This is a genomic window from Laspinema palackyanum D2c, assembly GCF_025370875.1.
GTDB classification, from domain to species: Bacteria; Cyanobacteriota; Cyanobacteriia; order Cyanobacteriales; family Laspinemataceae; genus Laspinema; species Laspinema palackyanum.
The window spans coordinates 1-46009 of sequence record NZ_JAMXFD010000036.1; the positions used below are offsets into that span (position 1 = coordinate 1).

36 protein-coding genes and 1 riboswitch are annotated in these 46009 nt (G+C 47.6%); of the genes, 18 read left to right on the plus strand and 18 right to left on the minus strand.

Features of this window, described 5'->3' with window-relative positions; all coding sequences use genetic code 11:
- Positions 1 to 3 precede the first annotated feature (3 nt).
- Positions 4 to 1014 carry an AAA family ATPase gene (locus tag NG795_RS25690; protein WP_367291448.1) on the minus strand — a complete coding sequence of 337 codons (1011 nt, stop codon included), beginning with the start codon at positions 1012 to 1014 and terminating at the stop codon, positions 4 to 6.
- Between the two features lie 797 nt (positions 1015 to 1811).
- On the opposite strand from NG795_RS25690, the gene NG795_RS25695 reads away from it, so the two are divergent.
- The 4 genes from NG795_RS25695 to NG795_RS25710 all read left to right on the plus strand — a co-directional run bounded on the left by NG795_RS25695 (position 1812) and on the right by NG795_RS25710 (position 6299).
- On the plus strand, positions 1812 to 2741 hold the full coding sequence (locus tag NG795_RS25695; RefSeq protein ID WP_367291449.1) for a structural protein: 930 nt from the start codon (positions 1812 to 1814) through the stop codon (positions 2739 to 2741).
- 268 nt (positions 2742 to 3009) lie between these two features.
- Positions 3010 to 4032 (plus strand): pentapeptide repeat-containing protein, encoded by a 1023-nt coding sequence (locus tag NG795_RS25700; RefSeq protein WP_367291450.1) that lies wholly within the window; start codon positions 3010 to 3012, stop codon positions 4030 to 4032.
- A 1105-nt stretch (positions 4033 to 5137) separates the two neighbouring features.
- Positions 5138 to 5797: a DUF4157 domain-containing protein gene (locus tag NG795_RS25705; protein ID WP_367291451.1), complete on the plus strand. Its 660-nt coding sequence runs from the start codon at positions 5138 to 5140 to the stop codon at positions 5795 to 5797.
- Positions 5798 to 5966: 169 nt separating this feature from the next.
- Positions 5967 to 6299 (plus strand): hypothetical protein, encoded by a 333-nt coding sequence (locus NG795_RS25710; protein ID WP_367291452.1) that lies wholly within the window; start codon positions 5967 to 5969, stop codon positions 6297 to 6299.
- Positions 6300 to 6364: 65 nt separating this feature from the next.
- On the opposite strand, the gene NG795_RS25715 is transcribed toward NG795_RS25710, so the two are convergent.
- Entirely contained in the window at positions 6365 to 7768 is a 1404-nt protein-coding gene (locus NG795_RS25715) for a sensor histidine kinase (protein WP_367291453.1), read from the minus strand.
- A gap of 148 nt (positions 7769 to 7916) precedes the next feature.
- Between NG795_RS25715 and NG795_RS25720 the strand changes: the two genes are divergently transcribed.
- Entirely contained in the window at positions 7917 to 9326 is a 1410-nt protein-coding gene (locus NG795_RS25720; RefSeq protein ID WP_367291454.1) for an SBBP repeat-containing protein, read from the plus strand.
- A 247-nt stretch (positions 9327 to 9573) separates the two neighbouring features.
- On the opposite strand, the gene NG795_RS25725 is transcribed toward NG795_RS25720, so the two are convergent.
- From NG795_RS25725 to NG795_RS25735, 3 genes are all read right to left on the minus strand, one after another.
- Positions 9574 to 11745, minus strand: a complete 2172-nt coding sequence (locus NG795_RS25725; protein WP_367291455.1) for an amylo-alpha-1,6-glucosidase — start codon at positions 11743 to 11745, stop codon at positions 9574 to 9576.
- A gap of 171 nt (positions 11746 to 11916) precedes the next feature.
- Complete coding sequence (locus tag NG795_RS25730) at positions 11917 to 12684, minus strand: superoxide dismutase (RefSeq protein ID WP_367291456.1); 768 nt, start codon at positions 12682 to 12684, stop codon at positions 11917 to 11919.
- A gap of 34 nt (positions 12685 to 12718) precedes the next feature.
- Positions 12719 to 13972 (minus strand): PQQ-dependent sugar dehydrogenase, encoded by a 1254-nt coding sequence (locus NG795_RS25735; RefSeq protein WP_367291457.1) that lies wholly within the window; start codon positions 13970 to 13972, stop codon positions 12719 to 12721.
- A gap of 412 nt (positions 13973 to 14384) precedes the next feature.
- Between NG795_RS25735 and NG795_RS25740 the strand changes: the two genes are divergently transcribed.
- From NG795_RS25740 to rbsK, 4 genes are all read left to right on the plus strand, one after another.
- On the plus strand, positions 14385 to 17027 hold the full coding sequence (locus tag NG795_RS25740) for a two-partner secretion domain-containing protein (protein WP_367291458.1): 2643 nt from the start codon (positions 14385 to 14387) through the stop codon (positions 17025 to 17027).
- Positions 17028 to 17194: 167 nt separating this feature from the next.
- Entirely contained in the window at positions 17195 to 18976 is a 1782-nt protein-coding gene (locus NG795_RS25745; protein WP_367291459.1) for an SWIM zinc finger family protein, read from the plus strand.
- A 155-nt stretch (positions 18977 to 19131) separates the two neighbouring features.
- A complete protein-coding gene (locus NG795_RS25750) occupies positions 19132 to 19626 on the plus strand; it encodes a hypothetical protein (protein ID WP_367291460.1) in 495 nt (164 codons plus the stop codon).
- Positions 19627 to 19686: 60 nt separating this feature from the next.
- Entirely contained in the window at positions 19687 to 20613 is a 927-nt protein-coding gene (rbsK, locus tag NG795_RS25755; protein ID WP_367291461.1) for a ribokinase, read from the plus strand.
- On the opposite strand, the gene NG795_RS25760 is transcribed toward rbsK, so the two are convergent.
- Positions 20603 to 21298, minus strand: a complete 696-nt coding sequence (locus tag NG795_RS25760) for a ComF family protein (RefSeq protein ID WP_367291462.1) — start codon at positions 21296 to 21298, stop codon at positions 20603 to 20605. The two genes, rbsK and NG795_RS25760, sit on opposite strands and share 11 nt — an antisense overlap.
- A 138-nt stretch (positions 21299 to 21436) precedes the next feature.
- Here NG795_RS25760 and NG795_RS25765 point away from each other — a divergent pair, with 138 nt between their 5' ends.
- The gene (locus NG795_RS25765) at positions 21437 to 23908 is read left to right on the plus strand and encodes a putative PEP-binding protein (protein ID WP_367291463.1); all 2472 of its coding nucleotides are present in this window, start codon (positions 21437 to 21439) and stop codon (positions 23906 to 23908) included.
- Positions 23909 to 23911: 3 nt separating this feature from the next.
- On the opposite strand, the gene NG795_RS25770 is transcribed toward NG795_RS25765, so the two are convergent.
- Positions 23912 to 24793, minus strand: a complete 882-nt coding sequence (locus NG795_RS25770; protein WP_367291464.1) for a DUF1361 domain-containing protein — start codon at positions 24791 to 24793, stop codon at positions 23912 to 23914.
- A 599-nt stretch (positions 24794 to 25392) separates the two neighbouring features.
- Here NG795_RS25770 and NG795_RS25775 point away from each other — a divergent pair.
- Positions 25393 to 27015, plus strand: coding sequence for a hypothetical protein (locus tag NG795_RS25775; protein WP_367291465.1), 1623 nt, complete (start codon positions 25393 to 25395; stop codon positions 27013 to 27015).
- A 197-nt stretch (positions 27016 to 27212) separates the two neighbouring features.
- Here the strand turns inward: NG795_RS25775 and cobW are convergent, their stop codons facing one another.
- The 5 genes from cobW to NG795_RS25800 all read right to left on the minus strand — a co-directional run bounded on the left by cobW (position 27213) and on the right by NG795_RS25800 (position 33376).
- On the minus strand, positions 27213 to 28253 hold the full coding sequence (gene cobW, locus NG795_RS25780; RefSeq protein ID WP_367291466.1) for a cobalamin biosynthesis protein CobW: 1041 nt from the start codon (positions 28251 to 28253) through the stop codon (positions 27213 to 27215).
- A 646-nt stretch (positions 28254 to 28899) separates the two neighbouring features.
- A complete protein-coding gene (locus NG795_RS25785; RefSeq protein WP_367291467.1) occupies positions 28900 to 30366 on the minus strand; it encodes a hypothetical protein in 1467 nt (488 codons plus the stop codon).
- Between the two features lie 677 nt (positions 30367 to 31043).
- Entirely contained in the window at positions 31044 to 31652 is a 609-nt protein-coding gene (locus tag NG795_RS25790; RefSeq protein WP_367291468.1) for a HupE/UreJ family protein, read from the minus strand.
- Between the two features lie 429 nt (positions 31653 to 32081).
- Positions 32082 to 32257, minus strand: a riboswitch (cobalamin riboswitch).
- Positions 32258 to 32421: 164 nt separating this feature from the next.
- Positions 32422 to 33000, minus strand: coding sequence for a Crp/Fnr family transcriptional regulator (locus NG795_RS25795; protein ID WP_367291469.1), 579 nt, complete (start codon positions 32998 to 33000; stop codon positions 32422 to 32424).
- Positions 33001 to 33121: 121 nt separating this feature from the next.
- Complete coding sequence (locus NG795_RS25800) at positions 33122 to 33376, minus strand: DUF7219 family protein (RefSeq protein WP_367291470.1); 255 nt, start codon at positions 33374 to 33376, stop codon at positions 33122 to 33124.
- Between the two features lie 727 nt (positions 33377 to 34103).
- On the opposite strand from NG795_RS25800, the gene NG795_RS25805 reads away from it, so the two are divergent.
- Positions 34104 to 34460 carry a hypothetical protein gene (locus NG795_RS25805; protein WP_367291471.1) on the plus strand — a complete coding sequence of 119 codons (357 nt, stop codon included), beginning with the start codon at positions 34104 to 34106 and terminating at the stop codon, positions 34458 to 34460.
- Positions 34461 to 34611: 151 nt separating this feature from the next.
- On the opposite strand, the gene NG795_RS25810 is transcribed toward NG795_RS25805, so the two are convergent.
- Positions 34612 to 35610, minus strand: coding sequence for a metal ABC transporter solute-binding protein, Zn/Mn family (locus tag NG795_RS25810; RefSeq protein WP_367291472.1), 999 nt, complete (start codon positions 35608 to 35610; stop codon positions 34612 to 34614).
- A 77-nt stretch (positions 35611 to 35687) separates the two neighbouring features.
- On the opposite strand from NG795_RS25810, the gene NG795_RS25815 reads away from it, so the two are divergent.
- Both NG795_RS25815 and NG795_RS25820 read left to right on the plus strand, forming a co-directional pair.
- Positions 35688 to 36485, plus strand: a complete 798-nt coding sequence (locus NG795_RS25815) for a metal ABC transporter ATP-binding protein (protein ID WP_367291473.1) — start codon at positions 35688 to 35690, stop codon at positions 36483 to 36485.
- Positions 36486 to 36788: 303 nt separating this feature from the next.
- Positions 36789 to 37676, plus strand: a complete 888-nt coding sequence (locus tag NG795_RS25820) for a metal ABC transporter permease (protein ID WP_367291474.1) — start codon at positions 36789 to 36791, stop codon at positions 37674 to 37676.
- A gap of 22 nt (positions 37677 to 37698) precedes the next feature.
- Here the strand turns inward: NG795_RS25820 and NG795_RS25825 are convergent, their stop codons facing one another.
- On the minus strand, positions 37699 to 38286 hold the full coding sequence (locus NG795_RS25825; RefSeq protein WP_367291475.1) for a tetratricopeptide repeat protein: 588 nt from the start codon (positions 38284 to 38286) through the stop codon (positions 37699 to 37701).
- Positions 38287 to 38482: 196 nt separating this feature from the next.
- Here NG795_RS25825 and NG795_RS25830 point away from each other — a divergent pair, with 196 nt between their 5' ends.
- Positions 38483 to 38935 (plus strand): peroxiredoxin, encoded by a 453-nt coding sequence (locus NG795_RS25830; RefSeq protein ID WP_367291476.1) that lies wholly within the window; start codon positions 38483 to 38485, stop codon positions 38933 to 38935.
- A gap of 504 nt (positions 38936 to 39439) precedes the next feature.
- Positions 39440 to 40288: an SGNH/GDSL hydrolase family protein gene (locus tag NG795_RS25835; RefSeq protein WP_367291477.1), complete on the plus strand. Its 849-nt coding sequence runs from the start codon at positions 39440 to 39442 to the stop codon at positions 40286 to 40288.
- Positions 40289 to 40400: 112 nt separating this feature from the next.
- Here NG795_RS25835 and NG795_RS25840 read toward each other — a convergent pair whose 3' ends face one another.
- The 3 genes from NG795_RS25840 to NG795_RS25850 form a co-directional block, all read right to left on the minus strand.
- Positions 40401 to 41198, minus strand: a complete 798-nt coding sequence (locus NG795_RS25840) for a glucosamine-6-phosphate deaminase (RefSeq protein WP_367291478.1) — start codon at positions 41196 to 41198, stop codon at positions 40401 to 40403.
- Between the two features lie 43 nt (positions 41199 to 41241).
- Positions 41242 to 42426: a pyridoxal phosphate-dependent aminotransferase gene (locus NG795_RS25845; RefSeq protein WP_367291479.1), complete on the minus strand. Its 1185-nt coding sequence runs from the start codon at positions 42424 to 42426 to the stop codon at positions 41242 to 41244.
- Between the two features lie 65 nt (positions 42427 to 42491).
- Complete coding sequence (locus NG795_RS25850; protein ID WP_367291480.1) at positions 42492 to 43067, minus strand: manganese efflux pump MntP; 576 nt, start codon at positions 43065 to 43067, stop codon at positions 42492 to 42494.
- 340 nt (positions 43068 to 43407) lie between these two features.
- Here NG795_RS25850 and NG795_RS25855 point away from each other — a divergent pair, with 340 nt between their 5' ends.
- Both NG795_RS25855 and NG795_RS25860 read left to right on the plus strand, forming a co-directional pair.
- Positions 43408 to 44010 (plus strand): cytochrome b/b6 domain-containing protein, encoded by a 603-nt coding sequence (locus NG795_RS25855; RefSeq protein WP_367291481.1) that lies wholly within the window; start codon positions 43408 to 43410, stop codon positions 44008 to 44010.
- 146 nt (positions 44011 to 44156) lie between these two features.
- Positions 44157 to 44726 carry a DUF981 family protein gene (locus NG795_RS25860; protein WP_367291482.1) on the plus strand — a complete coding sequence of 190 codons (570 nt, stop codon included), beginning with the start codon at positions 44157 to 44159 and terminating at the stop codon, positions 44724 to 44726.
- Positions 44727 to 44785: 59 nt separating this feature from the next.
- Here the strand turns inward: NG795_RS25860 and NG795_RS25865 are convergent, their stop codons facing one another.
- Positions 44786 to 45703 (minus strand): DUF8832 domain-containing protein, encoded by a 918-nt coding sequence (locus tag NG795_RS25865; protein WP_367291483.1) that lies wholly within the window; start codon positions 45701 to 45703, stop codon positions 44786 to 44788.
- Positions 45704 to 46009: the final 306 nt, after the last annotated feature.

Here is a 46009-nt window from a genome sequence, read left to right on the forward strand (position 1 = left end):
GATTTAACCACTCAAGAACATTGAAGATTTTGGAAATTCATTAGATAAATTTATCACCACAAGTCCTAAAGAGCCATTTTCCACAGCATCATGGTCGAGAATAAAAATCACATATCCCAAGGGCACTAGAATTTCTTTGGCAACGGCTTGGGTCCAAGCGGTTTTGCCGGTTCCCGGTGCACCATGAACAAGGACGGCGAGTTGAGGTTGGGTAAAGATGGCCTCTTGGACGCGATCGCTAAAGCTTTGAATATCCGTAGGAAAGGTGCGAATGGGAAATTCGCTCTGAACTTGACCGACACGGCTTTGATAGCCACTGAGCATGACCGCTAAATTGTAGGTGGCTTTGTTAATGAGCGATCGCAAATCGTTGGCAATCAGCGTATATTGAAATTGATTGCGGCCTATATTTTGAATGCGCCCGAGGTGGTCGATTTGCAGCCAAATGTCCTGTTTTTTCCAATAGGCATAAACGGTCCCGATTGTTTCGATGCGCTCCCAAGTGGAAAACCGCTCGATGGGATAATAAAAATGCCGGTCTTGGTAATATTGGGTAATCAAATTGGGCCGGCCCAAGAGGTCGAGAACTTTAAAAATGGTAATCTCTTGGAGGCGTTTGAGGACGTAATCAATGGGAATGCTGTCCCGGCTAACCAATTGAACCACGGGGGTTTCTGCGGTGAGCATATCGGCGGTGTGATAATTGGGTCCAGCGGGTGCGGGAGTAATGTAATCCCAAAACTCGTTGAAATCTCCCCGGGTGTATTCGGAAAACACATTTAAAATATTGGCCCACCAAGTGAAGTTTTGACGACCTAATGCATCGGCAATATCACTACTCATATCTAAGGTTTTGTGGGCCAATTCCCAGGGGTCTTTAGCCGCGAGATGGAAAAAATAACCCCAATCAAAATCCCGGGATAAGGGTCGCCAACCCGCTCCCAGTAATCCCCGGTCTTGATTGGATTGGCGATCGCGAAGTTCGTTTCCGTTGTCAAAGTTGCCAAATGCCATAATTTAAGTGAGTTTTGATGGCCGAACTGAACTAAAAGTTTACACTGAGCCTTTAATGGGTTGGAAACCTTAGCCCTTTCTTGAAAATAAGAGGGAACGGTTAGTTTCTGTTGATGGAAATTATGCGGCTGCTACATGGGGGCAAAGTAATTATGGCAAAATTCCTGATATGAAGATGATGTTTTTCATAAAGTCCCTACGGATAGAATGTTAATAACAATGGGGGGCGATCGCCGAGTCAATGACCTAGGCGATTTCCCCGGGGTCTCCTCCTGGAAATGCTGATAGGTTCCATTGGTCCGAGTTCTCTAGTGGCAGCATGGCGATCGCATGGCTTTGGATGGGGTACTAATGTCCGGAGTAAACACTGTCGGCGTTGAGCTCTACCGGGAAGGCGATCGCCCCCCATTCAAATTTATGGCAATTTAAAAAGTTAGGCTTTTGATTCCAACATAATACAGATATGTTACACCCTTGTCAAGAGGGCAAGAAAATTTTGTGGGCGGGTGTCTATAGCCCGTCTCAATACAGGAGTGGGAGCATCTTGCTTCCTACGGCGCAAACGACAGCAAGATGCTCTAACGGATTAATTTTAGGGTTGGAATCATTTAGACCCTCTCTATCCAGGCTCTGAGGGCAAGAGGAGGGGTAGAGATCAGGTGTTGACCCGAAATCTCCCGGGAGAGGTTGCTCATACTTCTGTGGGCCCTTATTCTGAATCTCCCGTTTCTGAAGTAGGGTCGGCAGGCTATAGTAAAAGAAAGAAGCCACCCAGGATAAAATCGAGGGGTTCTATTATGCAATTAGCCGATTCAGATATTGATTTATTTTACCATCTATACTATTCTATCTTAATTTACGTTAATCAAAAATTTGGTCTTTTTGCAGGATTCGGTGGCTCGGAGGAAATGTCAGAACTGACGCCGCTACAGGTTAATGAACTCCGCCAGCAACTCTATACTCATCCCTACCTGTTTGATTTATTTGCAGAAGAGAATCCCCTAAAATTTACTCCAGATTTACTCACCATTGTTGCCAGTTGGAATAATTTTATTTCCGGAAGATTTTATATTTATAGTTATCAAAAAAAATATGCCGTGTTAATTGACGATCGCCCTCCGAGTAAAGCCTACGGGGTTTTAGCCTTGGATTGTCCCTTTCCGGAACTGGTCGGGAGCGTTTTGCCGGTGATGGTGGAAACGGTGCTCTTACCCTTTAAAAACAAAATTATCTATGATGGAACCTTACAAGCCTATCCCTTTTATTTAGGCTTGAGCATTAAAGGGAGTCTGAGTGAAACCTATCATCATGCGGTGGAAAAATTTGGAATTATCGCCTCTTTGACCGAATTTGAAGCAGGGGAACAATCACCAGAACCTCAGCCCGATGATGACCTGGGCCCCCTGAGCGATGGGGAACGGCTGAAAATTTATCTCCAGAGTGAAGACCATCGACAAAAATATGAATTACAGATTCAAGAATTAGTTGAAAAAACTGTAGAATTAAAAGTTATATATTACCAGGAAATGGGGCGGTTGTATGCCGAAATTTATCAGGATCGCTGGCGAGAAATTGGGATGAAAAAGGGATGGATTGCCCTGTTTGAAGAAATGCCGATCGCCAGCGGGGGAACCAAAGCCGAACTGGAGGGAATTTTAAAGAAAATTCTCCCGGCTGATCGCCGAAAATTCGTCTATATTTTTCGCCTCAAACCGGGCGATCGATAAAATTGCAGGGACTGAAACCAAATACGGTACTTGTAGTCTGTAACCACCAACACCCCAGGCAAGGTGCGGCGATACGGATGGAGCCTCTCCTGGGCTTCGGTTTAGAGGAAACAGACTTGAAACGAAACCACCGGATTGAGCCTAAAAGCCATTCCCCCCCCTCAGATAGACTAGGGACAGAGAGGGTGCTACAGGGTTGCACATCGATTAAAATCACCGTCTGGTGAACATTAAGATTTTCTACAGGACTCCAGGGGTGGCCCCACGAATGGCAAATCAACGAATCATCAAAAACAACAAATTGAGTTTACGAGCACAGCAGATTTACCGATGGATGGGATTTGGCATCGTGATGTTGGCTGCGGTTTGCCTAGCGCTTCCTGGGCGATCGCAAGATTCAGCCGGGGTGATGCGCTTGATGCAAACGAATCAGTGCCAAGCCTGTATTCTGACGGGGGCCAACCTGAGCAATACGGACCTCACGGGTGTGGATCTCAGTGGTTCTAACCTGACGAATGCCAATTTCCGAGGGTCCGATTTGAGAGGGGCCAATCTGACCGGGGCCAACCTCACTGGGGCGGACTTACAAAGTGTCAATCTTCGAGGGGCCAATCTGACCGGGGTCAACCTCACTGGGGCCAATTTATCTCGGAGTCAGCTCGTGGGTGCCATTTTATTTTTAATTAACCTCGCCAATGCAGATTTGACCGAAGCTAATTTAAGCGGGACGGATCTCAGCCGCATCTACATTGAGCAAGCGAACCTGAATGGTGCTCAACTCCAGGGGAGCAATCTCACGGGTGCGGAACTGTTTGGGGTGACCCTCAACAATGCCAACCTCAGTGGTGCGATTCTCAATAGTGCCAATCTCAGTGGTGCCAGTGCGCGGCAAGCGTTCCTGCAAGGCGCACAGATGCAAGGAGCCAGTCTCAGAAATACTAACCTGAGCACGAGTAACTTCCGAGGGGCCTTGTTAACCCAGGCGGACCTCTCCGGTGCGGATTTATTGGATGCCGATATGCAGGGGGTCATCCTCAATGAGGCGATTTTGATTAATACTCAGATGAGAAATGTCCAGCTTCAGGGAGCGAGTTTAGAGGGGACGATTCTCTCGGGTGCGGACCTAGAGGGGGCAATCCTCACCGGGGCCACCTTCCGGGATGTCGAACTCACCGGCACTAATCTACGAGGGGCGGATCTAACTCGGATTGAGATTGAGAATGTAGATTTTACTCAAGGGACAATTTGTGACGCTATTTTACCCGATGGGAGAACAGCAAAGTGCCGTTAACCGGAGATCTTGCACCCGAATCGTTTAAACTCCCGCTCTGGGGTAGGAATTTGCTCGGTTGACTGTTAAAATAATCGGCTATGAAGATTTTTGAGTTGAATTGAACGACTAAAACCAAGGGTCAGGGATGAGAGATGAGAGGTTAACTTTATGGGACTGAGCCTGGAGAAAAGGGGAATTTAAGCCTAAAGAGTCATGAGCCGGATTGTAGACCTGTCGCCAATCGGTATCAACTGGGTTGGATGAGGTCCTTTCCTGGTTCAAATGTTCAAATTCGGAGCCTTACCGGCAGATTAAGCCAGGTTTTCTAGTCTAGGTTCTGCGCTGAGGAAAGCACTGGAGGTAACTTATAAACCCGCAGGGATTCCGAGTACAAATTACCATTCACCGGGGATTGGCCCTGGCGATCGTTAGAATTCAGAGAATCTGGGGTAATCTAAATAGGGCCAATTTGCCTAGAACTACAGCAAAAAGAGGGGACAGTAGAAGCGATCGCCGGATTAAATTAACGGTCAATTGTAGCCCAAATCACTTTTTGGGAGCAGTGGGATGGGGTATCTCTACGGGGTAAATCTATAAACAATGTCAACCCCCGTAGGATGTTTTAACCGCCGAACCCAGAAGGCTCTTAAAGGCTAGAAAATAGAAACCCAGAGGCAGTTTATCTGGGGGTTGAGATTCAAACCCCCCCCTTTGAGGGATCCGCTCCCCCCCGGGGAATTGAATCGTCCAAAGCGAGTCAATTCTTGGGCAGTACCCGAGAAAATTTCCCGGAAACTGCATCGAACTAGAAAGTGGCAGGACTTGATCCTCGGCGAGATATTTGGAATTTCATTCCTCAAACCTTGGGGAAACCCGCTAAAAAATCTATCAATTTTCAGTTAAAAACCGGGTAAACTATTTCCAAGGGCGATCGCTCCCCAAGCCTCCTAGACGATTCACCCCTATTCAGGGAACTTTTACCCCGGCGATCACGGCTTAAATATCCAGGACCGGCGCTTTAAATCTGGCCAATTTTAGAGGGGGTTAACCTGGCTTTGAACCAGATTTCCGGGAGCGTCAAAGTCCGCCAAGAATAACCCTAGAGAAGTTCAGTATTGAGGTTATGCTCACCTCCCTTAAAGTCAACTTAATTGGTGCTTGTCTGGGATTCGTAACCGTGGGTTTCGGAGCCTTCAGTAATCCCGCGATTAATCCAGAAAGCCACACTTGCCCAAATGCCCAAACCATTGGAGGCCAGATTTGCCGGGGTCAAGTTCCCAAAGAAATGCCAGAAGAAGCTTGGGGTCAATTTGGAGCCGTTGCTTATCAAGCAGCCGCCGAAGTGATGCGCTCCAATAATGCTGAACCACAACCTTTAACCGAGATTCAAAAAGAATATTTACGCCCCCATTTTGGCGATTTAGTTGATCGGGTGGAAGTCGTTTATAATGCTACTTTAATGGAAGATTGGGTGGCGGCGAGTTTCAAAATTAATGTCGGTGAATCCAACGCTCAAGTTTATGGAAACACCATTTATATTAAGAAGGAGATGAAAGAAAAGGACTTTGAGCAACTTGTCCTGCTCTCCCACGAACTCATCCACTGCCAGCAGCACGAAGAACTCGGCAGTTTAGGAAATTTTGGCTATCACTATTTTAAGGAATATAAGAAGGCCAAAGAAAACTACAGAAATAATAAATTAGAAGTAGAAGCCTTCGATTTCGAGAAAGAATTCGCGGAAGGGTTAGCCCAAAAAATGCCCGGATCTTACCGTCCCCGATAACTTCAGGGGCACCGGCTAAATTTTCAACCCTGAAGGGGGGGTCCGCGCCACAGAGAGAGGCACTTACAGGGTAGTCAGTCCGGAGGGTTTAGTGCTATTGTGGAAGGAACAAATGGTCCGCTTAAACATCATCCCAACTCAAGACACTCCACTCGCACAAGCAGAACTTATGATTCGATTTAAACTTGCTCCGGCCCTCAGTTTAGCGTTAACCTTAGCGATTACTTCTATCCTCGCTGCGGCGCAACCGATGTTTGCTCTGTCTAATCTGAGTCAACCCGTCTCCCAAGTGACGCAAATTGGTCCATCCGGGGCGATCGCCACTCCCCTACATCCGAGTCTGCTGTCGCAAGTTTCCGGCAACTTAGCCTCAGTATGGATGACTCCGGAAATCCCCCATCAGGGGGCCTTGATTGCCCAGGGGTCTGGAAGTGACCCGATCCGGGATGCCCTCGGATGCTCCTGTGCAATCTGCATCGGACAGTCACAAATCGAAGTTTAGCACTGAAATAGAGCAGGGGAATCAGAGCGATGATATCCTTCAAACTCGCTCTGTCCTTTGCAGATTTATGCCTCGGGGTGCGCTTTTTCTAGGTCGGATTTGGACAGGGGAAGGAGAACGCTGACGGTAGTGCCGAGATTAATCTGACTGTCTACCCGAATCCAACCGTGATGATTTTCCACGATCGCCTGGACGATCGCCAGTCCCAATCCGGACCCCGTAGAACCCCATTCCGGCGATTGTTGGGGTTCATGACTCCGCGCTGGGTCCACCCGATAAAAGCGATCGAAAATATGAGGCACTGACTCCGGGGGAATGCCGATTCCGCTATCTTTCACCGTAACTTGGATGCCGCCATTGCCACTCGGGCGATTGCTCACCGCGCTACATTCTAAGGTGATGGCAATTTGGCCCCCTTTCCCTGTGTATTGCAATCCATTACTGACTAAATTCGTAAAGAGTCGCGCCAGTTGGTCCCAATCTCCGGGGATGGTAAAATCCGGACCCGGTTCGGTTTCTATATCCCGAGGAGGGGACGGAGGGGGATTAGCGCTATGGGGAGGATCAATAATTTCTAACACCAATTCAATGCCTTTTGCGGAGGCGATCGCCTCCTGTTCCTCCATCACTTCCATCAATAAGGCATCCATTGGCACAGGTTGTTTCCTCACCTTCACCATGCCGCTATCTTGTCTGGCTAAAAACAGCAAATCATCCACCAATCGTCCCATGCGGCGCGTCAAGCGTTCTACTAACTGCAATTGCTGGCGATGGATGGGCGAATCTAATTCCGGGTCCGCAAGGGCCACTTGCACATTGGTTTGAATGGTGGCGATGGGATTTCTGAGTTCGTGGGAGGCATCAGAGGTAAACTGTTTGAGACGCTGGTATGATTCTCGTACAGGTTTCATTGCTAATCCTGACAGTAACCAGGCGATCGCACTAATGGCAATTGCCATCAGGGAGGTGCCCAAACTTAAATCAATAATTAACTGGCGAATCGGTTTGGTAACTTCAAACCAGGGATGACTGACTCGCAAATATCCCACCACTTGCCGTCCCATTTCCACGCGATCGGTAAATTGGCGCAGGAGTTGTCCTTGAGACAGTTGTACTGTTTCCCCATTCTTTTTCGGGTGCAGGGGTATTTCTAAGGGTTCCCAGAGGGTAGACCATAATAATTCCCCCGTGGGACTAAACCATTCTAAATCGATATGGTCATCTTCGACAGTTTTGGCATTGTTGCGGAAACTGGCGACAACATTCACGGTATATTGTCCGGTGTTGGGGTTTTCATCGATCGCCAGCGATCGTTCCACCACTTCCACAACGTGCTTGAGGGTGTCATCAATGCGATCGATTAACGTACTCCGAACATACACATAAAATCCCGTAGCAAACACCAGCAGCAACACGGCTGTGAGTGCTGCGTACCAAATCGCTAACCGTCGGCGCGTTGCTTGAAACATTTCTCCGATAATCCTGTAGGTTTATTATAATTGTAGAGTGAAATTTCAACTAAAACCCCGACCCGCGAAGGCAGGACCGTGACCCATACCGACTAGGATTGCGCGGCCTAATCTGCAAGAGGGTGAAACTAGGTAATCCTTTAATTCTATGACTTTTAATAGGCGATATTTCTTGATTTTTACTTTCACTCTCGTTCCCCTGTATTGGATAGCGGCGATGGCAGATAATTTTATTCTTTCCCTAAACTTTACAGCCAATATAGCCCAGGCAACGAATAATTTAAACGTTTCTACCGCCTCTTATTTAGGAAGTGACGCTGATGATTTTGGGACTGCCGTGGCGATTAGTCCCGACCGAACCATCTTGTTCACGGGAAAAATTCCTCACCATAATTTTGGCCTCACTCCGGTTAACTTAGTCGGCGGTGGAGATGGGGTGATTCTTCAGACGGATGCTACGGGGAGAAAGCTATTATCCCTGACGCGCATGGGGAGGATGATCGATGATATTGAAGTGAATGGCAGGACCGGAAAAATCGCGGTTGTCGGAGATTTTGGCTTGGCATTGTTAGGCGACGCTCAAACTTTACTCTGGCATCAGGAGTTAGGCAGTGGCGGGAGTGCCACGATGAGTAATGGCCGCAGGGTGGCAATGGGAACCGATGGCAAAATTGCCGCTTTATTTAACAAGAAAATCACCATTTTTGACGAAATGGGAACCGTTGTCTCCGAATTTACCATCCCGGGGAAATTTGTAGAAGATGTGGCCATTCATAGTTCCAGTCAATCCATTATCATTACTGGATATACCCAGAAAGATCGCGGGGGATGTCGGCAATTGCAAGTGGCTTTTATTCGCAGTTATGATTATCAGGGAAATCTGAACTGGACCAATTATGATTGGACTCATGGGGAAGCACACAGGGGGAACTCTTCCTGTGCCGATACCCGAGGCAGTCGCCTCACCCTGGGATTAGATGGCAACCTCTATTTTGCCGGGGAAAGTGCTGGAGGTAATACGATTTTTAGATATGACCCCCGAGACTTGAGCAAAGATGCTCCGAATGTCATCTTTGACCCCTACAATCATCCTTATAATACGGCCTCGAATCATATTACTTATTATGCTCGATTTGACCCAGTTACTGGGGAAATTCACGCTGGGCAATTCAACTTGTCGCGCCTGAGTAATGGCCGAGGAAATACGATTATCCCCCGGGCGATCGCTGCTGATGAAGGGGGGAATTTATATATAGGAGGAAAATCTTCCGCCAGTTTCGCCAATCGCAATGAATCTACCATTTCGGGTCAATCCGGGGCCTATGCCGCTGCTGATAATTTTGTTTTAGCAGTGCCCTCAGATTTGAGGACTCGAACCTTTATGGTCAGTTGGAATAAAGGGTGTAAAGGGAATAATCAAGTGGTGGGAATTGCTACGGGATATGGGATAACCGCTATGATTTCTGATACGGCTGGCTGTGATATGATTACGGTGAATCCGTTACAGGGAAAACCGCAGGGAGGTATGGAGATTTTGTATTCAGTGTGGGAGAATTGAGGAGATAGGAAAGGAGCGATCGGGCTTAAATCAAGGCTTTTATTAATACAATGTTGTCTTGATGTGGTTGTGAAGACATTCGGGAAGGTGCGATTAATTGAGGGGACTCGCACCTGGGTGGGGATATTTTATACTCAGTTCAAGAGGAACAGAGACGATGAAAATAGATATTCAATCCGGTTGATGTAGCCTCGATCAACCCACAGGTTTTTCTCCTGGGGTTGATCTGGCTTAGGAGTTGGGAGGACTATACTGATGCCGGTATCGCCCAGGGTTGCCATGCTTTTTGCTGGACGGAAATCGTGCCACTGCGGACTGAGGCATCCCAGCAAGTGCGATCGCCTTCGCGCCAACAGCGTAAGTCAATCGAGGAATCCCCCACCTCTAAATCGCACAGGGTCAAATCCGGTAACCAAGCGGGCAAATAGGGATCAACATATAAGCAGCCGTGGGGTGCATCCGCTTGTAATCCCAATAGGGCCTGGATTAGGTGAAAGACGGAACCTGCGGCCCAGGCTTGGGGTATATTCGCCTCAATATAGGGAACGGGAAATGCTCCCATCTGGCGCTTTGTTCCGGCATAGACTTCGGGAATCCGATAGCAAGCGAAATGGCTGGCTGTCTCGAAAATATCCGCTGCTACACCTGCAACGGCTTCATGGAAGCCATAGCGTTTAAATCCGAGGGCAATGATGCCGTTATCATGGGGCCAGACGGACCCGAGATGATAGGAAAAGGGGTTAAAAGAGGGGTGGTTTGAGGACAAGGTGCGAATCCCCCAACCGCTAGACATATCCGGTTCTAGCAGCCGTTTAACCACCCGTTGAGCGCGTTCTGGGCTGACGATGCCACTCCAGAGGCAATGACCCGGATTTGAAGTGATTGAACGGACCGGCTGTTTATCTGGATCTAGGGTTAAGGCATAAAATCCCAAGTCTTCACACCAAAAGCGTTCCTCAAATTGTTCTCGCAGTTTTTCGGCTTTGCCTTGTAATTCCGTGGCGTTCTTTTTCTCACCGAGTGCCTCAAAGACTTCCGCCATCCGCATCCAAGCATCAAAGACATAGCCTTGGAGTTCGCACAGGGCTTTTGGGGATTTGACTTGCGTTCCATCGGGATAGATAATAGACTCTCCGGAGTCTTTCCAGCATTGGTTCTCGATGCCTTTTTCTGAGCGCATTTGATATTCTTGGAAGCCATCCCCATCCAAATCCCCGTAGCGATCGATCCAGTCCAAACAGCGGAGGGCGACATCGCGGTACTCTTTTAATAGGGCGTCATCTCCTAACCATTTCCAGGTTTCGTGGAGGACGATTGTATAGAGGGGGGTGGTATCGGCAGCCCCGTAATAAGGCGATCGCGGACTTTTTTTCAAGTAAACCAACTCCCCATGACGCAGTTCATGGAGGATTTTGCCCGGTTGTGCATCCTGCCAATCACTGTATTCCTTAGCTTGAAACTGCCCTAATTTCTGGAGTGCACCTCGGGCAAACCCCGGATGAATAATCTCATTTTGCAAGCTGGCGGTTAAGCTATCCCGACCAAATAGCGCCACATATTTGGGAACTCCTGCTGCGGGTAGCCACACATCGGGAGCCATATCGTAGTCATAGAGGCGCATCGCACTCATGTCTTCGAGACTTTGCCGGTATAGTCGCTTGACATCCTCGTTTGAAGTGTTGATGGTTGTGCAGACATCCTGCCACTGCTGCTGCAACTGTTGCAGTTCGGTATTTACATCGGATTTGATGGCTTCGTCATAGCACAAGGCGATGGGGTTGAGGCAGTGTTCGTTATCAATCAGGATATAGCAGCAGCAAGCGTGCCAACTTGCACCCGCTTCTAATTCAATCTGAAAGGTGACTCGACCATTCGCATAATGCGGGGGTGATGTCAGGTGATTCCAATGGGCGATCATGCACCGATAAAAATCCCCATTGTTATAGGTATGGCAAAGTTTATACTCTTTTTTATCCCAGTCGGTTTCAATTTGCCCCCGGCGCACGAATTCCCCGGATTGCACTTCAAAAATATCCGCAAAGTCGGAATTAATCTCTAAATCCAAATGAAACTTGACTGCTTCGAGGCTATGATTGGTAATATCTAGGTCTTCATGAATTCCCTGTTCGGCAGTTCGAGCGATGGTTAAGGATAGCGCGCCTTTAGGAATTTCTCCGTTTTGGCTAGAAATGGCGGGATTGGTTAAATAAATTTTGCTGGCGTAATAGCGCGTGACTGACGAGGTGAGCCGCACCCATGACGCATTGTCTATAAAGCAGGCATATTCACTTAAAAACCGGGTATCATCAGCAAAAATTCCTTGAAACTTATCGCATTCAATTTGTCCGTCCAGTTCAGACACCATAAATATGCTGCCATGATTAATGGTTAAAAAAGGGGGTTCTACAGTGACTTTCATGTTAAATTTAGGTAATTTATAAACGAGGGAACCGGATGAGGGTTCAGCGCATTACCACTGAACCGCTGGAATGGAACGGATGTGTTAGGTTTTAAAATTACTGACCACCTCTATTTAGTTGCTAACACACCCCTTAAATTCCTTGGGTTTGAAAGGGTGGTTGGTAAGAAATTAACTCGCTTGAGAAGCGCGCTCAAAGCGGCGGTTCACTTCTTCCCAATTGACGACATTCCACCAACTCTTCAAATATTCCCCCCGCTGATTTTGGTAGTTCAAGTAATAGGCGTGTTCCCAGACATCATTGCCCATAATAGGATATTGTCCATCCATCAAAGGGCTATCTTGATTGGGGGTACTGGTAATTTCTAGTTGTCCTTGAGCATTGCGAACTAACCAAACCCACCCACTGCCAAATTGACTGGTTCCCGCTTGATTAAATTGCTCTTTGAAGGTCTCAAAACTGCCAAAGGTGTCATTAATGGCTTGAGCGATCGCCCCGGTGGGTTCTCCCCCGCCATTGGGACTCATAATTTCCCAAAACATGGAATGATTGACGTGACCTCCGCCATTATTTCTAACGGCTGTGCGGATATTTTCGGGGACCTGATTTAGATTACGGATTAATGCCTCAACGCTTTGGTTTTGCAGATTGGAATTATTTTCTAATGCCTTGTTTAAATTACTAACGTAACTGGCATGATGCTTATCATGATGTAACTCCATCGTCTGAGCATCAATATGGGGTTCTAGGGCATTATAGGGGTAAGGCAATGGGGGTAATTCAGCCGGAGAAGCATTGAGTTCATTTCCGGGACTGGTTGGGGTTGCTGGCGTTTGAGACAGGTTGGTTTGACCCATTCCCTGACAAGCAATCAGCAGGAATACAGCCATTAATCCGGCCAGAACTGAACCAAACCGCCATTTTTTCGCGTTACTCATGGGTAAATCTCCAATGGGTGAATCTAATTAAAATTTAGCGAGTGATGCGAAGAATTTTATCACCATCTGGGGGACAACCGCCACGACCATCACAATTGCTGGTGGTGATATAAAGCTCACCATCAGGTCCAACGATCGCCTCTCGGAGTCGTCCGTACTCCCCTTGCAAATACACTTCATGCTGTTGCACTTGTTGGGGAGATTCCGGGTCAAAAACCACGCGCTGCAAATGTTCCGATCGCAGAGAAGCGATGATTAAATTTCCTTGCCATTCAGGGATTGCCGTTCCTGTATAAATGGCCGCACCTCCCGGAGGTAATGCCTCTCGCCAGACGATAGAAGGAGTAACTAATCCCGCCTGGGATTCACAGCTTTCAAGGGTCGGCCACCCGAGATTATCCCCTGCTTGTGCGACACTCAGTTTATCATGGCCTCGTCTGCCTAATTCCCCGCTGGGTCCATGATCCGTGACTTGCAAGGTTGACTCATTCACCCAATCAAATCCTTGAGTATTGCGAATACCCAGAATATAGACGGGATTACCCGGAAATGGATTATCCGGGGGGACATCGCCCTCGGGAGTGACCCGGAGAATTTTACCGGCGAGACTGCTGACATCTTGGGATAAGTCGGGTTCCCGGGCATCTCCTGTGCCAATATACAGCATCCCATCGGGTCCAAAGCGAATCCGTCCGCCATTATGGAATTGTGCGACGGGAATATTATCCAAAATCATGCGATCGCGAGTCGCCTTTAACCCATCTGGGGCAAGTTGCCATCGTTCAACTCGGTTAACTGATGAGCCATTTGTATCGGCAGTATAGTAAATATAGAAGAATCGATTACTGGCAAAATCCGGATGCATGGCAATTCCCAGCAGTCCCCCCTCACCCCTGGCCGTAACCGTAATATTGGCGACTGCTTCGGGCCGCAGTTGACCGTTTTGGACCAATCGCACCTGTCCGTTTCGTTCCGTGACCAGCATATCCCCATTGGGCAAAAACCCAATCCCCCAGGGAACATCCAGTCCATTCACGACCTCTTCTACCCGAACATTGACTTGACCTTGGGGACCAAAGCTATTTTCTACCAAGATACAAGCGGCCTCACTACTGGGGGTGGGAACCCCTTGGGCCTGTTCCTGGGGCCGGATCCCCTGTCCGGTGGTGTTATTTTCCAGCAATGCGCCGGAGGGGGCGGTACAACTGGCCACCCCCATTAAACTCACGATGGATAGGAGGGGGAGAATATGGGTTAACTTCATCATCAACTCTAAAACCTCAGTCATTGGATTCTACCGATTTAAGCAGGTAGAGTGACCCCTTAATATAAGAGCGTAAACCTCAAGAACTGCCAGTATTCGGTTATAATGGGTACGGCGGTTTTGGGAATACCAATCCACGCTATAATAAAGAAGTAACAAATGACATCTGTCCTGGGGAAGAGTCGCCCCGGATACCCAACTCAGATAGGTGATGGAAAATCGGAGAGGAAGGGAGAATAATAATGCCTTTACTCTAGCCGATCACCATTATTCCCTTTGATTAATAAGACCGAATCACTAGGAGAAAATGCGCTACAACTCTGGGTTGAATCCTAGAAACGCCCTCGGTTCTTTCAAAGAAGTCCGGCCTATCCGGGATTAACTAGGGGGTTTTGTAATTATAAACAAAAATAGTCGAGTCAGGAGTTGGCAAACCATGATCAATTGGGGTCATTATTATCTATCTATTTTCAGTGTTGTGAGTGCCTTACTATTCGTTGAGGGAGGTCTATGGCAGAAATCCCTTCAGGCACAAGTCATCCCGGATAATACCCTACCGAATCCTTCCGGAGTGCAGATCAACGGCAATACCCTCACGATTGAGGGGGGAACTGCTGCCGGGAGTAACTTGTTCCATAGTTTCCAGGAATTTTCCATCCCGACGGGAACTGCTGCACTTTTTAACAATTCTCCGGCGATCGCGAATATTATTACTCGGATTACAGGAGGCAAACGGTCCCAAATTGATGGGACGATCGCCGCCAATGGTAGCGCCAATTTATTTCTCATTAATCCCAGTGGCATCGCCTTCGGACCGAATGCGAGTCTCAATCTGGGCGGTTCCTTTGTTGGGAGTACCGCTAACCGTATATTATTTCCAGGCGATCGCGCCTTTAGCGCTACGGACCCTGATTCATCGCCAATTCTGAGTGTGAATGTCCCCATCGGGTTACAATATGGACCGAATCCTGAGAGTATTGTTGTGAGAAATTCAGTCCTGACTGTGTTGCCGAATCAAACCTTAACCCTGGTGGGGGGTGAGATTACCCTGGAGGGAGGACAATTACTGGCACCCGGTGGGACGGTGAGTTTGGGGGGGATATCCGAGGCGGGAGTGGTGGAATTACCAGGAGGAAACGCCCTAAAACTGCCGGAATCCGTGAGGCGATCGCCACTTACTCTCACGAATGAGGCGCGAGTGGATGTGGCCGGTGCAGGGGGTGGAAGTATCTCAATTCAGGTGGAGAATCTGCTGATTTCCGGTCAGTCTGAGATTCGCGGGGGGATTGGGGAAGGGTTAGGAGAACCGGGTGGACAAGCAGGAGATATCGACATTGACACTCGGGGAAATATTGTGCTAACCGCAGAGAGTGCGATCGCCAATGAAGTTCAACCCACGGGAATTGGAGATGGCGGGAACATCACCTTGAATACCACCACCTTTTCCGCCACCAGTTCGAGGATTTCCACTAGCACATCGGGAGAAGGGAATGGGGGAAAACTGCAAATTACCGCCCGAGAGTCGGTGATATTTGATGGACAAGGGAGAGAGGATTTCATCACCCTCGCCTCGGCCGATGTGGCACCGGAAGGGGTGGGAAATGCAGGCGGTATCGAGATTCAGGCGCGTTCTGTGTTGGTCAAAGATGGGGCGGGCATGATCACCGGAACCCGGGGGAGAGGGAATGGTGCACCTTTAATCATTCGCGCAGTGGAGTCGGTGGTTTTTGATGGGTTGAATTCCAGTAACGATGTGCTAAGACCCACGGGGGCGGAAAGTACCGTAGACCCCGAGGCAATGGGAAATGCGGGAAGTTTAGAGATTGAGACGGCAGCATTACGCATTCTGAATGGGGCGAATGTGGGCAGTACCACCTTTGAGGCGGGGAATGGAGGTCCTGTGCGATTACAGGCAACGGAGGTGATGGAATTTGGAGGAGTCGATCGCGTAGGTAATCCGGTGATTGTGTTTAGTGATACGTTGGGAGAGGGGAATGGGGATAATTTACGGATTGAAACGCCGAGGTTGATGTTGCGGGATGGGGCACAGATTAGTGTGGGTACATTTGGTGCGGGGGATGGGGGAAATTTGGAGATTTTGGCAACGGAGGCGATCGTGTTATCGGGTTCAGTTCCGGCAACGGAGGGGGGATTTTTCTTTACGGATGAGTCTGGAACGCTGTTCCCCACGGGCATTTTTGCTGCTTCTACAGAAACGGGGAATGCGGGGACGATGCGGTTGCAGACGGGACAGTTAATGTTGGGCGATCGCGCGATTATTTCGGCCAGTGGTGAGAGTACGGGCGTTGCTGGGAATATGGAAATTGTGGCGCGGCAGATTCTGGTCAACAATGCGGCGATCGCCGCAGAAACGGTACAAGGGGATCAGGCGAATATTTTTATTGAATCTCGGGATATTCGCTTGCGGAATCAAGGGGGAATTACCACCAATGCCAGTGGGAGTGGAACGGGAGGGAATATTGCGATCGCCACGGATACCTTAGTTGCTGTAGAGAATAGCGATATCACTGCCAATTCCAGCGCCAGTTTTGGGGGTCGCGTGGCGATCGCCGCCCAAGGCATCTTGGGGACTAACTTTCGCACCGAACTCACACCCCAAAGTGATATTACCGCCACCTCCGAACTCGGGGCGGAGTTTAGCGGCAGTGTCACAATTAATACCCCCGATGTCAATCCCTCCACTGGATTGGTGGAATTACCCGAAATGCTGGGGCAAGCGAGGGATAATTACTTCGTCGGTTGTGCCTTATCCGATGAGAATTCTTTTACCATTTCGGGACGGGGAGGATTACCCACGGACCCGACTCAACCCCTTCAAACCCAACCAATTTGGCATGATTTACGCAACTTTTCCCAAGATTTAGAGGGGGAAACGGTTACTTTTGTCCCCACTGGCAGTCGTACCCCATCCTTGCCGGAAAAGCAGTCTTTCCGACTCAAGGAAGCTACCGCTTGGCGACGGGATGCCGATGGAACGATCGAGTTAATTACGGCGATACCCGAGGGAAGTATTTCTGTTTCCGGGTGGCGATCGCCACAGTGTCAACGAATTGAATAATCGCGGTTGTTAATATCTGGGAATCAGTCTTGCGAGTCACACCATACCTGGATATGATAGGAACGAGAGAAAATGGCCATTCTGATTCCCTAAGCGGATGAGGATACGCTCTCCCGATTCTTTAACAACCCGGCAATTTCTCCGGACCCATCAGATTGGATTGCTTTATGTCTAAAACTCCTGACTTGACTGAACCCCTCCTTCGCCAAAAATCCCTCCCTGAATTGTTTAGCAAAGGTCGGTCGGATTATGAATCTGGCAATGTAACCGCAGTGACCCTGCGAGGCAATTTACTCAATGCCGAAGTCATGGGTAAAGCAGTCCAACCCTATCGGGTTCGGGTCGGGTTTGATGAGGGCGGTTTGACCTCGGTGACTTGTTCTTGTGCATATCATCAGTCTGAATGGTGTGAACATATTGTTGCCACCCTATTTGTGGTGATGCGGCAACCAGAAGCGATTCAAGAGCGTCCAACTTTGGACCAACTGCTCAATCAGCTAACCCTGGTCCAAACCCAAGAATTAGTGCAAGAATTAGTCCAACAAAATCCACAACTCATGGATGAAATTGACTGTTATATTACGTTAAAAACTAAAAGAAGCAGCACAGCCAACCTGTCCAAAAACCAGCGACCTTCCCCCATAAATTCGGCCCCGTTTCGGCAGCAGGCACGGGATATTTTATATGAGGGGATGCGGTATTTTGAAAATTTAGATGGGGAAGACGACCCGGTAACCGAAGAGTTATTAGATTTAATTGATAATGTTCAAGGGTTAATAGAAATCGGGGAGACTTATAATGCTTTAATCGTGTTAGAAGCCATTGCCTCAGCTTGTGCAGCGGATTGGGACCGGGTGGAACAGTATGGGATTGATGCGGATGAAATTGTGATCGCCCTAGATGAGGCGATCGCCGAAGCAATTCTCAGCGACTCCCTCAGTTCCAGTGAGGTGGAACAGTGGCGATCGCGATTAGAAACCCTCCAAGATGAATGGAGTACCGAATTTGCCCTCAGCTTAGAATCCCTCACCCAAGGATGGGATGATCCCGATTTAGTAGCAGCCCTCAAAGGAACCCTAACCCAACCTGAAATTAAAGAAGAGTCGCTTACCAATTCTTCCCCGGATTTGGGATTAATTCGCTTAAAAATTTTGGATCGCCAAGAGCGATATCAGGAGTATTTGAACCTGGCTAAAGCAAAGGGCAAAATGAAACAATATCTGACCATGTTGGGCAGTTTAGGACGAACTGCCGAAGCAATGGAAGCCGCCCAGACCCAGATGAAAACGATGGAAGAAGCGTTATCCTTGGGTCAAACCTTACGCAGCAATGGGGAAGCCAGCAAAGCCCTGGAAGTCGGAAAAATAGGGTTGAAATTACCGGGGAATTGCCAATATGAACTCGCCAGCTGGACCGCTGATTTAGCCGAAGAATTAGGAAATACTGAGGTAGAACTGGAGGCGAGACAATCAGCCTTTTATGATAATCCTCATGCTACAGATTATTTCAGAATCAAAGAATTAACGGGTGAAAATTGGTCCAAAATTCAACCAGATTTATTAAATGCTCTCAAGCAATATACGACTTGGGGAAAAACTGAGGTTAAGGTGGATATTTTCCTAAATGAAGGGCTAATTGATGAGGCGATCGCCTGCGTAACCAACTTAAGTGATTATTATTCAGATTTGCTACATCGGGTCATGGATGCCGCAATTAAACACCGTCCAGACTGGGTGATAGAAAATGCACGACCCCGTGCAGAATCGATTCTGGATCGCAAAAAATCTGAATCCTATAATCAGGCGATCGCCTGGTTGAAAAAAGTCCGGGCTGCTTACATTCAAAAAGACCAGTGGGATACTTGGAAAACCTATCGTCAAGACTTGCTACAAACCCACGCCCGCAAACACAAATTCCGAGGGATGCTGGAAGATAGGCGCTTGGACTAAGTATCATCCTATCTGGCGAGGGGGAAGTCTTTCCGGCATTCGGTATCCCCCGCATTCCCTTGATGTTAAATAAGTGAATATACTCTGACTTATAATCTTCACAAGTGTTCTAATTTATGCCATAATTGTAGCACCAATCTCCTATAGGTGAGCGTATGTTTCCCTCTCAAAGGTTTACGATTACGACTTATCTCAGTCCCGATGACGTCCAAAAAAAATTAATGAGAGTTGTGGAACCTCCCCCTCAAGGGATACAGTTCCAGTGGAAAAGGTCGGAAAAACCCTACCAGGGACAAATCGGCGAACACTCTTTCAAAATTTCCCGAATCATCTCCTATCGCAATTCTTTTTTACCCCAGATTGAAGGTCGAATTCAGCCCCACGGCAGAGGCAGTCAAATCGAAATCAAAATGAAACTGCACCCTGCGGTGATGATTTTTATGTGCGTTTGGCTGGGTATAGTTGGACAAGGTGTTTTGATGTTTTTAGCGGTCCTGTTTCAAGAAGAATTTGACCCCTTGTTCTTAATTCCTGTGGGAATGTTAATTTTTGGTTTAGCATTACCTTGGGTTGGATTTCTACCGGAAGCTAAGGGGTCTAAACAGTTTTTAATAGAGTTGTTCCAAGCCGAAGAAAAAAAATTAATGTAAAAGGGATGGACAGCCTTTATGTTAAAATAGCAGCGGTTTAGGTGAAGGGAGAGGGCAACAATGAATATTCTGGTGTTTGGGAGTATCAATCTGGATTTAGTTACCCGCACCCACCGCCTGCCGAAACCGGGTGAAACCCTGGCGGGAATTAGCTTTTTTACGGCATCTGGGGGCAAGGGTGCAAATCAAGCGGTTGCTGCTGCAAAATTGGGGATGATAACCTGGATGATTGGACGGGTTGGGGGAGATAATTTTGGACGGGAACTGTTGGAGAGTTTGCAACAGTCTGGGGTGAAGTGCGATCGCATCTTCATCGATGAAAGCACCACCTCTGGAATTGCCACGATCGCCGTCGAGGATACGGGAGAAAATACCATTGTGATTGTTCCCGGGGCTAACGATCGCATCAATGAGTCAGACTGCGATCGCCTCACGGATTTATTACCCACTGCGGCAGCATTATTATTACAATTGGAAATTCCCCTCCCCGCCGTTTTGACAGCCGCTAAAAAAGCTCAAAATGCCGGAGTTCCGGTCATTTTAGACCCCGCCCCTGCCCGAGAACTGCCCCCAGAATTGTATTCCTTAATTGATATCATTACCCCCAATGAAACCGAACTGAGTCTCCTCACCGGAATTGCTGTGAGAGATGTGGAAACCGCCCGGGAAGCAATCCGCGAATTGCAAAACCGGGGAGTTAGAACAGCGATCGCCAAGTTAGGGGGAAAAGGCGTGTTTTGTGCCCGGGGAGAAGAACAGTTTTTTATCCCCGCCTTTGAAGTGGAAACAGTGGATACCGTAGCGGCAGGGGATGCCTTTAATGGCGCATTGGCAGTGGCGATCGCCCAGGGATTGCCCTTACCCGAGGCGGTAAGATGGGGGGCTGCCGCAGGTGCCTTAACCGTCACGAAACCCGGTGCTCAATCCGCCTTACCCAGTCGCCTCACCTTCGAGAAATTTCTCCGGGAGGGGAAAATCAAGACTTGATGGGTTGATCTACAGGCTGAGTCGTGGCGATCGCCGCAATCCCATATACTGAAATCCCCTCTTTAGACAGGGTTGTGATAGCTTCTTGACAAGTTGCCCCCGTCGTATAAATGTCATCGAGCAGAATCACCCCCTGTTTCGGCTTGTTGCGGCGCAACCGGGCCCCCACCGTCATCGAATTCGCGAGAGTTTGCTGGCGTTGTGCCGGGGATAATTGATTTAACGCCTCCGTATCGCGCACTCGTTCTAAACCCCGAGGTTCTAACGGATATCCCGTCAGTTCGCAAAAGCTTTTTGCCAGTAATTCCGCCTGATTAAATCCCCGTTTTCGTTGCTTGTCGGGATACATGGGAATGGGAACCACCGTCAGTCCCTGCGCTTTTGCCAGGGGAGACTGTAACCAAGTTTCAGCGAGGGCGTACCCCAGGGGTTGGGCGAGTTCCGGGCAGTTTTGGTACTTCATCACGGCGATCGCCCGTTTCATCACCCCCCCATAGCGACCCCAAATCAACACCGGAGGGGTTTCCTGTAATAACCGTTGCTTCACCGAGAATTTTTGGCGCTGTAACTGGCGATCGCAACCCGGACACAGCAGCGGTTTTCCCGGGCGATCGCACAAGGGACAATTGGGTTTTAAAAACAAATTCACCCACCCTTTCACCATTGCCGACCAATTTCCCATCATCTTTGAACTTCCCTTGCCTGTACTAACTTTTCATCTTACGGTTCTTCGCCCCTGCTGCGATTTGACCCAGTTTTGTGAAGGGATGCAAAAGGGAGCCACCCAGACTATGATAGAGGATGTCCGAATGCTTGCTTGATTGTGGATCACCTCTACTGGCTTGACCAAATTCAACCCTCACAACGGTCGTTAGTGGGGGATAACCCCTTTAATTTAAGTCAGATGGCGCAACAGGGCTATCCGGTGTTGCCCGGATTTGTGTTGGCAGCCCCTGCATTGCGAGAGTTTTTAGAAACCTATCCTTGGGAAGAACCCCTGTTTGCCGAGCTCCTGAGTTCCTCGGTGCATCTGAATGTGGATGAGCCCCGACAGCTAAAGGCGATCGCCCAACATATCCGGGAAGAAATGATGGGGGCAAAGTTACCCCAGCAGTGGATCAATACCTTGGCAATGGCAGCGCAACAACTGAATTCCCCGGGGTTAATCCTTTCCCCTAGCGTCACCCTCCCGAAAAATACCCCCAGTCCGCTCAAATTTTCGGGGTTAGTGGAAAGCTATGTTTGCCGGTGCGATCCAGAGGAAATTGCTCTGGGAGTCTTGCAAACTTGGGCGGAGTTATTTAGAGCTAAAAGTTTATTGTATTGGCAGCGATCGCGGATTGAACTGCGTTCCCTAAATCTAGCGGTGGTGGTGCAACCCCTACACCCTGCTATTACCTCCGGAACCCTCACCTATACCCAAGCGCACTGTGAAATTCAAGCCACCTGGGGATTGGCCCTCTCGATTAAACTGGGAGAGGCGATTCCCGATTGGTATCAAATCCACTCCCACAGTGGAAATGCGATCGCCCAAATTTTGGGGAACAAACACCTCAGTTATGAACTGAGAGTGAACCCCACCTTAGGGGATGAGTTCACCTCAGAAATTAGCTTGCCGAGTCCCTACAGTTGTCTTCAACCCTATGTGGTGAGTGACGAACAACAACAGGAATTTGCCCTCAAACCCCGTGAACTGGAAATTTTGGGGGCGATCGCCCGAGACCTTGGCAGTCACTTAGACCGCCACTTCATCCTAGAATGGACCCTCGTCAAAGCTACAGAACAGTCCCCAGCACAGATCTATATCACCGGAGTGGAAGTGGGAAATCCCCTCTCCTCATTGGCAATCCGGCCCCCCTTAGACCCGCCAGCAGCCCCAAAATCGACCCCGATAACCGCAATCGCGGGAGAAGAAATGCCCCAGATGATCCTCGGAACAGGGGCTGCCAAAGGAGTCGCCGTCGGATTAGCCTATTGCATCCCCTCCCCAACGGAAGTCTTGGAAAATATCCCCCCAGGACGGATCTTGATTGCCAAAGAAATAGTCCCCCATTGGCTGCATATCGTCCGACAAGCAGCAGCAGTGGTCACCGAATCCGGGGGAATGACCAGTCATGCGGCGATTCTTGCCCGAGAATTTGGCATTCCTGCGGTAGTGGGGGCTGCTGGAGTGACCCAAGCGATCGCCACCGCCACGGAAATTTGTGTTAATGGGGATACCGGCGAAATTTTTGTACTCACTGCCGGAACAGTCCAACCCAGTCTTGAGCGATCGCCTCACCCTGTTGCCTCTGTTGTTTCAAAACCTCATCCCATGCTTTTACCCGAGTCTGACCCCATAACCGCTTCCTGTGCTCAACCCTTTCCCACCGCGACACAGTTGATGGTGAACTTGTCGCATCCGAGTTCCTTAGACCGAATTGCGGATGCCTACTTAGATGGGGTGGGTTTATTGCGATCGGAAATGATGGCCCTGGAAATTTTCCAATCCGAAGACCCCTACCAATGGCGCGATCGGCACAAAAGCCAGGAATTTATCCACCGAATTTCCGAACCCTTAAAGCGCGTCGCCAAATTTTTCTTTCCTCGTCCGGTATTTTATCGGTCCTTAGATTTGCGCGGGTACGATTTACCCGGACTGCGATCGCCCGGACAAACCAGCATCAACCCCAGTCGCAGCGCCCAAACCTTGGGAGTACATGGCGCATTTAGCTACCTCCTCGACCCGGCATTATTTGATTTAGAACTCGAAACCCTAGCCAAACTGCAACAGGAGGGGTTGACCAACCTGCGATTAATCATTCCCTTTGTGCGAACCGTCGAAGAATTTATATTTTGCCGGAATCGGGTGCAACAATTCAAACTCGACCAGGTTCGGGACTTCCAACTCTGGATCATGGCAGAAGTGCCTTCTGCCTTATTTTTAATCCCAGATTATGCGCAAGCCGGAGTCCAGGGAATTTCCATCGGGACCAATGATTTAACCCAGTTACTCCTCGCCGCAGACCGAGAAAATCAGCAAATGTCCGATGTGTTTGACCCCCGTCATCCGGCAGTGATGAGGGCGATTCATCAACTGATTCAACAGGCAAAAGCCGCAGGAATTCCTTGTGCGATTTGTGGCGGTGCACCCACCCGGTATCCGGAAACAATAGATACTCTAGTGCGCTGGGGAATTGAGGGAATTTCCGTCGAACCCGAGGCGATCGTCCGTACTCATCAGGCGATCGCCCGGTCCGAACAGCGCATCCTGTTAGAAATGGCCCGTCGTGACTCCGGGGACTGTCCGTTCTAAGCCTTATTGCGCGTCCGAATCCGTTGCGGGAGACTCCACAGGGGCGACTGGACTCCAGGCACTTTTGGGCTGACTATTGCGGTGCATCAGCGCCAAAGTCAATTGTTTAAATAACCAGTATAAAACCGTAATCACCACAAACGTCACAATCATCACCAAAACCGGACGGCGACCAATCAAATCATTCATCACACTGCGGACTAAAATATCCGGGTCTGTCACAATATCCCAACTATTAAACCGTTGAAACCGACCCAGATAAATCCCGACTGCCGTCAACCCATGTATCACCAGTTCCGCCAGCGCAGTAAACCGACGTAACCCCCACCGTTCCATATACCAAGTCAAATAAATCAGGGACAAAACGTAAGATTGAAACCCCACAATCATAAATATCAGAAACTGGGGAATCAAGACTAAAGTAATCATCCAGACCGAGTGTCCGGCGCGAATATCATTAATTAAATGAATCACATCGGTTAAGACATAAGGCGCATTGGGTAAAAAGGCGATAAACGCCACAAATCCCAACCACCACAACAGCGATCGCGAAGCCGTTGGGCTATTTTGACTGCGCCGCAACTGCCAAATTTCCGAAGACATCAAAATCAGAGTCAGGATGAGAATCCAGATTAAGTAATCGGCACTGATTCGTTGCAGCAGAAAAATTCCCGTCCGGAAAACCCGGTCCGCAGTTGGCAGAAAAGTGGCCCCTAGAATGAGAAACACCCCCCACCGCAACCATTGCGATCGGGGTTTATGAAACAACCAAAAACTCAACGCTAAGGGGACAACCGCTAAAAACGTATTCCACACCATAAAGCGATGATTCCCTTGCATAATTCCCCATGCAACAGTCATCCAGTCCATCAATTGAGCAGTCATAGGCTTTTTATTTCAGCGATTCTTTCAATAAAGCTTGTTTCCTTCCTTACTATGATATTCACTCCATTCTGAGAGTTGCCAAATTGCGGATATTCTTGACAATTTAGAGATTTTGTGGTATGTAAAAAGACTAATCAGGTAAGCGCTCAAGGCAACACGCTATAGCGCGTCTAAATCATTCGGGTATAGTAAATCATCCTGGTATAGAGATAGCGAGCAAGATGCTTGCACTCCTTTAAATATCTGTACCTGATGAGTCTGGGAACTGCTATATATACAAACTCAATCCTCGCTCATATCCCCCAGTCCCCGCTCATCCTCGTAACTTCGCTCTGCCGAGTTATGCTGTTTTGGAGGGTCTGCCTCCTGTTAGGCGCTTAAGTGAGGACATCTCAGCGATCGCTTGATTTGCAGGGTAATCCAGAAAAATCAGTCCACAATTTACCACGGGTTTTTGACTTAAGTTAAGAATTAAATATTTTTCCTGGATTTTTCCTGAATCTTGGATCAGGTCAGGGGGGTACCGAATGGCCTCCAATTTGACGAAACCCGATCCGCCAGTTAGTGTAGGAGCAGCGTAAACTTCCTAGGAAATTATTATGGCATTAGAGCTATTCGACCCCAGCTACTATCGCAGCGTTAATCCAGATCTAGGCGGGTTGAGTAATGAAGAGGCTTTACAACATTTAGTCACCTTTGGTTTGGTTGAGGGACGAGAATTTTCCCGATGGGTAACGCCCCAAATGTTGGATACTTATGCGGACTGGAACTGCGAGATTTATCCTAATGAAGCGGCTTTTAATTCCCCACAAACTCGCTTAAAAACGGCTTTCGAGCATTTACGAGATTTTGGACTCGATGAAGGTCGGCCTTTGAGAGTCCAGACGGATTTGGTGATTTCTACTAAGTTTTTCTATCCGAGCCAGCAGAGATCAACGACGGATGAAATCCAGGTCCGTCCTGAATATTTTAATGCTGATTATTACCAACAACGCTATGGGGATTTAGCCCCCCTGAGTAATCAGGAACTTTTTCAGCATTTTATTAATTTTGGGATTAATGAAGGCCGCCGAGGGAGTTCATCGTTTCACGTTACGGCTTATCTGGAGAACTCTGCTGATCTCCAGCAGATTGGGTTTACGAACCAACAGGCTGTAGAACATTTTATTCGGTTTGGGGTGGATGAGGGAAGTCGGCGATCACGGGTTAGTTTTGTCAGCCAGGTGGCCGATATTTGGCAAGAAAATCTGGTGTATTTCAGTTCATTCTATCGCAGCCATAATCCAGACTTAGGCGGTTTTGATGATCTGCAATTGGTGGAGCATTTTCAAGATTTTGGGCGAGATGAAGGGCGGAGGGCTTCACCGTATTTTGATGTGAATGCCTATTTAGCCAGTAACCCCGATTTGCAGCAAGCTGGGTTAACCAACCGAGAAGCGATCGCCCATTTTATTGCCTTTGGATTTAAGGAACTCCGCAAAGCAACACCTTTAGTGGACCAGGCAGAAGCGTTAAAAAATAATCTGGCAACGGCTCCCAGTTTAGGGGAAGTTCCATTAGGCTTTTGGTTCAATGACCAACAGACTCGAATTGCTAATCCGGCGCGAGCCGATGGGGTGCTATCCACTGAGGATCGGATAGATTATTATCGTCTAGAATATTTGAGGAATTCTAGGTTGGAATTCCCAGGATTGAGTGAAAATATTAATGTCAAAATCATTCATGTCAATCCGGATTTTTTACCGGACTCGGTGCGGCAACCGTTAAGATTTGAGTTTTTATGGACTGGACTGGATAACCACGCTTTAACTCAAGTGAATCAACCGATTGAAACAACGGTTCTTCCTCCGGAAGCATTCGCGGTGGTTGCGGAATTGAATCCCACGGATCGGAATGGCCTTTCTCTTGAGGTGGTTACGGATCAGTTAATTCAACAGGGTTTGTATTCCCAGAATCTTGTTCTGATGGTAGAAGCGTCTGATGAACTGACAAATCCCACGCCTTATTCTTTAATTTATAGTTATCCAGCCCCTGGAGGGTCGGTCCCTTGGTTTCTGCGCGCTCCTTCGGCTCCACTTTTTCCCGATTTGCCGCCTGAGTGCTTTGATAGTCCGATCGCTTCAATGACTTCCCTTCCTTTGGCAACGGTTGAAGCCGGAACTTTGTCCGATACTCTTTGGGATGTAAGACATTCGCCGGAAGGGTTAAGTTTGTTGGGTTAGAGGGGGATTTTTTCAGACAAGAGGAATGGAATTCGGGTGCGTCAGAGTGGAAAGCGGTAGGTAATTTTTTATGGGTTTTTAGAACTGACGCACTAGATTTGGTGTGGAGGAAGAAACGACAGCAAGTCGTTACTACGAACTAAGAGGGAACGACTGAAGTCGTTACTACGAACAATCCGGAACGACTTCAGTTGTTACTATGAACTGGGGTCGATCGCCTCTAAAATATGCTCGCGGTTGAGGTTGCGTCCGATGAAGACTAGGCGGGTTTGGCGGGGTTCGGCTTCTTGCCAGGGGCGATCATAGAAGTGGTCGAAGCGTTTGCCGACGCCTTGTAATACTAATCGCATGGGTTTATTCTGGACTGAAACAAATCCTTTGATGCGATAAATTTCTAATTTTTCTACGAGGTTTTGGAGTTGACTAACTAAGGTCTTAGGGTCGAAGGTTTGGTTGAGGATAATGTTCACTGAATTGATATCATCATCATGTTCATGGTCTTCCTCAGTGTCGTGGTGACTGGGACGGCTGTCGAGGTTGTCTTCGACGGCAGCATTAAATCCTAGGAGTAAGTCGGCGGTAATTTCACTGCTTTTGCAGGGAACAATTTTGACGTGAGGGGGCAGTTGCGATCGCAGCCAAGTGATCACTTTAGTTTGAGTTTCAGCATCGACTAAATCGACTTTGGTCAGTAATACTAAGTCAGCACAGGCGAGTTGATCCTCAAACAACTCTTCGATGGGGGTTTCATGATCTAAGCTGGGGTCAGCTTGTCGCGCTTGTTCTAAGGCGTCGAGATCCCCCACGAGAGTACCCGCTGCGACTGCCTCACAATCGACCAAGGTAACCACGCCATCGACGGTGGCCCCGGTGCGAATTTCCGGCCAACGAAAGGCTTGAATTAGGGGTTTGGGGAGGGCGAGTCCGGAGGTTTCGATTAACATACAATCGAGGCGATCGCGATGTTTGAGCAATTCCTGCATGGTGGGCAAAAATTCCTCTTGAACGGTACAACAGAGGCAACCGTTGGTCAGTTCAATAATATTGCTATCGGTAGCAGGAGATTCGTCACACACTTGACAGGATTTGAGAAACTCGCCATCAATGCCAACTTCGCCAAATTCATTGACGAGGACGGCTATGCGTCGTCCTTGATTGTTTTGGAGGAGATGACGGATAGTGCTGGTTTTGCCAGCCCCGAGGAAACCCGTGATTACGGTAACAGGAATTTTATGCATGGGTTTATGTCAGATAAAGGAAAAAAACTAGCTGTTCTGACCTAACCCCTTTTCCCTACTCATATATTTCTTAACCTTTCATAAAATGCCAGGAAATAGACGAACGGTGAAATGGGGGAGACGGGACTGAAAAGCGGTTCGTCATTAATTGTAAAGGAAAGATAGCAGTAAGGACGAAAAAAAATTTCCCCCTACAAGGAAGGGGCAGGAAAGAGTGAGGGGATGAAACTACAATGTCCCAATTAGATGGGTTTAATCCTAAAAAAATCTGTAAGAGGGCTAATAGTTAACAATTATATCCCTGTTCTGTCACTTGAAAGCAGTATAACAATCGGTCCTTGTTTCAGGCAACCCGGTATGGCTTCAATGTGCGGCACTCCCAGAACTTCAGGATTTTATAATCACTATTTCAACAGATAACTGCTTCTCCCTCCAACCCCATTGGTCAATTTTCCTAAGACGAGCTATAAACCCCTAAAGCCATTCATCTGAGGTGGCCCTCATCATGAATGGCTCAGAAAGCGGTTACCAGTAGGGATAAATCTGAAAAAGAGTGAAGCGAAGGATTCATTAAATCGACTTCGTTTCACCCTAAATAATTGGGGAATTTATAAATTAATCGATAAATCCCCCCCCTTCACTTCGGTTAAAATAGAGCCAATTCATGGGAAAAATTTTGGGGGAAAATTTCCACAGATTCGCTGGCGGTCAGGGGATTATTGGTGGGTGCAGCGGGTATGGCCGTTGATGTACTGATCAAAGGATGAGATAAATCTGCATTGGGCGCACGTCGCAGATCAAGGGTGAGGGAATCTAGTGCGCCTGCCAATCCGAATGCTCCAGCATTATTGACAATGGTGGCTGTTAAATTCTGACTTACATTATCATAAAAGTCGTTAGTATTGGCATAATTCGTCAGATAATCTCGGGTAAAATTAGCCAGGGGCGTAATATCAGGGAAGACTTCTAAGTTATCAACAAAATCCAGAGTGAGGAGCCCATCGGCAATAGTTCCTCCCTGCACGGGTATTAACAAATCTTCCAATTCTAATTGGGTAATTTGCTGGTTATTTCCGGCTGAATTTCGGATGTTTTGACTGACAAAATTATAGGGTAAAGTAGCAATGGGTCCCCGGGTTAGTTCGATGGATACGGACTCCATTGTTCCTGCTAGTCCTAATCCTGCGGCATTATTCACAATCGCTGCTGTCAAATTCTTGTTAACATTTTCATAGAAATCGTTAGGATTGGGATAAGTGTTCAGAAAGGATTTGACAAAGTTGGTCACCGGGATAATATCAGGAAAGGTTCCTACACCGTTTAGGTAATCGATGGACAGCACAACATCATTCACTATTCCGCCTTGAACGGGTATAAACAGATCTTCAATTTCCACTCTTATATTGTGGTCCAAACCCCCTCCCGGAGTACCGATTGATGTACTCACCAACGGATGAGGTACACCTGCATTAGGGCCACGTACCAGTTCAACGGAGATGGAATCTAGTGCCCCTGCCAATCCGAAGGCTCCAGCATTATTGACAATTGTGGCCGTTAAATTCTGACTTACATTGTCATAGAAGTCGTTAGGATTGGCATAAGTAGTAAGATAACTTCGAGCAAAGTTAGCCAGAGGAGTAATGTCCGGGAATGCGGCTAAATTATCAACAAAATCAAGATTAATCGTCGCATTCCCAACGGTTCCTCCCTGGACGGGAATCACAAGATTGTTGAGTTCTAATTGTGTAAACTGTGCCCTATTGCCGGCTGAATTTTGTATGCTTTGACTGACAAAAGGATAAGGTAAAGCCGCAATAGGTTCACGGACCATTTCAATTGATACGGATTCCATTGTTGATGCCAGTCCCAAGATTTCGGCATTATTATAAATTGCTGCCGACAAATTCTTGCTGATATTTTCATAAAATTCATTAGGGTTGGGGTAATTGCTCAAAAAGGATTTAGCAAAGTTAGTGACCGGGACGATATTGGCAAAGTTATTTACCCCTGTAAATGGCTTTATATTAATAAAAACATCATTTACTATTCCGCCTTGAACGGGTACAAAAACATCCGAAAGTTGAACGCGCTGAACGTGGTCTAGGATGAGCATAATTTTAATTGATTGGGTAAGACTTAGTAATGTAGATTAACTCACAAAAAGTTCCCTGTCAAGAGATATAGTCGTCTTTTTTTTCAAAAAATAATAAGTTCTGTTAATCCAAAAAGTTTGTTGCTAAATTTTCTGAGGGGATGGTAAAATCTTTAACCCCTTCTCTAGGGCTGAGTGCAATGTAAGTTCACCGCACTGCTTATTAGCCGATTCCTTCCCTTTCTTAAGTAAAATCGACTACACTTTTAAAAGTATTGTGCTTTTAAAGCCTGAAGTATTTGCCCTGTAAGGGTTATTGCTTTAAAATCCTAAAAAAAGTTTGGGGGACTCATAAAGAGTAAAGCCCTCTTTAACCTGTGGAATTTCGGTTAAATGGAAGATTGGATACTTTTGTGATCAACCGGGCCTAAATTAAAAACAGGAGTTACGCCCTGGATTGGCGACCCAGGCCCTGGGGGAGGCTTTACTCACCTCATTTCCTAACATTTTCTAAAATGCGCCAATTTCCGTCTTATTATAGGGTTCAGCTCTGTTCCTACTGCTGAAATGGGGGACTGTGGGCCTTACAACAGTAAGTTGTCCTCGTGAGGAATCGTAAAAACTTACCGTTGTAAGGACTGGGGGCTTAGGTGTCTCTAGTTAGTCTTTGAAACACGAGAGTAGGGAAAGAACGGGGATTAACCTACAAGTGAAGAGGCGAGAAATGCTGCGCCGATGCCACCGATCGCAAATCCAGCAAATCGCAGGGATAAGTTGGGGTCTTGATCCAACGCGGTGAGGGTTTTGCGGACGAAGCCGATCGCAGCGGAGGCGATCGCAATTTGAATGGCGGTAAATCCCATCAGGTAAGCGAGGAGAGGGGCGGTTTCTGCGCCGATGATGGCTTCACCGTAGGCATAGCCATGAAAGATGCCAGCGACGGCAGCGATCGCCGCGATAAGCTTTAAATTAGGCCGTTCTTTCATGGCGAGGAGGATTCCGACGGTGATCACGGAAGCGGCAATGATGATTTCTACCGCAGGAATATCTACACTGAGGAGGTGTATTCCGGTTCCTCCCATTGCCGCGATCGCAAAGGTGATGGGAATCGCGATGCCGTAGGGATGGAAGGCACAGAGTAAGGCGATCGCCACGACAAAGGCGAAATGATCCAACCCGATCATCGGATGTGCGAATCCTGAGAGTAGTCCTTCCCAAACATTACTCGGGGTGGCAGAATTCATAGGGTGATGAGCGAATGCCGGTTCGATTCCCCAGAACAAGGCAATGGCAAGGGCAACGAGCATTACTCCCCCGGTTATTTTGGGGTGCCGGGGTAGAACAAATGGAAATCGGTTGAGGGTTGGCTTAAGCATGGGTTAGGTTAAAAAAATTGATTGGTTTAACATCTATAAGTGAGTCAGGTCAGGGGCATAAGTGCGGCTGAGACTCCGTTCCTCGGGAAAAGTGAGGATTCACCCCGGGCAATGGGGAGTAAAAATCAGGCACTCGGAATCATTCCGAGACCTGGATTTCCGGAAAATTGGCTAGAATGTGAGAACTCGGTCTAGTTTAGAGAACTCACAAAGTCAGCAAATTTTTCCCCTTGGCATGGGTGTGGAGTCAAAAGTACGATCGCGCTGCCGCACTGTTGCGCGCAAGGGCTACTATCGACAGAATAGAGTGTTCTAGTAAAGGAAAATCAATGCCCATCTGTACCTCGCAGATGAATGTAAGGGTGGACGATCGCGGCGGTGGGCATTCTGACTTACCGACCCCAGAGGGCAAATAGAGATTTACCGGGAAGCTGGGATTGGGATCACAGTTGCGGGACAGTGCCGGATTGGGACCGGGCTTTCCCCCTTGCGTCTGATGGCTGGACCCCATCAGAACCGCCTGATAGGGGATATCTTACCCCATCGCCGACAGTTTACGACTGGGGAAATGAAGAGAAGCGGAAAAAGTTGCCCGGTGATCTCGGTTCCCGGGCGGTTCATCGGGCAAAAAAAGGGGCCAACGCTCGGTTAGCCCCTGGGGGTTCTATCAAGGTGCGATCGCCACTGGGGGGGTGATTAGTTAAACCAGAGGCAACCCGCCGGATTCGTAGAGAAGAATAGACTGACGATGGGGACGGGCGATCGCCCCTTCATTTTCCAGGCGTTGGAGGAGGCGAGTCACCGTAACCCGGGAGATGCCGATCGCCTCAGCAATTTCTTGATGGGTCATCGGCAATTCTAGCAACAGTCCCTGTTCCACCGGACGAGCAAATTTATCGCTTAACCAGACTAAAAACTTGAGCAAGCGGTCCTGGACTTGCTTGCAGTGAATAATCGTCAGGAGTTCCTCAGTTTTTCGGGTGTGGGTGCGAATAGCATCTAAGACTTGTTGCCACTGATGCCCGGGAATCATGCTAACTTCTACGGAGGTTAAACATTCTATTTGATAGCCGTTAATGCAACAGAGGGGTTCCCCCACCACATCTCCGGGCCCCCAATATCCGGAGGCGATGGTGGTCCCATCTTCCGTCCAGGCGATCGTCCGAACCACTCCGCGATCAATTTTCCACAGGATGTCTTGCCACATCGGAATCGAGTCTTTGCGGCTGAATGTTCGCCGCAGGGTGGAGGGGACAGAAGCTAAAGTTGCAATGGTCATAAACAAATAGTTTTGAGATTATTATGGTTAGTTTTGAAAGGGGATAAGAAAAGAGGCGACTGCCCCAAACCTGCATTGGGTAAATGCTAGGGCAGTCGCCTCTTTTTTCGGGTTGGGAATTTTATTCAGCCTCATCGGACTCAGTGCCAATTCTTAATTGTTTCTTTGTCCGCTTAAGCTGTTTCCAAAGTCTCTTAATTTGTTTGTAAGCGTCCTCTGGCGGTAATTTCCCCCCGGTTTCTAAACAACTAATTACGCTCACGCGCTGGGCAAACTCCTGCAAGTTGGCATTAAACACCATATTTTCTGGATGGTCTGGTGTAATTTTGCCGTAGTAACGACTGCGAGGAGATATAAAATCAAATTTGTCATGCATTGTCTTAACCCCACTCTTTCCCTTAGCTAGTTGCGGGAGAATCAATCCCTGTACCGGAAGTTGTTAGCACAGATTCTCTCTTCTGACCACTTTAGCGTTATTGCCAAATTGTGGCAATTAAGCAAGGGGCCTGCAATGTCTGCGGTTCGGGTCTAGGCCGGAAAGCGACTCCTCGCCGAGTTCAGGTTTTGCGATTACGGGGGGAAAATTCGGCTCAGTTTGGGACCTGTGTTTTTTAGCGATTTTCCCGGGCGATCGCTTTGTTATTTTAAACAATAACCGCATTATTAGTAGAGTATCTTTAGTCAGCACTGTGGCAAATCAGTCAAAAGAAATATTTTCAATTAATCCTTGTTTCTGAGGGCTTTAGGACCTTCTGCTCTCCAGAGCCGCAGAATCCGGGGGCCACCGCTTCAAGCCCCTAGCAAATCCCGCAATAATTTAGTGAATAAATCCAAGGGCGGTGAACCCTCAGCGGGACGACTTCAATAAACTGAGTCGGAAAGAGTAAGGGCCAAGGATGGGGGACCCCCGATCGGCGGTAAATGGGAGGCAACAATTTAAGTTAATTAAGAATCAACATCCTCCAAAAGGTAGAGATTTAACCCGGATTCGGGTAGAGTTAACAAAAGCGCGATGGAGAGGCGGACGCATTGGCTGCCCCGATCGCTGCTGGTGCGTCAAAAGTCTGCTGTGCAACGGCCTACTATCACCAAAGGAATCCCAGATGAACCTCCTAGAACTAGAACGAGAAACCACCAGAATGACTCGGGTGATCATGACCCGACATCTCGCGATCGGGAAAGATACGATCGCCGATCTCCGTACCCGGATGACCCTCGAAGAATTATCCGGCGTGATCATTGTCAGTATCGAACGGTTGCTCTGGTTGGACTGGGACGCCGTGGTTTGGGCGATCGCCCATCTGATTCCCGCCGATATCATGGATCAAATCCAAAGCACTCTGCGGACTACCCTCTATCAACGCTTAATTCACAAAGGCTTAATTCCCGGAGTGGATTTCAGCATTGATGGTCAGGGCAATCTCAGGTTGAACGCCAAAGCTCAAAAATCTGTTGCCTAAACAGCCTGATCGCACCGCAAGGATTCTCCCGCCCCATTCAATAGCGCCAACTTAGCAAGAAAAAGTAAAGAACGGGTAAAGAAAAATTGCCAATTCAAATTGGGCAGTTTTTCTCTACCCCGGCGCAGGTGTGAACGCCTTCCCCATCCCTCTAATTCTCAGCCATCACAAACGGGGTATAGGTCCCGCCCAAGGCTTCTACCACCGCCCGGGTATTCGAGACCATCATCTTAATATAAGAATCGGACTCGCTACCGGGGGTACCAATGGAGTCGGAATACAGTTCCTGCTCGGCTAATTTAACTCCGGCCTCCGCTGCTACAGTACGGATAAGTTGGGAATTAATGGTGGTTTCCGCAAAAATGGCCGGAACCTGGGTTCGTTTAATCTCCTCTACCAACTGCGTCACGGTTTGGGCGCTGGGTTGTTCCTCGGTACTGATGCCGATTAACGTGCCGATAATCTCTAACCCATAGCCTTGGGCGTAGTATTGGAAGGCATCATGAGTGGTGACTAAGCGGCGGTTTTCCGGGGGAATTGTGGCAATTTGCCCTTGAATCCAGCGGTGGAGTTCTTCCAAGGTGGCGGTATAGTTGGCGGCATTTTCCCCGATCGCAGCGGCATTTTCTGGGGAGAGTTCGCTTAAGGCATCCCGAATCCCGTTAACCATTGCGATCGCATTCATGACATCCCCCCACACATGAGGATCCGGGGTCGTCCCTGCCTGCTTCTCCATCAGCAAAGGGAGTACGACTTCCCCCACGGCCACTTTTCGAGCATTCACACCCGCAGCATTCATTAAATTAATGAGTCCCGGTTCTAGGTTATAGCCGTTATAAAGAATCAAATCTGCATTCTCCAAGGCAATGGAGTCAGCGGGAACGGGTTCATAAATATGGGGATCGACTCCCGGGGTCAAAATACTGGTGAGTTGAATCTCTTCGGTGGCAATGGACTCGGCTAAGTCGGCAATAATGGTACTGGTAGAGACCACTTGCGGCTGACTCCCCGAACTCTCCCCCGCCTGATTCACTTCAGGGTTAGTACAGCTACTCAAGCAGAACCCCAAAATCAGTCCGGTGGCTAATTTCCAGAGGGAGTGTTTTCCCTGATAGTCTGCGATCGCTCTCCTGTGGATAGATATTTTCATTTTTGTTTCATATTTGATTCACAATGGGCTCATATTTACACTATCCTGGAATTAAAAGCTAAATTTTAGAAACCGTTATGAAAAGATCTAACCCGTTCAACCCGGACAGTTCCTGGAAAAATCAGCCGCCAACTTCGGCAGATCAAGCCATCTGTGTCAGTCATCTGGGGGTGAATTATCGCCAGGTCCAGGCCCTCACCGATGTCAACGCCGTGATTCGCCGGGGACGCCTCACGGGGATTATTGGACCCAATGGTGCCGGGAAAAGCACCTTAATCAAAGCGATGTTAGGATTAACCCCCACCCTCAGCGGTAGGGTGGTTTATGAAGGGAAACCCCTGATGGAACAACGCGATCGCATCGCCTACGTTCCCCAGCGATCGCAAATTGACTGGACCTATCCTGCCACGGTTTGGGATGTGGTGATGATGGGACGGGCCACAAAAACCGGCTGGTTTAGACGGTATAGTACGGTCAGCCGTCAAATTGCCTCCGATGCGATCGCCCGAGTCGGCATGAGTGACTACCGCAACCGCAAAATTGGCGATTTATCCGGGGGACAACAGCAGCGCGTCTTTTTAGCGCGATCGCTGGCGCAACAAGCGGAGATATTCTGTTTCGATGAGCCCTTTGTCGGCATCGACCAAAAAACCGAAGCGGTCCTGTTTGATATTTTTCACGAACTCGCCGCAGCGGGAAATATTGTGGTGGTGGTGAATCACGACCTCGGGGAATCGATTACCCATTTTGATGATTTAATTCTATTAAATCGGGAATTAATTGCCTGTGGTGGCCGACAACAAGTCCTGCGATCGGACAATATGTATCGCGCCTATCAAGGACAGGTACAGTTTTTTAGCGATCGGGCTGCTTAAAGAACCTAACCCCCCGGCCCTTATAAGAGTAAGTTTGTACCTTTCCGGTCCCCTCCCCTGTGTATTGGGAAGGGGACCGGAGGTGTACTTAAGGGAAATCAAAAAAATAACTCATCCAAATGTTCGTAGTAACCCCTTCAGGGGTTTCTTTTAAAGATGACTCGGTGAAGGAGTCACTACGAACATTTTAGGGGTTTTATTTTTTTGAGTTCCCTTAGCGTAAAAAACATCCTCTTGTAAAGGCTGGGGGGAGAGGTCTATTTTTCCCTGTACTCCTCTACATTCTGTATAAATTCCCCTGCCATGTTAGACGGATTAATTGAACCCCTCCAATATAGTTTTATGCAACGATCGCTGATTGTGGCGATTTTAGTGGGCTTGATTTGTGCCGTGGTTGGCAGTTATTTAATGGTGCAGCGTCTGGCTTTATTAGGAGATGCGATCGGGCATTCGGTCCTTCCTGGATTGGCAGTTGCTTATGGGATTGGGGCGAATATTTTTGTGGGGGCCTTTATTGCCGGGGTCCTCAGTACCGTGGTGATTGCCTGGATTAGAACGCGATCGCCCATTAAAGAAGATGCCGCAATGGGAATCGTTTTATCCTCCTTTTTTGCCCTAGGCATCACCTTAATTACCCTGATTCAAAAAGACGAAAAAATTGACCTGAATCATTTTTTATTCGGCAACATTCTCGCCGTTACCTCAGAAGATGTAAAAACCACCGCCCTGATTGCCTTTTTAACCCTTGCGGTGGTTTTTTTACTGTATAAAGAACTGTTGTTTTACACCTTTGACCCCTTGGGTGCTCAAGCCGCAGGACTTCCGGTAAATTTGCTCAATTTTGGGTTAATGGTTTTGATTGCCCTAACGGTCGTTGCTAGTATGAAAGCGGTGGGGGTAGTGCTGGTTTTGTCCCTGCTGATTGCCCCCGGGGCTACGGCTTATTTATTAGTGCCTCGTCTCCATCAGGTGATGATTGTCGGGGCGTTGATTGGCATTGTTTCCAGTGTCACAGGAATGTATTTGAGTTTTTATCAAAACATCCCATCAGGTCCCGCGATTGTGTTAGTAGTATCAGGGTTTTTCCTGTTAGCGTTGCTATTGAGTCCGAGTCATGGAATTCTGACTCATCCTCGGGCAAAAGGGGAGACTTCTGTATTTTGGCAGGAAATCAAAGGGTTATTTCGCTAGGGCAAACTACCGGGATTTGGGGTTAAGGTTCTAAGTCTTGTAAAATTTGATTGATTTGTTGAATTGCTCTGAAATTATTTCTAATTTCATACAAATTTCGGGCAGTTTTTAAGGCGGAAATGGCTTCGGACAATTGATTTTGATTTAAGAAGGCAATGGCTAAATTAAAATGGCTATCGGGTTCGTTGGGATAGCGGGCGATCGCCTCTCTCAAAACGTTAGTCGCTTCGGCGATTCTCCCCAAGGAACCCAAAGCACTACCGAGGTTATTATAGTATTCTACATTGCCAGCATTCAGGGTAAGTGCTTGTTCAAAGGCGCTGACGGCTGCTGAGAAATTTCCCAGTTGGGCATAAGCAATTCCTAGGTTATTGTAGGCAGTATCATAATCGGGATACAGGGCGATCGCTTGTTCAAAAGCGGCCACAGCTTCGATGAATTTTCCCTGACTTGCTAAATCATATCCCTGGTTATTGTAAGCTTCTGCCTGTTCTAAATCCCCTGGGGAAGTGCGCTGACTTACGGGAGGCAGCGTGGCATGGGAAATCCTGGGTATCGCGGTGACAAGGACTAAACCAGCGAGTCCACAGGTGAAGAAATGTCGAATCATGATTGATTAATTTTTTGTAATCTTGTGTAGATGATGACAGGACCTGCACTCAGAATTTATCAGAGTGCCTAGTCTGATGGCTAAATCAAGCCTTCCTCTAATTTCTTCACCGGGGAGGTCTACCATTGCGGGGACAAATTGCGGTAACATTACAAAAGTTAACATTTTGCAAAGAAAATACCCAGGACTAGGGATTATGAGCGTACAAATTGGAGATACCGCCCCGGATTTTAGTTTGCCATCTCAAACCGGCGAACCCGTTAAACTCAGCGATTTTCGAGGGAAATCGAGTGTGGTGCTCTATTTTTATCCCAAAGATGATACTCCCGGATGCACGAAGGAATCTTGCGCCTTTCGGGATAGTTATGAACAGTTCAAACAAGCAGGGGCTGAAGTCATTGGGGTCAGCAGCGATTCAGCGGATTCTCACCAAAAATTTGCCAGTAAATACAGTCTGCCCTTTACCCTGTTAAGCGATCGCGATAAAGCCCTTCGCAAGCTCTATGGGGTCCCTTCAACCCTGGGACTCCTCCCCGGGCGCGTCACTTATGTGATTGATAAACAGGGCGTTGTCCGCCATATCTTCAATTCCATGATGAATTTTGAGGGTCATGTGGAAGAGTCTCTCAAAACACTCAAAGACATTTAACCCGAATCACTCAATTTTGGGGAGGTCACCCTGAAAAAGAGGACTTTTTGAATTCTGAAAGAGCTCATCTATTGTAGGGCGATTCACGAATCGCCCCTACATTTAAGGGTTAAAATTAAATCTTGCGGAAGTTATAAGCGGCAATTTAGGTCGGTTTATAATTCGATTAATTGTAGCACCTAATTTAAAAAAAAGTACCTATTCTAAAGAGAGATTTTTCTGGAAAGGGCGCTAAAAATTATTATGTCTAACTGGTGAGGGGACTGGGGAAATCCCTGGGAAATGTCCGACTCAAGAGAGAGGGCAACCGGGCTAGGGGCATGAAAAGATAGAGTTATCCGGACCGTCCTTTCTTCCGCCAGAGAATTGAAATGAGGGAGTCCGGATAGCGACTCTTTCCATACCCGGTGACAACCCCCAGGAGATTCTCTGAACATTACCATGCGACAACGGATTTTAGCGAGTGCAGCCGTCCTTTTTTCTTTTCTAATTCCAGGTCCAGTTATGGCAGCCAACTTTAGCGAGATATATGTTTTTGGTGACAGTCTCTCCGATACGGGGCAATTATTTGAACAGTCCCAAGCTCAATTTCCACCCAGTTCCTTGTATTTTCAGGGGCGTTTTTCTAATGGCCCGGTGTGGGTAGAATATCTGGCAAAACAGCTAAATATACCGTTTAATCCGGATACGAATTTTGCATTTGGAGGGGCGACGACTGGGGAAATGAATCGGAATGGAACCCCGTCGCAAGGACTGTTGGATCAGGTGAATCGCTTCCAACAAACCCAAGATTCAGCAGACCCGAATGCCCTCTATATTGTTTGGGCTGGCCCGAACGATTATCTGGGAAATCAGGAGAGAAATCCCAATCACCCTGTATCGAATGTTTCGGAGGCGATCGCCACTCTAGCTGCAATGGGCGCTCAAAATTTCCTCGTGCCTAATCTGCCTGATTTAGGGAATTTACCCGGAACTAGAAATGGTCAGAGTTCGGTGCAGTTAAATGAATTAATTCGATTGCATAATCAGGGATTGGCGGAGTCTCTGCAACAGTTGAGCAGCCGATTCGGTTCTGAGGTAGAAATTATTCCTTTGAATGTTAATGAAATTTATAATCGGGTGTTGGATAACCCGGCAGATTTTGGGTTTAGAAATGTCACCGAACCTTGTCTGAATCAACAGAGGGGGATGATTTGTCAAAATCCCCAGGAGTATCTATTTTGGGATGATATTCATCCGACCACTTTTGCCCATGAAAAACTGGGGGTCTACGCTTTTCAGCTATTAGAAAACAGCGAAGCGGCGATCGGTCCTGATATGAGTTCGGGCAAGGAACTCCAAAAAATAAAATAGCCCAAACCCTCCCCTGAAGCAATTGTAGTAGGGTGGGCAATGCCCAGTCCGAACAGCTATGTGGGCAGTGCCCACCCTACTCTTACTTGAGTCAAAGTTTAAGGAGATTCGGTTAAAATTCCCCAGCAGAATCTTGGTCTAAAAATAAGGTGGCGTGGGATTGTAGTCGCAAAATTGTTGCCGGAATTTCCGGAGTGATGGGATGAGATAACATCTGTTGGACAATCTGGGTTTTGCGTCGGGAAGGGGCGAGGCAGATGATATTTTGGGCGGCACAAAGCTGGGGAATGGTGAGGGTAAAGGCATATTTGGGCACCGATTCCAGGGTGGGAAATTGTCCTTGATTCACCAATTGTTGATGGGTGGCATGGGCTAATTTCACCAGTTTAATGGGGTAAGGGTCGTTAAAATCGGCAATCCCCGGTTCATTAAAGGCTAAGTGACCATTTTCTCCCACTCCCAAGCAGCATAAATCAATGGGTTTTTCTAGTAATAATTGGCTATAGCGATCGCATTCTTTCAGGGGTTCGATCGCATCTCCGTTGATGTAATGGAAGGCGGCAGGATGGACCTGATTTTCCACGCGATCGCGCAAGTAGCTGCGAAAACTCGCCGGATGGGTGGCGGGAATTCCCAGATATTCATCTAAATGAAAGAAGACAACCCGGGACCAATCCACCCGATTTAAGGCGATCGCCGCCTCCAGAAATTCAATTTGAGAATTCCCTGTTGCCAAAAGTACCCTCGCCTCCCCCCCTTGGGCGATCGCCTGTTCTAAGATATCACTGGCGGCAACCGCAGCATCCCATGCCATCTCCGCTTCGGTAGCAAACAGACGAACCGCCAAGGCATCCACCGAAAAAACTTTCAGGGGAGGGGTTAATTTGGAAGTATTCGATGGATCAGCCATAATTTTCACGGGTAAGAGAGTTCTAAACGAGACTCTCCTATTTTTACATACGGGAATGGGGAGTTTTGTACATCGTCCCTAATCCGCGAAATAAGCGATTAATCCCTCTCAATGCTGTTTCGCGGTCCAATCCCGCATAAGAAACCCGCAGGAAACACCCGCTTTCAATCCCAAATGTAGTACCGGGGATCGTGGCAATCCGAAATTTTTCAATCAGCAATTTAGCCGCTTCCATTGGGGATAGTTTGCTTTCCAGTTTGACGAAAAAGTAAAAAGCACCTTTCGCTTCGGGCACGGTACAAAATTCAGGTAAGTCTGAGAAGCGTTTCAGGCATAAGTCCCGCATTTCTGAGATAATAGGCAGATGTTTTAAGCAATAGTCTCTCCCAGCTTCTAATGCACCTAATGCGACATATTGGGACATCACCGGGGGACAAATCAAGATAGTATCTTGAATTTTTTTGACCGCAGTCAGCAGGGATTTAGGAATGACCATATAGCCAATTCGCCATCCGGCAAATCCATAAGCTTTGGAGAGACTAAACAGAGAAATGGTGTGGGAATGGCTATTAGGGATAGAACCCGGTGAAAAATGGGTTGCGCCATCGTAGGTAAAATATTCATAAGCTTCATCACTGATATGATAAATGCCGTGATCGCCACAGAGTTGATTGACTTGGCGTAAGGCAGTTTCGGAATAAACTGCACCTGTCGGATTATTGGGAGAAATGGTGACAATTGCCCGGGTTTTATCGGTAATGGCGGCAGCGATCGCCTCGGGACGGAGTTGATAGTTTTCATCGGTTGCCACACAAACTGCTTGACATCCCGCAATGGCGATCGCCATTTCATGATTGAAATAATAAGGAGTTTGGATAATAATTTCATCCCCAGGGGAAGTAATCGCCAGAATGGCATTCATAAACGCCATATTTCCCCCAGCAGTCACAATTATTTTACTATCATCGTTGATAGGAATGCCATTTTCCGATTGCAGTTTAGTGGCGATCGCTGCTTGTAATGCCGGAATCCCTTCCACCGCTTGATACTTATGATTATTGGGATCCGCCAAACAGTCAGTCATGCGTTCAAATGCCGCAGGCGGTGGGGGATAATACACCACCCCTTGTCCCAAAGAAAGCGTACCGGGATAAGTGCGAATCAGTTCCCCAATCTGTGGAATAATCGGGGATTGCACTCCCTCCATGCGAGAAAGTATCGGGTCCATTAGCTTCATCCTCCATCTCATTGTTTTCTAGCATACAAGAAATGGGGAATGAAAGGGGCGATCGGCTAACCCGCAACCATTAAATGTTCCATTAAGATTTTCACGCCGATTCCGATTAAAATCACCCCGCCTAGAATTGTCACTTGCTTTTCACAAAAGTTACCCACGCGATTCCCGATATAGACCCCAGCAAAGGATAAAACAAAAGTGACAATCCCAATCACCACCGCTAACTCGACAATGGAAGTTTGTAACAGCGAAACACTCAATCCCACCGCTAAGGCATCAATACTCGTGGCAACGGCTAATCCTAACAAAATATATAAATTTCGTGGATTTGACGGTTTTGTTTCCTCCACTCCTTCCTCTTCATAGAGAGATTCATGAACCATTTTACCGCCGATAAATCCCAACAGCAAAAACGCAATCCAATGATCCACACCGGAAATAGCTTCTCGGATGCCTAATCCCGCTATCCAACCCAGTAAGGGCATAAATAACTGGAATCCCCCGAAAAAAGTAGCCACTAACACTGCATCATACAGCTTCACTTTTTTCAAAGCCATCCCACTGCCGATCGCCACGGCAAAAGCATCCATTGCCAATCCTAAAGATATCAAGAAAGTTGTGATAAAGCTCACTGTCTTGGCTAACCTCTGTCTCTTTAACGGTAGAGACTTCATCCTACCCTATTTAAGTCACTTTTACAAGTTTCAATAGAATAAAAATAATGAAATAATAATGAAAATATCCATCAATTTTGGACAAATTCCCTGACCTATCCAGCCCGATATTCCAGGAAATTGGGGAATATTTTTCATTATTTAATCATTTTTGTAATCTCCAGAATCTCCCGGATATAGGCGAAGTAACTCCAAGGTGAGTCCTAGAGGTTAAGCGCCGGGGTAACCCTATTTTATATCAGAATCAGACCGGCCGTTGTAAAATTGGGGAATCCCTTGACAAAAATCAGAGTAGTTTATGCGTTCCATTCCTTATCAACCCTTTCTGCTGCGATTGTTGCATGGTTTAAATGCCATTTTAGTCCTCGGGGCTTTCATTACGGGCTTTTTAGTTTATGATAGCTGGGATGGACGCTGGGGTGGCCTAGGGCTATCCGAGGCGAACCGAAACCTGATTGATATTCATGGCACATTTGGCTTTTTTTTGTTCTTTATTTTTATAGCCTTTGCCATTTACAGTGTGCGTGTGGGACGCCACCGTTTAGCGGCCAAAAATTCTCTTTCAAAACTTCGCCAGGTTGGTAAACCAAGTGGGTGGATTGCCTTACATCGGATTGCCAATACCGTCATCTTATTAGCAGCGGGATTAGCAGTCATTACGGGTAAGTTTCAGGATGAAAACTGGCTACCCCAGGGCCAGATGAATCAACCGGCTTATTTCCTCCATTTAACCGCGTGGATTTTGATAGGATTAGCCCTCACCTTCCACCTGCTATTGAGTGCAAAAGTGGGAGGAATTCCCCTATGGCAATCCATGATTCAAACCGACTATCGATCGCAGGAAAGTCCCAAGTTATGGCCCCAAAAAATCCAGGAATGGTTCCGCCATCCCCGTTGGTAGGTAGGGTCCGTTCTCCTGACACATCAATTGAGGAGGGGGGGATTTCCGTTGTTCTGCTAGTTTTTAACCCTCTGTGACCCAGATTTCCCCGTCTTAGGGTACAATCAAACCTTGCCACTCTAAATAGAAATCAGAGAGGGTCAGTCATGATTAATTACATTAGCTTAATGCTAATTAACTTAGTAGCCGGTCATTTTTTGCTGGCTTACTATATTTATGAGGGATTAGATAATATCCGCCAAAAACGCTGGATTCCTGGCTTTGGAATGACAGGTTCAGTAGCATTGGTGACGGGGTTACACATGATATGGACTTGGCCGATTCGCGGGAGTTTTAATGTAGCCTTTGGGGAAATGTCCGTTTTGTTTGGAATTGTCTTTATGGGTGCAGCCGTCGCCCTAGCTGCGGATTGGGATTTAATTACGGTGACGATTTACGCCTTTTTTGCCGGTTTAGCCTCGATTGTTGTCGGGGTGCAAATCATTAATTTAGGCATGACTAGGCGGCCTTTGATGTCCGGAATTGGCTTTATTATTTCCGGCTTAGGGGGTGTTTTAGCCACGCCATCGCTTTATCTGAGAAATAACTCAACCCTGCGAACTGTTGGGGCCGTTACCATTGCGATCGCTGGACTGATTTGGGCGATTACTGGCTATCTTTCCTATTGGGGACATTTAGCAGACTATACCGATTGGGTCCCGCCTACGATGAGATAAAAAAATCCAGGACGAGGCAGTGCCTTGTCCTGGAATCGAGGGGATAAACTGAGGCTAATTTACTGAACCGTTATCCAAAACTCGGCGGCAATTATCTTGCCATTGCGGTTAAATTCTCCCCATATTTTATAGTTTCCCGGTTCTGGAAACTGGGTCATAAATTCCAGATTTCCCGGTAAACGATTCGGCATGGGATGAGCATGAATGTAATCGGATTCTGTAGGAGAATCAGATTGTTTGACAACCACTAAATGACCCAATTCTCCTAAATAAGGCTGCAAATCCGTGACCATCGTTTGAGTCTGAGTATCTTCCAGATGGAAAGCAACAGTAATCGGTTCACCGGCGGAAATTGCCTCTGTGGGTAACATCAACCCCACCTTTGTGTTCTCAAGGGTTTGCGATCGCGTTAAAGTCATCTCTGGTGGCGGGGTTGGATTTCCCTCTACCCTCGTTTTTAACGCGGAAACTCGTTGTGCATCCCCCGTCGGTTTGTAATCAGCAAACAGGGTATAATTTCCACCACTGGGAAAAATATTTTCCACTTGAAATTGTCCCGCTTGATTCTGAGTGGGATGGAGATGCGAGAAGAACTGCAAATCATCACTCACTACAATTAAGTGCATCTTTTTTTCATGGACAATATCAAATTCTGAGACTGGATTTCCAGCAGTATCTTGAATCTCAATCCCTAAAGCAACGGGTTGATTGGCTGCGATCGCCGAGGGAACCGTGAGTTTTGCTAGAGTCGCCTTCTGCGGTTCCCCGGGACCCTCCTCAGAATGTTCTGAATGAGAATCCGGGTGATGCTGCTGATGATGCTGATGATGTCCATCTCCCATCCCTTCAGCGTGATTAGATTCCATCCCTTCTACCTCGGAGGATTCATTTAATGATGCCTCGGAGGTGGGGGTGTAACAACCGGGAATGACCAATAAACTAGAGGCGATCGCAGCGGCAATAACCAACCGATTCATGACTGTTTATCCTGTTTGTGTGTAAGAGAATATTGGGGATAGTTTAGACTAAGATCCGGAAAATCCGGCTGTATTCCAGCCCTGCTTAGGAGAATTGATCCATTGATTTGTTTTTTATGATAAAATTTTCTCATTCATAAAAAATCCCTTCACAAGTTCATCATTTTTTAGTCTGTCATAAAATTATGAAATTGAAATGAAATATCCTCTCCACTGTTCAACGTCACGACTTCAGTCGTTTCCGGGTCCGATTGCCCAATTTCAGTCTTTTCGTCATGTTCGTAGTAACGACTTTAGTCGTTTCCG

Coding starts and splice junctions, on each gene's coding strand:
- NG795_RS25715 (WP_367291453.1), bottom strand. CDS start 7,768: ATGTTTCAAGCAACGCGCCGACGGTTAGCGATTTGGTACGCAGCACTC.
- NG795_RS25800 (WP_367291470.1), bottom strand. CDS start 33,376: ATGCATGACAAATTTGATTTTATATCTCCTCGCAGTCGTTACTACGGC.
- NG795_RS25775 (WP_367291465.1), top strand. CDS start 25,393: ATGGCATTAGAGCTATTCGACCCCAGCTACTATCGCAGCGTTAATCCA.
- NG795_RS25705 (WP_367291451.1), top strand. CDS start 5,138: ATGCTCACCTCCCTTAAAGTCAACTTAATTGGTGCTTGTCTGGGATTC.
- NG795_RS25835 (WP_367291477.1), top strand. CDS start 39,440: ATGGCAGCCAACTTTAGCGAGATATATGTTTTTGGTGACAGTCTCTCC.
- NG795_RS25710 (WP_367291452.1), top strand. CDS start 5,967: ATGATTCGATTTAAACTTGCTCCGGCCCTCAGTTTAGCGTTAACCTTA.
- NG795_RS25725 (WP_367291455.1), bottom strand. CDS start 11,745: ATGAAAGTCACTGTAGAACCCCCTTTTTTAACCATTAATCATGGCAGC.
- NG795_RS25750 (WP_367291460.1), top strand. CDS start 19,132: ATGTTTCCCTCTCAAAGGTTTACGATTACGACTTATCTCAGTCCCGAT.
- NG795_RS25730 (WP_367291456.1), bottom strand. CDS start 12,684: ATGAGTAACGCGAAAAAATGGCGGTTTGGTTCAGTTCTGGCCGGATTA.
- NG795_RS25855 (WP_367291481.1), top strand. CDS start 43,408: ATGCGTTCCATTCCTTATCAACCCTTTCTGCTGCGATTGTTGCATGGT.
- NG795_RS25700 (WP_367291450.1), top strand. CDS start 3,010: ATGGCAAATCAACGAATCATCAAAAACAACAAATTGAGTTTACGAGCA.
- NG795_RS25770 (WP_367291464.1), bottom strand. CDS start 24,793: ATGACTGCTCAATTGATGGACTGGATGACTGTTGCATGGGGAATTATG.
- NG795_RS25785 (WP_367291467.1), bottom strand. CDS start 30,366: ATGCTCATCCTAGACCACGTTCAGCGCGTTCAACTTTCGGATGTTTTT.
- cobW (WP_367291466.1), bottom strand. CDS start 28,253: ATGCATAAAATTCCTGTTACCGTAATCACGGGTTTCCTCGGGGCTGGC.
- NG795_RS25690 (WP_367291448.1), bottom strand. CDS start 1,014: ATGGCATTTGGCAACTTTGACAACGGAAACGAACTTCGCGATCGCCAA.
- NG795_RS25820 (WP_367291474.1), top strand. CDS start 36,789: ATGTTAGACGGATTAATTGAACCCCTCCAATATAGTTTTATGCAACGA.
- NG795_RS25815 (WP_367291473.1), top strand. CDS start 35,688: ATGAAAAGATCTAACCCGTTCAACCCGGACAGTTCCTGGAAAAATCAG.
- NG795_RS25695 (WP_367291449.1), top strand. CDS start 1,812: ATGCAATTAGCCGATTCAGATATTGATTTATTTTACCATCTATACTAT.
- NG795_RS25840 (WP_367291478.1), bottom strand. CDS start 41,198: ATGGCTGATCCATCGAATACTTCCAAATTAACCCCTCCCCTGAAAGTT.
- NG795_RS25720 (WP_367291454.1), top strand. CDS start 7,917: ATGACTTTTAATAGGCGATATTTCTTGATTTTTACTTTCACTCTCGTT.
- NG795_RS25805 (WP_367291471.1), top strand. CDS start 34,104: ATGAACCTCCTAGAACTAGAACGAGAAACCACCAGAATGACTCGGGTG.
- NG795_RS25825 (WP_367291475.1), bottom strand. CDS start 38,286: ATGATTCGACATTTCTTCACCTGTGGACTCGCTGGTTTAGTCCTTGTC.
- NG795_RS25810 (WP_367291472.1), bottom strand. CDS start 35,610: ATGAAAATATCTATCCACAGGAGAGCGATCGCAGACTATCAGGGAAAA.
- NG795_RS25745 (WP_367291459.1), top strand. CDS start 17,195: ATGTCTAAAACTCCTGACTTGACTGAACCCCTCCTTCGCCAAAAATCC.
- NG795_RS25790 (WP_367291468.1), bottom strand. CDS start 31,652: ATGCTCGTTGCCCTTGCCATTGCCTTGTTCTGGGGAATCGAACCGGCA.
- NG795_RS25865 (WP_367291483.1), bottom strand. CDS start 45,703: ATGAATCGGTTGGTTATTGCCGCTGCGATCGCCTCTAGTTTATTGGTC.
- rbsK (WP_367291461.1), top strand. CDS start 19,687: ATGAATATTCTGGTGTTTGGGAGTATCAATCTGGATTTAGTTACCCGC.
- NG795_RS25740 (WP_367291458.1), top strand. CDS start 14,385: ATGATCAATTGGGGTCATTATTATCTATCTATTTTCAGTGTTGTGAGT.
- NG795_RS25830 (WP_367291476.1), top strand. CDS start 38,483: ATGAGCGTACAAATTGGAGATACCGCCCCGGATTTTAGTTTGCCATCT.
- NG795_RS25860 (WP_367291482.1), top strand. CDS start 44,157: ATGATTAATTACATTAGCTTAATGCTAATTAACTTAGTAGCCGGTCAT.
- NG795_RS25735 (WP_367291457.1), bottom strand. CDS start 13,972: ATGACTGAGGTTTTAGAGTTGATGATGAAGTTAACCCATATTCTCCCC.
- NG795_RS25845 (WP_367291479.1), bottom strand. CDS start 42,426: ATGGACCCGATACTTTCTCGCATGGAGGGAGTGCAATCCCCGATTATT.
- NG795_RS25795 (WP_367291469.1), bottom strand. CDS start 33,000: ATGACCATTGCAACTTTAGCTTCTGTCCCCTCCACCCTGCGGCGAACA.
- NG795_RS25760 (WP_367291462.1), bottom strand. CDS start 21,298: ATGATGGGAAATTGGTCGGCAATGGTGAAAGGGTGGGTGAATTTGTTT.